General features: G+C 67.3%; 55 protein-coding genes and 1 pseudogene (2 of these 56 only partly in view). 29 read left to right on the top strand and 27 right to left on the bottom strand.

Features of this window, described 5'->3' with window-relative positions:
• A protein-coding gene (locus tag D5S18_RS05485; RefSeq protein WP_120038663.1) for an MFS transporter crosses the window boundary here: on the bottom strand, positions 1-1131 show its 5' portion. Its footprint begins 63 nt before the window's first position; 1131 of the gene's 1194 nt are visible here — the first part of the coding sequence; the start codon lies at positions 1129-1131; the stop codon falls past the left edge of the window.
• 180 nt (positions 1132-1311) lie between these two features.
• A complete protein-coding gene (locus D5S18_RS05480) occupies positions 1312-1914 on the bottom strand; it encodes a VOC family protein (protein WP_147403853.1) in 603 nt (200 codons plus the stop codon).
• A 109-nt stretch (positions 1915-2023) separates the two neighbouring features.
• On the opposite strand from D5S18_RS05480, the gene D5S18_RS05475 reads away from it, so the two are divergent.
• Positions 2024-2509 (top strand): MarR family winged helix-turn-helix transcriptional regulator, encoded by a 486-nt coding sequence (locus tag D5S18_RS05475; RefSeq protein WP_120038659.1) that lies wholly within the window; start codon positions 2024-2026, stop codon positions 2507-2509.
• 205 nt (positions 2510-2714) lie between these two features.
• On the opposite strand, the gene D5S18_RS05470 is transcribed toward D5S18_RS05475, so the two are convergent.
• Positions 2715-3569 carry an FAD-dependent monooxygenase gene (locus D5S18_RS05470; protein ID WP_203236602.1) on the bottom strand — a complete coding sequence of 285 codons (855 nt, stop codon included), beginning with the start codon at positions 3567-3569 and terminating at the stop codon, positions 2715-2717.
• A gap of 50 nt (positions 3570-3619) precedes the next feature.
• Here D5S18_RS05470 and D5S18_RS05465 point away from each other — a divergent pair, with 50 nt between their 5' ends.
• On the top strand, positions 3620-4186 hold the full coding sequence (locus D5S18_RS05465) for a PadR family transcriptional regulator (RefSeq protein WP_120038655.1): 567 nt from the start codon (positions 3620-3622) through the stop codon (positions 4184-4186).
• Between the two features lie 40 nt (positions 4187-4226).
• On the opposite strand, the gene D5S18_RS05460 is transcribed toward D5S18_RS05465, so the two are convergent.
• Positions 4227-5147, bottom strand: a complete 921-nt coding sequence (locus D5S18_RS05460) for an NAD-dependent epimerase/dehydratase family protein (protein ID WP_120038653.1) — start codon at positions 5145-5147, stop codon at positions 4227-4229.
• Between the two features lie 105 nt (positions 5148-5252).
• On the opposite strand from D5S18_RS05460, the gene D5S18_RS05455 reads away from it, so the two are divergent.
• Positions 5253-6194: a GlxA family transcriptional regulator gene (locus D5S18_RS05455; RefSeq protein ID WP_120038651.1), complete on the top strand. Its 942-nt coding sequence runs from the start codon at positions 5253-5255 to the stop codon at positions 6192-6194.
• On the opposite strand, the gene D5S18_RS05450 is transcribed toward D5S18_RS05455, so the two are convergent.
• Positions 6120-6893, bottom strand: coding sequence for a MerR family transcriptional regulator (locus D5S18_RS05450; RefSeq protein WP_120038649.1), 774 nt, complete (start codon positions 6891-6893; stop codon positions 6120-6122). The two genes, D5S18_RS05455 and D5S18_RS05450, sit on opposite strands and share 75 nt — an antisense overlap.
• A gap of 90 nt (positions 6894-6983) precedes the next feature.
• Between D5S18_RS05450 and D5S18_RS05445 the strand changes: the two genes are divergently transcribed.
• Genes D5S18_RS05445 through D5S18_RS05435 form a run of 3 tightly spaced genes read left to right on the top strand, consistent with a single transcriptional unit; the run spans position 6984 to position 9297 of the window.
• Positions 6984-7586, top strand: a complete 603-nt coding sequence (locus tag D5S18_RS05445) for an HAD family hydrolase (RefSeq protein WP_239003557.1) — start codon at positions 6984-6986, stop codon at positions 7584-7586.
• A 10-nt stretch (positions 7587-7596) separates the two neighbouring features.
• The gene (gene fabG / locus D5S18_RS05440) at positions 7597-8361 is read left to right on the top strand and encodes a 3-oxoacyl-ACP reductase FabG (protein WP_120038645.1); all 765 of its coding nucleotides are present in this window, start codon (positions 7597-7599) and stop codon (positions 8359-8361) included.
• 27 nt (positions 8362-8388) lie between these two features.
• Positions 8389-9297 carry a TIGR03619 family F420-dependent LLM class oxidoreductase gene (locus tag D5S18_RS05435; protein ID WP_120038643.1) on the top strand — a complete coding sequence of 303 codons (909 nt, stop codon included), beginning with the start codon at positions 8389-8391 and terminating at the stop codon, positions 9295-9297.
• 18 nt (positions 9298-9315) lie between these two features.
• On the opposite strand, the gene D5S18_RS05430 is transcribed toward D5S18_RS05435, so the two are convergent.
• Together D5S18_RS05430 and D5S18_RS05425 are read right to left on the bottom strand one after the other, a co-directional pair.
• Entirely contained in the window at positions 9316-9843 is a 528-nt protein-coding gene (locus D5S18_RS05430) for a restriction endonuclease (RefSeq protein ID WP_203236601.1), read from the bottom strand.
• Positions 9844-10099: 256 nt separating this feature from the next.
• Complete coding sequence (locus D5S18_RS05425; protein ID WP_120038838.1) at positions 10100-11035, bottom strand: alpha/beta hydrolase; 936 nt, start codon at positions 11033-11035, stop codon at positions 10100-10102.
• Between the two features lie 74 nt (positions 11036-11109).
• Here D5S18_RS05425 and D5S18_RS05420 point away from each other — a divergent pair, with 74 nt between their 5' ends.
• Positions 11110-11871, top strand: coding sequence for a TetR/AcrR family transcriptional regulator (locus D5S18_RS05420; protein ID WP_120038837.1), 762 nt, complete (start codon positions 11110-11112; stop codon positions 11869-11871).
• On the opposite strand, the gene D5S18_RS05415 is transcribed toward D5S18_RS05420, so the two are convergent.
• Positions 11755-12309, bottom strand: coding sequence for a TetR/AcrR family transcriptional regulator (locus D5S18_RS05415; protein ID WP_120038641.1), 555 nt, complete (start codon positions 12307-12309; stop codon positions 11755-11757). The two genes, D5S18_RS05420 and D5S18_RS05415, sit on opposite strands and share 117 nt — an antisense overlap.
• 89 nt (positions 12310-12398) lie before the next feature.
• On the opposite strand from D5S18_RS05415, the gene D5S18_RS05410 reads away from it, so the two are divergent.
• Positions 12399-12860 (top strand): DoxX-related protein, encoded by a 462-nt coding sequence (locus D5S18_RS05410; RefSeq protein ID WP_120038640.1) that lies wholly within the window; start codon positions 12399-12401, stop codon positions 12858-12860.
• Entirely contained in the window at positions 12857-13429 is a 573-nt protein-coding gene (locus D5S18_RS05405; RefSeq protein WP_120038639.1) for a class I SAM-dependent methyltransferase, read from the top strand. Before D5S18_RS05410 ends, D5S18_RS05405 begins: the two co-directional genes overlap by 4 nt.
• A 98-nt stretch (positions 13430-13527) precedes the next feature.
• On the opposite strand, the gene D5S18_RS05400 is transcribed toward D5S18_RS05405, so the two are convergent.
• The 4 genes from D5S18_RS05400 to D5S18_RS05385 all read right to left on the bottom strand — a co-directional run bounded on the left by D5S18_RS05400 (position 13528) and on the right by D5S18_RS05385 (position 26394).
• Positions 13528-15999, bottom strand: coding sequence for an FAD-dependent monooxygenase (locus tag D5S18_RS05400; RefSeq protein WP_147403852.1), 2472 nt, complete (start codon positions 15997-15999; stop codon positions 13528-13530).
• Between the two features lie 35 nt (positions 16000-16034).
• The gene (locus tag D5S18_RS05395; protein ID WP_203236600.1) at positions 16035-23345 is read right to left on the bottom strand and encodes a non-ribosomal peptide synthetase; all 7311 of its coding nucleotides are present in this window, start codon (positions 23343-23345) and stop codon (positions 16035-16037) included.
• 30 nt (positions 23346-23375) lie between these two features.
• Positions 23376-25556: an MMPL family transporter gene (locus D5S18_RS05390; RefSeq protein WP_120038637.1), complete on the bottom strand. Its 2181-nt coding sequence runs from the start codon at positions 25554-25556 to the stop codon at positions 23376-23378.
• Between the two features lie 265 nt (positions 25557-25821).
• Positions 25822-26394, bottom strand: a complete 573-nt coding sequence (locus D5S18_RS05385) for a dihydrofolate reductase family protein (RefSeq protein WP_239003556.1) — start codon at positions 26392-26394, stop codon at positions 25822-25824.
• A gap of 111 nt (positions 26395-26505) precedes the next feature.
• Here D5S18_RS05385 and D5S18_RS05380 point away from each other — a divergent pair, with 111 nt between their 5' ends.
• Positions 26506-27012: an SRPBCC domain-containing protein gene (locus D5S18_RS05380; protein WP_120038834.1), complete on the top strand. Its 507-nt coding sequence runs from the start codon at positions 26506-26508 to the stop codon at positions 27010-27012.
• Positions 27013-27132: 120 nt separating this feature from the next.
• On the opposite strand, the gene D5S18_RS05375 is transcribed toward D5S18_RS05380, so the two are convergent.
• Complete coding sequence (locus tag D5S18_RS05375; protein WP_120038636.1) at positions 27133-28149, bottom strand: SDR family oxidoreductase; 1017 nt, start codon at positions 28147-28149, stop codon at positions 27133-27135.
• A gap of 99 nt (positions 28150-28248) precedes the next feature.
• Here D5S18_RS05375 and D5S18_RS05370 point away from each other — a divergent pair, with 99 nt between their 5' ends.
• Positions 28249-28860, top strand: coding sequence for a TetR/AcrR family transcriptional regulator (locus D5S18_RS05370; RefSeq protein ID WP_120038635.1), 612 nt, complete (start codon positions 28249-28251; stop codon positions 28858-28860).
• A gap of 6 nt (positions 28861-28866) precedes the next feature.
• Here the strand turns inward: D5S18_RS05370 and D5S18_RS05365 are convergent, their stop codons facing one another.
• Positions 28867-29730 carry a TIGR03621 family F420-dependent LLM class oxidoreductase gene (locus D5S18_RS05365; RefSeq protein WP_120038634.1) on the bottom strand — a complete coding sequence of 288 codons (864 nt, stop codon included), beginning with the start codon at positions 29728-29730 and terminating at the stop codon, positions 28867-28869.
• 5 nt (positions 29731-29735) lie between these two features.
• Positions 29736-30230 carry an LLM class oxidoreductase gene (locus D5S18_RS05360; protein ID WP_120038633.1) on the bottom strand — a complete coding sequence of 165 codons (495 nt, stop codon included), beginning with the start codon at positions 30228-30230 and terminating at the stop codon, positions 29736-29738.
• A 139-nt stretch (positions 30231-30369) separates the two neighbouring features.
• On the opposite strand from D5S18_RS05360, the gene D5S18_RS05355 reads away from it, so the two are divergent.
• From D5S18_RS05355 to D5S18_RS05330, 6 genes are all read left to right on the top strand, one after another.
• Positions 30370-30681, top strand: coding sequence for a nuclear transport factor 2 family protein (locus tag D5S18_RS05355; protein ID WP_120038631.1), 312 nt, complete (start codon positions 30370-30372; stop codon positions 30679-30681).
• A 24-nt stretch (positions 30682-30705) separates the two neighbouring features.
• Positions 30706-31839 carry an alkaline phosphatase family protein gene (locus D5S18_RS05350; RefSeq protein WP_120038629.1) on the top strand — a complete coding sequence of 378 codons (1134 nt, stop codon included), beginning with the start codon at positions 30706-30708 and terminating at the stop codon, positions 31837-31839.
• A 25-nt stretch (positions 31840-31864) separates the two neighbouring features.
• A complete protein-coding gene (locus D5S18_RS05345; protein WP_120038627.1) occupies positions 31865-32179 on the top strand; it encodes a hypothetical protein in 315 nt (104 codons plus the stop codon).
• 89 nt (positions 32180-32268) lie between these two features.
• A complete protein-coding gene (locus D5S18_RS05340; RefSeq protein ID WP_120038625.1) occupies positions 32269-33477 on the top strand; it encodes a transcriptional regulator in 1209 nt (402 codons plus the stop codon).
• Positions 33478-33558: 81 nt separating this feature from the next.
• Complete coding sequence (exaC, locus tag D5S18_RS05335; protein ID WP_120038623.1) at positions 33559-35076, top strand: acetaldehyde dehydrogenase ExaC; 1518 nt, start codon at positions 33559-33561, stop codon at positions 35074-35076.
• On the top strand, positions 35076-35480 hold the full coding sequence (locus D5S18_RS05330; RefSeq protein ID WP_120038620.1) for a DUF779 domain-containing protein: 405 nt from the start codon (positions 35076-35078) through the stop codon (positions 35478-35480). The genes exaC and D5S18_RS05330 overlap by 1 nt, the downstream gene beginning before the upstream one ends.
• A gap of 86 nt (positions 35481-35566) precedes the next feature.
• Here D5S18_RS05330 and D5S18_RS05325 read toward each other — a convergent pair whose 3' ends face one another.
• Both D5S18_RS05325 and D5S18_RS05320 read right to left on the bottom strand, forming a co-directional pair.
• Complete coding sequence (locus D5S18_RS05325) at positions 35567-37114, bottom strand: succinic semialdehyde dehydrogenase (protein WP_120038833.1); 1548 nt, start codon at positions 37112-37114, stop codon at positions 35567-35569.
• 162 nt (positions 37115-37276) lie between these two features.
• Positions 37277-38338, bottom strand: coding sequence for a hypothetical protein (locus D5S18_RS05320; RefSeq protein WP_158607802.1), 1062 nt, complete (start codon positions 38336-38338; stop codon positions 37277-37279).
• Between the two features lie 544 nt (positions 38339-38882).
• On the opposite strand from D5S18_RS05320, the gene D5S18_RS05315 reads away from it, so the two are divergent.
• The 7 genes and pseudogenes from D5S18_RS05315 to D5S18_RS05285 all read left to right on the top strand — a co-directional run bounded on the left by D5S18_RS05315 (position 38883) and on the right by D5S18_RS05285 (position 45307).
• Entirely contained in the window at positions 38883-41273 is a 2391-nt protein-coding gene (locus D5S18_RS05315; RefSeq protein WP_120038616.1) for a sensor histidine kinase, read from the top strand.
• Positions 41274-41681 carry a roadblock/LC7 domain-containing protein gene (locus tag D5S18_RS05310; protein ID WP_120038614.1) on the top strand — a complete coding sequence of 136 codons (408 nt, stop codon included), beginning with the start codon at positions 41274-41276 and terminating at the stop codon, positions 41679-41681.
• Positions 41682-41690: 9 nt separating this feature from the next.
• A complete protein-coding gene (locus D5S18_RS05305; RefSeq protein ID WP_120038613.1) occupies positions 41691-42068 on the top strand; it encodes a DUF742 domain-containing protein in 378 nt (125 codons plus the stop codon).
• Entirely contained in the window at positions 42049-42639 is a 591-nt protein-coding gene (locus D5S18_RS05300) for a GTP-binding protein (RefSeq protein ID WP_120038611.1), read from the top strand. The genes D5S18_RS05305 and D5S18_RS05300 overlap by 20 nt, the downstream gene beginning before the upstream one ends.
• 50 nt (positions 42640-42689) lie before the next feature.
• Positions 42690-43037, top strand: a pseudogene (locus tag D5S18_RS35565) (ArsR/SmtB family transcription factor); the annotation flags it as partial.
• Between the two features lie 21 nt (positions 43038-43058).
• Entirely contained in the window at positions 43059-43688 is a 630-nt protein-coding gene (locus D5S18_RS35560) for an SRPBCC family protein (protein ID WP_239003570.1), read from the top strand.
• A 392-nt stretch (positions 43689-44080) separates the two neighbouring features.
• Positions 44081-45307, top strand: a complete 1227-nt coding sequence (locus D5S18_RS05285) for a DUF885 domain-containing protein (RefSeq protein ID WP_120038605.1) — start codon at positions 44081-44083, stop codon at positions 45305-45307.
• A gap of 3 nt (positions 45308-45310) precedes the next feature.
• Here D5S18_RS05285 and D5S18_RS05280 read toward each other — a convergent pair whose 3' ends face one another.
• Both D5S18_RS05280 and D5S18_RS05275 read right to left on the bottom strand, forming a co-directional pair.
• Positions 45311-46114: a thioesterase family protein gene (locus D5S18_RS05280; protein WP_120038603.1), complete on the bottom strand. Its 804-nt coding sequence runs from the start codon at positions 46112-46114 to the stop codon at positions 45311-45313.
• A gap of 53 nt (positions 46115-46167) precedes the next feature.
• Entirely contained in the window at positions 46168-46971 is an 804-nt protein-coding gene (locus tag D5S18_RS05275) for a helix-turn-helix domain-containing protein (RefSeq protein WP_239003555.1), read from the bottom strand.
• Between the two features lie 112 nt (positions 46972-47083).
• On the opposite strand from D5S18_RS05275, the gene D5S18_RS05270 reads away from it, so the two are divergent.
• Positions 47084-48019 (top strand): alpha/beta fold hydrolase, encoded by a 936-nt coding sequence (locus D5S18_RS05270; protein ID WP_239003554.1) that lies wholly within the window; start codon positions 47084-47086, stop codon positions 48017-48019.
• Here D5S18_RS05270 and D5S18_RS05265 read toward each other — a convergent pair whose 3' ends face one another.
• Complete coding sequence (locus D5S18_RS05265; RefSeq protein WP_120038601.1) at positions 48020-48361, bottom strand: putative quinol monooxygenase; 342 nt, start codon at positions 48359-48361, stop codon at positions 48020-48022. It abuts the gene before it with no gap.
• 63 nt (positions 48362-48424) lie between these two features.
• Here D5S18_RS05265 and D5S18_RS05260 point away from each other — a divergent pair, with 63 nt between their 5' ends.
• Complete coding sequence (locus D5S18_RS05260; RefSeq protein WP_120038598.1) at positions 48425-48739, top strand: ArsR/SmtB family transcription factor; 315 nt, start codon at positions 48425-48427, stop codon at positions 48737-48739.
• Here the strand turns inward: D5S18_RS05260 and D5S18_RS05255 are convergent.
• The gene (locus D5S18_RS05255) at positions 48736-49143 is read right to left on the bottom strand and encodes an NUDIX hydrolase (protein ID WP_239003553.1); all 408 of its coding nucleotides are present in this window, start codon (positions 49141-49143) and stop codon (positions 48736-48738) included. The two genes, D5S18_RS05260 and D5S18_RS05255, sit on opposite strands and share 4 nt — an antisense overlap.
• A gap of 42 nt (positions 49144-49185) precedes the next feature.
• On the opposite strand from D5S18_RS05255, the gene D5S18_RS05250 reads away from it, so the two are divergent.
• Positions 49186-49704: a GtrA family protein gene (locus D5S18_RS05250; RefSeq protein ID WP_120038596.1), complete on the top strand. Its 519-nt coding sequence runs from the start codon at positions 49186-49188 to the stop codon at positions 49702-49704.
• Here D5S18_RS05250 and D5S18_RS05245 read toward each other — a convergent pair.
• On the bottom strand, positions 49701-50075 hold the full coding sequence (locus tag D5S18_RS05245; protein WP_282434824.1) for a BlaI/MecI/CopY family transcriptional regulator: 375 nt from the start codon (positions 50073-50075) through the stop codon (positions 49701-49703). The genes D5S18_RS05250 and D5S18_RS05245 overlap by 4 nt on opposite strands.
• A 237-nt stretch (positions 50076-50312) precedes the next feature.
• On the opposite strand from D5S18_RS05245, the gene D5S18_RS05240 reads away from it, so the two are divergent.
• Positions 50313-51161 carry an alpha/beta fold hydrolase gene (locus D5S18_RS05240; RefSeq protein WP_203236599.1) on the top strand — a complete coding sequence of 283 codons (849 nt, stop codon included), beginning with the start codon at positions 50313-50315 and terminating at the stop codon, positions 51159-51161.
• A gap of 440 nt (positions 51162-51601) precedes the next feature.
• Here D5S18_RS05240 and D5S18_RS05235 read toward each other — a convergent pair whose 3' ends face one another.
• From D5S18_RS05235 to dinB, 3 genes are all read right to left on the bottom strand, one after another.
• Positions 51602-52387: an aldose epimerase family protein gene (locus D5S18_RS05235; protein WP_120038592.1), complete on the bottom strand. Its 786-nt coding sequence runs from the start codon at positions 52385-52387 to the stop codon at positions 51602-51604.
• Positions 52388-52513: 126 nt separating this feature from the next.
• Positions 52514-52864, bottom strand: coding sequence for a PLD nuclease N-terminal domain-containing protein (locus tag D5S18_RS05230; protein ID WP_120038828.1), 351 nt, complete (start codon positions 52862-52864; stop codon positions 52514-52516).
• Positions 52865-52961: 97 nt separating this feature from the next.
• A complete protein-coding gene (dinB, locus tag D5S18_RS05225; protein ID WP_120038590.1) occupies positions 52962-54185 on the bottom strand; it encodes a DNA polymerase IV in 1224 nt (407 codons plus the stop codon).
• Between the two features lie 259 nt (positions 54186-54444).
• On the opposite strand from dinB, the gene D5S18_RS35230 reads away from it, so the two are divergent.
• Complete coding sequence (locus D5S18_RS35230; protein ID WP_203236598.1) at positions 54445-55527, top strand: hypothetical protein; 1083 nt, start codon at positions 54445-54447, stop codon at positions 55525-55527.
• Between the two features lie 83 nt (positions 55528-55610).
• On the opposite strand, the gene D5S18_RS05210 is transcribed toward D5S18_RS35230, so the two are convergent.
• Both D5S18_RS05210 and D5S18_RS05205 read right to left on the bottom strand, forming a co-directional pair.
• Positions 55611-56000 carry a hypothetical protein gene (locus tag D5S18_RS05210; protein WP_147403851.1) on the bottom strand — a complete coding sequence of 130 codons (390 nt, stop codon included), beginning with the start codon at positions 55998-56000 and terminating at the stop codon, positions 55611-55613.
• Between the two features lie 186 nt (positions 56001-56186).
• Positions 56187-56447, bottom strand: the 3' end of a protein-coding gene (locus D5S18_RS05205; RefSeq protein ID WP_239003552.1) for a GntR family transcriptional regulator. The gene runs 744 nt beyond the window's last position; only the last 261 of its 1005 coding nucleotides appear in the window; its start codon lies beyond the right edge, outside the window; it ends in the stop codon at positions 56187-56189.

Here is a 56447-nt window from a genome sequence, read left to right as displayed (position 1 = left end):
CAGGGCAGCGGACCAGACGGCCAGCAGGAGCGCGGTTCCGGCGAGCAGCGCACCGACCCAGTTCGGGGCGGTGTAGCCGAGGCCTGCGGCGATGACCTGGCCGCCGAGCCAAGCGGCGAGGGCGTTACCGAGGTTGAACGCGCCGATGTTGACGGCGGAGGCCAGGGTGGGCGCGCCGTGCGCCTGGTCGAGGACCCGCTTCTGCAGCGGCGGGACGGTGGCGAAGCCAAGCGCCCCGACGAGCAGGATGGAGACTGCGGCGAGGATCTTGCTGTGTGCGGTGAGTGTGAACAGGACCAGCACTACGGCGAGTCCGCCGAGAGAGGCATAGAGCATCGGCATCAGCTTGCGGTCGGCGAACCTGCCGCCGAGCAGGTTGCCGAGGAACATCCCGAGGCCGAACAGGACCAGCAGCCAGGTGACGGCGCCGTCGGAGTATCCGGCGACGTTGGTCATCATCGGGGCGATGTAGGTGATCGCCGCGAAGACACCGCCGAAGCCGAGCACGGTCATCGCCATCGCGAGCAGGACCTGCGGGTTGCGGAACGCTGTGAGTTCGCCGCGCAGGTCGGCGCCTTCGGAGCGGGGCAGGGCGGGGACGAGTGCGGCGATGCCGAGCAGGCCGACCACGCCGAACGCGGCGACGACGGCGAAGGTGACGCGCCAGCCGACCGCCTGGCCGATGAAGGTGCCCAGCGGCACGCCGACGATGTTGGCGACGGTGAGGCCGGTGAACATGGTGGCGATAGCGCTTGCCTTCTTGTCGGGGGCCACGAGGTCGGCGGCGACCACCGAACCGATACCGAAGAACGCGCCGTGGGCGAGCGAGGCCACGATACGCCCGGTGAGCATCACGCCCATGCTCGGTGCCGCGGCGGAGAGCAGGTTTCCTGCCACGAACAGGCCCATGAGGATGATGAGCATCGTCTTGCGGCCGATCCGGGTGCCGAGCACCGTCATCAGCGGGGCGCCGAGGACGACGCCGATCGCGTAACCGGTGACCAGGAGTCCGGCGGACGGGATGGACACCCCGTAGTCGCCGGCGATCTCGGGCAGCAGACCCATGACCACGAACTCGGTCGTGCCGATCCCGAAGGCCCCGATGGCCAGGGCTAGGAGCGCGAGAGGCATGGTGTGCCGCCCTTCGTACGATTGCTGTTGCGCTTTACATGCTCCCACAATAGTTGCATGCGCTGGCTAAGCGCAAGTGCTGGCATTTGCTTATGAATGATAATGGGCTATGGCGGCGAATATGTGAATGTGGGTGGGACCCCGGATCGCGGCGGTTCCCACCCGCACAGACCGGGCGCCTCAGGCGGCGAAGCCGCCCTTGGGCTGGATGATCTCCAAGTTGGTGCCGTCCGGATCGTTGAAGTAGGCGACTTTGGTGCCGAGCGCCGCCTCCGGCGTCACCTCGCCGGCGATGAACGTGTAGTCCTCGCCGAGGAAGCTGTAGCCCGCCTCCTTCATCCGCCGGTACACCGCGTCGAAGTCATCCACCCGCAGGCACAGATGCATCGAGCCGGGGCGGTTGGCGGCGCCCCTGGTCGGCTCGCCCGGCGGGTTGCGAAACTCGATGAGGTCGATGCCGAGGCTGTTGTCGAGGTTGATCGTGGCGTAGCGCAACTCGGCGGCGGACAAGCCCTGTGACCCGCCGAAAGGCACGCTGTGCATGGTTCCCGAAGCGACGGGCGCGCGCCCGGTGAGGGCCTGGTAGAACGCGATCGAGACGTCCAGGTTCGACACCGAGATCCCGACGTGGGCCGCCAGGGTGAGATTCATCGATGTTCCGGAAACGGTCATGACGATTCCCTTCGTTCCGAGCCTCGCGGCGGTCGCTGCGCGGACGCGCGCGGGGCGGATTCCTGAGGAGCCTGGTGAAACCGATTCTCCGGACGACGGTGGATCGCGCATCCGGGCGCTGCGGAGGATGATACTTGCATGGGCGGGATACACGTGCTGGCCGATATTACGTGCAAAGGCTTATCCTGGGCAGGATATATCTGAAAGGGAGCCCCACCCCATGACCGCCACGGACCCCGCGCTGACCGCCCTCGCCAACGGCTGGGCCGCCCTCTACCTCCTGGCCGGCCGGATCGAGGCGCAGATCGAGCGCACCCTCCAGGCCGAGCACGACCTGAGCGTGCGCGAGTACTCGCTGCTCGACGTGCTCAGCCGCCAACACGACGGTGCGGGCGGGCACCTGCAGATGAAGCAGGTCTCCGACGCGATGGTGCTCAGTCAGAGCGCCACCACCCGCCTCGTCACCCGGCTGGAGGACCGCGGCCTGCTCTCGCGCTACCTCTGCGCGACCGACCGCCGCGGTATCTACACCGACGTGACCGCGCCCGGCCTGGCGCTGCTGCAAGCGGCCAGGCCGACCAACGAGGCCGCCCTCCGGGAGGCGCTGGACGAGGCCGCCAAAAACCCGGAGTTGGCCCCGTTGGTCGCCACCGTCGAGGAGATGAACATGTCGCGACGGCTCCCGGAGCCCGCTGCCACGCGCTGAGCACGACGACACCCCTGGACCTACCCGGCGGAGATCGCGTGCCCTTCTCGGGGTGTCGAGGCAAGTCGCGGAGAACGGTTCGCGGAGCATGCGACGGTCACTTCACAGTTGGAAGGATCGTGACGTGGGCCGGATTCGCCGCGGCACCCGGCCGGTGCTGCGCCGCGGGCGGACGTTGTCCGACACCGCGGACCAGGGATTCGGCTCAGGCGGTGACGGACTCGTCCCAGGCGATGCGGTGGCGGTGCACCGGACCGAACATCTGCTCCGGATCGGGCAGGGCGGGCTTGGCGTCGGCCTGGCCGGCCTTCGCCTTGTTCGTGGCGGCGGCGTTACCGCCGATCGACTCGACCCGGCCGCGCCGAAGCCTTTCGTACGCGGCGAACGCCTCCTCAGGGGAAGGCAGGTCGCGAAGGCACCGGGCCAATTCCACGGCACTTTCGATCGCGATCGATGCGCCCTGACCGGAGCTGGAGGACGGCGCGTGCGCGGCGTCGCCGACCAGCACCATCCGGCCCCGGTGCCAACGCGGCACCGAAGGCATCCGCTCCATCGGACCCACCATCATCAGGTCCGCGGGGTCGGACTGCGCCAGGAGCGTCGCACCGGGCGCATGCCCGGCATACAGCTCCCGTAGCCGCTCCAACCAGTCGGTGGCCGGGACCTGCGCGACCTCGGCGGCGGTGAGCGGTTCGGTGCGCGGGATCGCGGCGAACCAGCAGACACGGCCGTCGACGTGCCGCCAGTACCCCATGAACGTGCGACCGAACGCGAAATACATCGAGCCGGGCTCGACATTCACACCCGCGCCGGAGGCGAATCCGCCGAAGCTGAGCACGCCGCCGTAGTCGGGGCCGGGCGCGTCGGGGTCGATGAGGCCGCGCACGGTGGAGCGGATGCCATCCGCGCCGATCAGCACGTCGGCCGTGGCGCTCGATCCGTCGGAGAACACGGCCGTGATGTCGTTGGCGCCCTGGCGCACCTCCACCAGCCGCTTGCCGTACTCGATGGGGACACCGCAGGCCACCGCGTGGTCGGCCAGCGCTCGGAACAGATTCACATTCAAACTAGTTACAAGTCAACTAGTTCTTTTGTGGTTAGAATGCCGGCATGCCCACTATGCGCAGCACCCCACTGGCCCTGACCGTGCTGGCGATGCTGCACAGCAAGCCGCTGCATCCCTACGGCGTCCAGCGCCTGATCAAACAGTGGGGCAAGGACCAAGTCGTCAACGTCAGCCAGCGGGCCGCCCTCTACCGGACCATCGAACGCCTGCACGCCGACGGGCTCATCGCCGTCCGTGAGACCGGACGCGACCAGGCCTACCCCGAGCGCACCGTCTACGAACTCACCGACGCCGGGCGGTCGACCGCCCGCATATGGCTCGATGACATGCTCGCCGAGCCGAAACAGGAATTCCCGCCATTCCCCGCGGCGCTGTCCCACCTGCTGATGATCGCCCCCGCCGCGGCCCTGAACGCCCTGCGGCGGCGGGCCTCCACTCTCGCCGAGGCCCGCGCCGCCATGGACGACCTCCTCGCCACCCACAACGACCTGCCCAGGGTCTCCCTGCTGGAGATCGAATACCGGCACGTCGTCATCGCGGCCGAGGAGCGCTGGCTCCACGGCGTGATCGACGACCTCGGCACCGGCCGGCTCACCTGGCCTACCGAATGACTGTCCTGCGGCTGCCGCGTCAGACGACAGGCCGACAGCATCAGACGACGGTGCCGAATCGGGCGGTATCGGCGAGCACGGTGTCGATGGGGGTGGCTGAGAGTCCGAAGGTTCGTTCGGTCAGTGTCGAGTCGAGCACGTCCGGATTCTCCATCGAGTAGAGCATTTCGATCATCTCGCCGATGATCGGGTCGGTCGCACCCGCCCATGCCAAATCCTGCCTGGGCATCGGAACGAGTTGCGGGGCGGCCGCACTCGTGACCTCGGCCAATCTCGCTACGAGTTCCCGCACGGACATGACCGTCGACGGCGCATGCCAGGCACGACCCCAGGACCGCTCGTCGCGGGCGACCGTCGCCAAGGTGAGTGCGACGTCGTCGATATACGACCAGCTTTTGAGCAGATCATGATCACCGGGGTAGCCGGCCGGTTCTCCGGCGATCACCTTCGGCACCACGAGGAAGTTGAACAGCGATCCGGCGTCGCGACCCAGGTAGCCCGCCGCTCGAACCTCGGTCACGCGCACTCGGCCCGCCTCGTGCGCGGCCAGGGCATCGAGCCACATGCGCGCCCGCACCGCGCCTTTTACCGCGACCGGGGCCATGGGCAGGTCTTCGGTCATCGGCCCGTCCACGAGACCGTAGCCATAGGTGTTGCTCAGCGAGACGTAGTTCGCGCCGGTGCGTTCGGCCGCGGTGAGCACGCTCGCGGCGAGGGGCGGGAAGTCCGTCGGCCAACGGTGGTAGGGCGGCCAGGTGGTGTTGATCAAGGTCTGGGCGCCCTCGGTGTGCGCGGTGAGTCCGGCGGTGTCGGTGGCGTCGCCGACGACTCGTTCGATCAGCGGGTGCTCGGGACCCAGTCCGCGTCGACTGATCAGGCGCACCTGCTCACCGGCCTCGGCCAGGACCAAAGCTGTACGGCTTCCAGTGCTTCCGGCGCCGGCGACGACATGCAGCGACATTTCATTCCTCCTGGATGCCGCCCCGCGGCGGCTCGCTCATCACAGTGCTCCAGCGCGCTCGACTAGGGTAGTGGCCGGAATGCCACATATCCCAAGGATCGAGCCATGCATCGTATTGTCGTTCTCGCCGTGCCGCCGGTGACCACCTTCGACCTGTCCATTCCGGAGTTGGTGTTTCCCGCGGTCCAGGTCAATGGCGCGCCGGTCTACGACGTGGTGGTGTGCACCCCGGACCCGGGTGTGGTCGCCGGATACGCCGGGCGTGCCGTGGTGATCGACCACGGTTTGGACGAGATCGCCGCAGCCGACACCGTTATCGTCACCGGAACCGGAGCACGCGCCGACACCGACGAACGCGTCCTCACCGCTCTGCGCGCCGCCGCCGACGCGGGTACGCGCATCGCCTCCATCTGCACCGGCGCGTTCGTGCTGGCCCGAGCCGGACTGTTGGATGGTCGTCCCGCCACGACGTACTGGCTGTACTCGGCCGAGATGCGCGAACGTTTCCCACTCGTGGATCTGCGACCGGATGTGCTGTTCGTCGACGATGGACAGATCCTCACCTCGGCCGGACTGGCCGCAGGTCTGGACCTGTGCGTGCACATCGTGCGCGGCGATCACGGTGCGGCGGTGGCCAATACGGTGGCACGGCTGGCCGTCGTCGCACCGATCCGTCCCGGCGGTCAGGCGCAGTTCATCGAATCCCCGCTCCCGGAGGAAACTGGAACGTCGCTGGCCGAGACCCGCGCTTGGGCGCTGCGACGACTCGATGAACCACTGACGCTGCGCGAGCTGGCCGCCCACGCCCACGTCAGCACCCGCACGCTGACCCGCCGCTTCCGGAAGGAATCCGGATCCAGCCCGCTGCAGTGGCTGCTGCACCAGCGGATCGACCGTGCCCGTGAACTTTTGGAGGTCACCGACCTGCCGATGACCGAAGTGGCCAGGCAGTCCGGGCTGGGCACTGCGGAATCACTGCGCCAGCACCTGATCCGACGCCACGGCCTCACGCCCAGTGCGTATCGCACCAGTTTCACCCGTCGATGAACTCCGCACGCTCAGGTATCGCCCCAGCAGTGCGGCGGCATTGAGCATCGCCACTCCCCTGGCGGTGAGCCGCTGCTGCCAATCCGCGAACGTCGCCGCCAAAGCCGCTGTGCCACCGGCTTTTCGGATCTGGTCGAGGACGGCGGCGATGCGTTCGAGCGGGTAGCCGCCGCGGCGCAGCAGATGGGTCAGTTCGGCGTCGCGGATATCGTCGGCGCGGTATACGCGGTATCCGGTGGCCGGATCGCGGATCGGGGCGAGGATCGCGGCATCCTCCCAGGATCGCAGTGTCGCCGTGGTGAGGTTCAGGCGGTGGGCGAGTTCGCCGATCGTGTAGGGCGCGGTCGGTGGCTGCGGGGTGGCGGGTTCGGTCGTCAAGTGGTCGACGGCGCGGCGGACACCGGCGAGGGTTTCCCGGTCGCGCAGGAGTTGAGTGTGGCCGCGATCGATGAGATCCAGGGCGGTCTCGAGGTCATTGTCGTTGACCGCGTTCATGATTCGGGACGCGGTGGCGTGACCGTGGGCCGGGACGAGGGCGAGGAACGCGCGCAGGGCGGCGGCGTGGACCTCGGTGTAGCGCCGATAGCCGGTATCGGATCGGTCGGCGGCAGGTAGGCAACCGTCGCGCTCGTAGTTGCGGATCGCTTGAGCCGAGAGACCGTGCTCGCGGGCCAGATCGGAGGGGCGCAGGTTTCTCATCGGCTCGAGAGTTTACCGGGGGTCATAGCGACTGAGTTTCGAAGCTGGTCTCGCCGCGAGCGCCGCCGCCCGACCGCATAGGGTCGGGGTGTGGTGACTGTTGGATTCGATCTGGATATGACGCTGATTGATTCGCGGCCCGGTGTGGCGAAGGCCGTGGATGTGGCGGCGGCGGAGTTGGGGGTCGAGGTCCGCGGGGTGGATGTGGCGCGGCATATCGGGCCGCCGCTGGATACATTGCTGGCCGACGCCGGGGTCCCGCAGGAGCGGATCGCGCAGATGGTGGCGCGATATCGGGCGGCGTACCCGACGGTGATTCCGGAGGTGCCCGCGCTGCCGGGGGCCGACGCGGCATTGGCGGCGGTCCGGCGAAGGGGTGGGCGGATTTTGGTGGTGACGGGCAAGTTCGCGCCGCTGGCCCAACTGCATTTGGACGAATTGGGTTGGCGGGTAGACCATTTGGCGGGCAGCGTGTGGGCGACGCAGAAGGCGGGGGTGCTGCGGGAACAGGACGCGCGCGTCTACGTCGGAGACCATGTGGGCGATATGGCGGGTGCGCGGGCCGCGGGCGTGACGGCGGTCGGGGTGCGGACCGGCCCCTGTTCGGAGGCCGAGTTGCGCGCGGCGGGCGCGGATGTGGTGTTCGACGACCTGAGCGAGTTTCCCGCCTGGTTCGCCGGATTCGTCAGTTAGCCTGCTAAGCGTGGATCTACTCGCGGAACGTTTCAGCGGCAAAGTCGCCGTCGTCACCGGTGCGGCGCAAGGTATCGGCGCGGCCACCGCCAAACGACTGGCCATGGAGGGTGCGACCGTGGCGGCGCTGGATCGGCGCGCGCCCGAGGAGACGGTGGCCGATATCGCCGAGGCGGGCGGCGCGGCCCGCGCCTACCTGTGCGATGTGACCGACCGGGCCTCGGTGGACGCGGTTTTCGCCGCGGTGGCCGCGGCGTCGGGTGGTCCGCACATTCTGGTCAACAATGCCGGAATCACCCGCGACGACATGTTTTTCCGCATGTCGGAACAGGATTGGGAAGCGGTGCTTTCGGTCAACCTGACCGGAGTGTTCCACTGCAGTCAGGCCGCGCAGAAATACATGTCGGCCCAGCGGTATGGCAAGATCGTGTCGCTGTCGAGCCGTTCGGCGCTCGGCAATCGCGGACAGGCCAACTACGCCGCCGCCAAGGCGGGTGTCCAGGGTTTCACCGCGACCTTGGCCATCGAGCTCGGCCCGTACAACATCAACGTCAATGCCGTCGCCCCCGGCTTCATCGCCACCGCCATGACGGCGGCCACGGCGGAGCGGGTCGCAATGACCCCGGAGGAGCATCGGCGGCAGATCGCCGAGCAGACACCGCTGCGGCGGGTCGGTCGGCCGGAGGAGATCGCCGCCGTCGTCGCGTTCCTGGTCAGCGAGGACGCCTCCTACGTGAGCGGGCAAACGCTGTATGTCAACGGCGGCGGGCGCTGAACACGCACTGCGGATAGCATGCCGAACATGCGTCTCGGACTCGCCCTACCCCAGTACGGGATCTTCGCCGACCCGAAAGCCATTGTCGCGGTGGCGACCCGGGCCGAAGCCGAAGGCTTCGATAGCCTGTGGGTCGGCGACCGGATCCTGGTGCCCACCCATCCGAGCGCCCAATATCCCGGTGGCGCAGTCCCGCCCGGCTTCCGTCGCTTCCTCGATCCGCTGACCGTGCTCACCGTCGCGGCGGGCGTCACCGAGCACGCGCGCCTCGGCACCAACACCCTCAACGCCCTTTGGCAGCCGCCGCTGCTGTTGGCCCGCACCCTGACCTCCCTGGACCACGTGAGCGGTGGCCGCTTGGACGTGGGACTCGGATTGGGTTGGTCGCCCGACGAATACGAGGCGGTCGGCGTCCCGTGGGCCGGGCGTGGCGCACGCCTGGAAGAGACTGTCGATATCTTCGAGGCGGCTTGGACCCATGATCTCACCGCCCACCAGGGTCCGCTCTGGACGGTCCCGGAGGGTCGCATCGAAGTCAAACCCCTCCAGACGCCGCGTCCCCCAATCCTTTTCGGCGGTTTCGCCCCTGCCGTTCTCGAACGCGTCGGACGTCGCGGCGATGGGTGGTTGGCGGGTCCCGTTCCGCCCGGCGCTCTCGCCGCGATGTGGGCCACGGTCGGTGCCGCCGCCGAGCGCCATCACCGCGACCCCGCGGCATTGCGCCTCGTGGTGCGGGTCAACCCGTCCGTCGAACGCGCCCCCGAAGATCAGGTCCCGCGCCGAGGCTCGGTCGACCAGATCGCCGACTACATCGCCGCCATCGCCCCGGCAGGCGCCACCGAGGTCGTCTTCGATCTCCAACAAACCGCCACTGACCTCGACCAGTTGATCGACCTCTCCGGCCAACTGAAAGAGGCTGTGAACAAACGAGTTTGATCTCGGTTCAGGCCGGTCTCACTCCCATGGCGCCGGGCCGGTTCGGGACTCCCATGCGGCGAGTGGTTTCGCGGCCATGAGCAGGATCCCGGCCTTGGCGGCGTACGCCTGCGCAGGCGCGGTGAACGCACGCGCGGTGGTCACCACTGCGGCCACGTCGGCGGCGTGAACGGTGCGCGCGGTGCCGCCGAACCGCTGCACGTCCTGACTGCCGACGCTGCGGGCGTGGCGGTATCGTTTGGCCTGCAACACGATCCGGCGACCGTCCGGTGCTCGCGCGATCACGTCGGCGCCCAGATCGCCCGCGCCGCCGACCACCCGGACCTCGGTGCATCCGTCGCGACGGCACAGGGCTGCGAGCGCGTGCTCGAACTCGGTGGGGCTCAACGCATTCTGCCGCAGAGCCACCAGGACCAGCGCATCGGCGCGAGCCCGCGCCCGCCGCCGATGCCACACCGCCAGCGCCCCGGCAGCGGCCGCAGCCGACAGCAGGCACACTCCGATGGTGATCAACGTCGAGGCCTGCTGCTCAGCGGCGTGGGTCATTCGCGGCACCACCAAAACCGCTAGGACCGCCGCCACGCCGATCATCGCCAGGGCCTCCGACCCGTTCCCGCGCCTGCGTCGTCTTCCCATGTCGGTACGCCCCTTTCAATGATTCGGTTGAAACGGGAAACAGTGCGGTGGCGCAACAGGTTCGACGGTCGTCGGCAGCATCTCCCGCGCGACCGATGGTGTCACCATCTCCGGGCTGCTGCACGCGTTCGGTCCGATGACGTTCCAAATGCCTTGCGGCTCGCCGTCACGCCGCCAGGGCCGCGCGGAGGAATTCGAGGATTTCCGCCCTGGCGGAGTTCGCCTGCGGTTCCACACCCGGCAGGGTGAGGAAGGCGTGCCGCGCTCCCTGGTATTCGGTGAGCCGCACGGATGTTCCGGCCGCGCGCAGTCGTTCGGCGTAGCGGCGGCCGTGATCGGCGAGTGCGTCTTGGGTCGGCACCAGGAGCAGTGTCGGGGCGAGGTCGGTCAGGTCGTCGGCATAGAACGGTGAGAGTGCGCGGGCGTCTGTTCGTGGCGGGACGGCGAGTTGCTTTAGAAGTCGCAGTAGCGGTAGGGCGGGGCTCGGGCTGTGCGCGTATTCGGCGATGGAGGGATAGTCGAACATTGTGTCGGTCACCTCGACTACGGGATTGACCAGCACCTGCGCGGCGAGCCGCAGGCCGGTGTCGCGGGCGCGGATCGCGGTCATGGCGCTGATCAGCGCGCCGAAGCTTTCGCCGAAGACGGCGGTGCGCGTCGGGTCGATGCCCCACCGGGTCGAGTCGTGCGCGAGCACGTCCCAGCCGTCGGCGGCGGCGTGCGCGAGAGTGCTGTCCGGGGCGACGAGGCGATGCTCGACCGAGATGACGACTGCGGGTAGGTGGGCGGCGAGGTGGCTGTTGGTCCAGTCGCATTGCGCCGCGGTGCCCACGAAACCGCCGCCGTGCACGTGGATCACGAGGGGTAGGTCGGTTCGGCTCGTCGACGCGGGCCGATAGACCCGGACCGGAAGGTCGCGGCCCGGTAGCGCCAGTTCTTGCCACTCGATCGCGGCGGCGGGGTCCGGTTCCCCGATGATCGGCCACGCCGCGCTGGAGGCGCGCCAGCGATTCTCCGCTTCGCGGTAGGTGATGAGTTCCTCGGGCGTAATCATCGAGAAGTCCGGCTCGGGGGGACGCTGCACAATGGTGGTCTCGCTCATGGGCAACACTGTTGCACGCACTGCGTGCAACAGCAAGTGCATCGACTATGCTGGGTTCGGACGAGAGGGGTGCGATGGCAGGCCGAAGGCGTTGGTCGACCGAGGAAATCCTGGATACGGCGGCGGAACTGCTGCGTACGAGCGACGCCGAGTCGTTCAGCCTGCGCAAGCTCGCCGCGACGCTGGGGACCGATTCCTCCAGCCTTTACCGGCATTTCCGCAACAAGACCGAGTTGCTGCGCGAGGTCGCCGATCGGATCCTGGTGGCCGCGATGGACGACTATCACCCCGAGGGCGACTGGAAGCAGCGCATCATCACCACCGCGCTGCGGGTGCGCGGGGCCTTCGGCGAACACCCCCAGCTCGCCGCGATCTGGGGACGCTACGGCTCCGGTGGCACCGGTTCCCGATTGCTCATGGAGGAGGTGCTGCAGGCTCTGCGGTCCTCGGGCCTGCCCGATGCGGAGATTCCGTCCCGCTACCACCGGATCGTGATCCTGCTCGCCGCGCTGATCACCTCCGAGGCCGGTATCGGCACTCTTCCCCCCGGCGAGTACGAGCAGGGTATGGAGCAGTTCCGTGTCGCGGTTCTGGGCGCCGACCCCGACCGTTTCCCCGCCCTGGCTCACTTCGCCCGCGAGATCCGGCCCCTCGGGGACGACCGTCGGGCCGCGTTCGAAGAGATCCTCGCCGCCCACCTCGCTCGGATCGAAATTCTTTCACCGCATGCGGGCGAAGGCCTCCGCGATCGTTCGGGCGCCCGAGTCCGGGTCGGAGACCAGTTCAGGGGGGATGACGCCGGTGTTCCACAGGGTGGCGAAGCCGTGCACGAGTGACCATGCGGCCAGCATCGCCGAGGGGTCGGCGGCATCGCCGTCGCCGATTCCTTCCGCCAGTGCCGAGTAGGCGCGACTGCCTGCCTGTGCGAGGTCCGGGTTGTCCGCGTCGTAGAGGTCCGGTCGGAACATGACCTCGAAGTGTGCGCGATGCTTGGTCGCGAAACGTACATAGGTCACGCCCAATTCGACGATTCCGCCTGCGCGGACGGCCGCGAGATCGGCGGCCAGCAACTCGAATCCCTCGGCGGCGAGTGCTGTCAGCAGTCCGGCCTTGTTGCCGAAGTGGTGGACCGGGGCGGCGTGGGAGACGCCTGCTCGGCGGGCGAGGTCGCGCAGGCTGACCCCGGCGGGTCCGTTCTCGTCGATGGCTTCGACGGCGGCCGCCAGTAGGGCTTGGCGGAGGTCTCCGTGGTGGTAGGGGCGGTCGGTGGTCATACGGAAACCCTAGTCGCAATCTAGTCATTGACAAGACTGGGTGCGGTGGCATGCAATCTTTTCATTGGAAAGTTCAAAGGAGGGTTGTCATGGCACCATTGTTGATCCTGATCACGGTGTCGCTGGGTCTGCTGGCGGCGGGGCGGTTCGGTGTCCGCGCGCTGCGGGACCCGACCACGGCCGTGCGCGGCGGGCTCGCCGCCATGTTCACCGTGACCGGTGTGGCGCATTTCGTGGGCATGCGAGCGGAGATGATCGCCATGGTCCCGCCCGCACTCCCCGCGCCCGCGGCACTGGTCACCCTCACCGGAGTTCTGGAGTTGCTCGGCGTGGTCGGGCTGCTGTGGAGTCGGCGCACCGCACAGTGGACCGCGCTCGGCCTGACATTTCTACTGGTGGCGATGTTCCCCGCCAATGTGCATGCCGCGCTGGCGCATCAGTCGACGGCGTTCGAGGATCGGCTCGTGCCACGCACCCTCATGCAGTTGGTATTCCTCGCCGCCACGATTGGGGTGGCGGTGCGGACTCGGCGAACTACCCTCGTGGCGTGACCCGCGATCCGTACTGGAACCACAACACCCAATACCACCCGTGGCTGCTGCGCCAGGCGCCCTCGGGTGGTAGCGCCCTCGATATCGGTTGCGGGGACGGACTTCTCGCGCGCAAACTGGCCGGACCGTGCGCCTCGGTGCTCGGCGTCGATCTCGACGGCGCCATTCTCGAAACCGCCCCCACCGCAGCGAATGTCGAGTACCGGCAGGGTGATTTCCGGGAATTGGACGGCACTTTCGACTATGTGACGGCGGTGGCGACGGTGCATCATGTTCCGCTCGCGGAGGGTTTCGCCGCGCTGCGGCGGCTCGTCGCGCCCGGCGGGGTGCTGGCGGTCGTCGGCCTGTGGAAGATGAGCCCCCGGCAGGACTTCCACTATCTACCGCTGATTCCGGCGATCCGGGTGATCGACCTCCTGCGCGGCGGGAAGAACGATCCGCAGGTCGTCGTCCGCGATGCCGACGAGACACTGGGCCAGATCCGAACCGCCGCACGGGAATACCTGCCCGGTGCGGCGATTCGGCGTCGCCTGATGTGGCGTTACACACTGCTCTGGCGCAACGTCTGAACCAGTCGGATGCCATGACAACCGGCCGACCCGGTGTGGCGGGAAACCGCGCACCGATGTCGGCCACGAGTCGAATGAGGCTTGTTCGATGGTGGGAATCAGTACACTGCTGTGCTTTCCGGTGCGGGGACGAGGGCGCGCAGGGAGCGGGTGAGGGTGTCGAGGAGGGCTTCGGCCCGATCCGCGCCGAACAGTCCCGCGATGTAGCCGAGATTCAATGACAGTTCGGCGGCGCCCACGGTGACGGCCAGCATCATCATGCCGCTGATGGACATGCCGGAAATGAACTCGGGGGACGAGATCTCCCACTCGCCGACACGTGCCGGGAAGTCGTCGGTTTCGAGGTAGGTCAGGCAGAGGTTGCCGGGGCCGCGAGCGTCGAGGAGTTTGACGGTCCTTTCCGGTCGGGCGGGTGACTTGGGCGCGATGAAGCCCATGCTGCCCAGGTTGGCGAGGTGCTCGCGCCGGTTCAGACGGGCGGTGAAATCGGCGTCGAAGGCCGAGGCAGCCTCCCACAGCGGTCGCACCGCCGAGGTCGGCAGCGCGATCATCGCCTGGTAGGCCCCGGTTCGGGTGTTGTCGAGCGGATGGTGCAAATGTTCGCGAAACAGCACCGAGACACCGACGGAGTAGTCCGGTCGCGGCGCCTCGGCCTCGGCGCCTGCCGCCCTGGCCAGTGCGGCGGCGATCACGCTCCGCAGCGGCACGCCGCGCTCCCGACACGCCTGCCGCAGACCGGCATAGTCGTGCCCGTCGATCACCCGCCGCGCCGGCTTGGTGAAGCGCGCGGCGGGCGCCACTTCGGTCGTGGGAACCAGTCGCGCGCCCTTGGCCCGCAGCCCGTCGGCTGCCAGCAGGCCGAGTGTCTTCGCCATGCCGCGTGCCCCGCGGAAAGGCTTGGGAAACAAGGCTTCCGGTGCGGCCGGTGCGGGCACTTCGGCCACCCAGCCGGTCGCCCGCTCGGCGGCGAGCTCGAGGACCTGCCGAGCGAACGACAGCACGGTCACCGCGTCGGCGATGACGTAGGTGGAGGTGAGAATCAGGTCGTGCACGCCGGGCGCCACCGTGATCAGGGTGGCGCGCAGTAGTGGAGCATCGGGGGCGAACCGTTCTCGCAGCTCGGTGTCGATCTCGGCGGTCCATTCACCGGATGTGACCTCGCGCAAGGGAATCGGGCGCAGAGCGGCCGGCACGAAACGTGGGTTGCGACCCGCCTCGCTGTGCACCGCGGTGCGCAGCATCGGATGGCGGCGCACCACCGCGTCCAGACCGGTGCGCACCGCGCTCGCATCCAGGCCGCCGGTGACGCGCACCCGCGCCACGATGTGTAGCGGGGCGACCCGGTCGGCGGTCCAGTGCCAGCGCTCGAGGGTCGACAGTCGGCGCGGCAGCGCGGCGACCGGTGCGGGATCGCCGAGGCCGGGCCAGGTCATCGGCTCGAACAGGTTGGCCCGCAGCCGCTGCTCGCTGTTTTTGGCGATGAAGGTGTCGCGGACCGCGATCAGCGCCCGGTTGCGGGTCTGTTCGAGGTAGGCCAGCCTGCGGGAGCCGTCGATGAGCTTGCGGGTACGCGGAATTCGGCGCTGCTCGTAGCCGCGCAGCCCGGTCACGGCATCGCCGCCGGTGGCCAGGGCATGCGCCAGCGCCACGGCGTCCTCGATGGCCGAATTGGCGCCCTGTCCGAGACTGGACAGCATGGGATGCGCGGCGTCGCCGAGCAGGGTGACCCGGCCGCGCCCCCAGGCGGCCAGCGGCGGCCGGTCCTGAGCGGGCAGGGCGAGGATATCGGATTCTGGTGTCGCGGTGATTATTTCGGCGATCTCGGGAGACCACCCCCGGAACCGGGCGAGCAGATCGTGCTTGCCGTGCGGCCAGTTCGCGGCCAACTCGCCGGTGGTGGTCATGGTGCCCCACCAATAGATGTTGCCGTGCCCGATGTCGTGGAAGCCGAACCGCGCTCCGCGGCCCCAATAGTGGATCGACGCCCCCGGTTCGATCGCTGGATGCGCGAACGGCGCCAGCGCCAGCCAGCACACGAACTTGCCGGGGCGCGGCGGCTCGGCACCGTGCAACTGGGCGCGGATCACGGAGTTGATACCGTCGGCGCCGATCAGAATATCGGCGCCGAGGCTTCGGCCATCGGCGAAGCTCACCCGCACGCCGTCGGCGGTCTCTGCGAAACCGGTTGCCTCTGCGCCCAATTCGACCCGCAAGTCCGCACCACAGGCCGCCAGCAGCACGTCGTGCAGATCCTGGCGCGCCAGCGCGACGGTGGGTGCACCCAGCGCGGCGTCGGTGGGGGCCATATCGATTCGACGAATATCCGAGCCGTCTCGGCGCCGGAACGTGAACGAGCGGGCACGACCGCCGACCCGCAGCAACTCTTCGTCGATGCCGAGATCCAGTGTGCGCAGGGCGTGCATCGCGTTCGGCTGCACTGACAGGCCGAATCCCGCGGCACGCAACTGCGGGCCGCGCTCGCAGAGGACGACCTCGATTCCGGCACGCCGCAGCGCCGCCGCGGCGGTGAGACCTCCGATACCGGCGCCGACGACGAGCGCAGTGCGCACGGGCTTTCCCTGCTGTGTCACGCGATGGCCTACCTTCACGAAACGGTCGCGGGCGCCTGCTGGAGCAGCCGCGCGAGCTGAGCGGCCACCGCGGCGACCTGTGGGGACTGGATCAGGGTCAGATGGTCGCCCGGCACCTCGATGACCTCGAGATGTCCGGCGGCGTAGGCGTCCCAGCCGTTGGTCGGATCGCGGTGCAGAGTGCCTGCCGTATTGTGCACGGGGCGCAACACCTGCGGCAGTGGCTCCGCGGCTCGCAGGAGGGTGATGTCACCGTCATAGGCGCGTGGCCGATAGCCGTTGACCGCCCGCCAGCCGCCGGCGAACACCTCGAACAGCCGCCGCACCAACTCTCTGGAACCGGTGGGTGGCAGCACGCCTGCGTCCACCGCGGTGGCAAGGATGAAATCGAGAACCTCATCGTCGGTTTCGAGCTCCGCGGGGATCTCGACCACCGCGGTGTCCGCGCCCGTCGCCAACCAGAGCAGCTCCCACAGGAAGAACTCGTGCAGGCGGTGCCGCGGGACCGGTAGGCCATCGCCGGGCCGGATGGTCATGGTGTCGATGAGGATCAGTCTGGCGACCTGGTGACCGGCCGAGGTCAGCTGCTGTGCCATCTCGAAGGCCACCATGCCGCCCAGCGACCATCCGCCCAGGTGATAGGGACCCTCCGGCTGGACCCGGCGCAGCGCCGCGATGTAGTCGCGCGCCATATCCGCAACGGTGTCGACCGCGGTGGCACCGGGTTCCAGACCCGCCGCCTGCACACCGTACAGCGGCTGCCCGTCGGGCAGGTGCTTGCCCAATTCGACATAGCAGAGCACATTTCCGCCGATCGGATGCACCAGGAACAGCGGCGGCGCCGTCCCCTCGCGCAGCAGTACCAGCGGATCGAATCCGGCGTGCGCGTCCTTGTCGAGATGCCCAGCCAGGGCGGCAACGGTGGGACCGGCCGCCAGAACCGATACCGGCAGCGACACCCCGTAGCGCTGTTCGATGGCCACGATCAACCGCATTGCCGTCAATGACGTACCGCCGAGCGCGAAGAAATCGTCGTGCACACCGACCTCGGGCAATGACAACGCCTCAGCCATCAGCGCGGCGAGTGCCGCTTCCCGCGCGGTGCGCGGGCGAACCGGGGCGAGGGCGCCGGTGGCGGGCAGCGACATGGCGGCCAGCGCCCGATCCGCCCGTTTGCCACTGGTGGTCAGCGGCAGCGCGTCCAGCCACACCAGGCGGCTGGGAATCATGTAGTCGGGCAACCATTCCCGCAGCGCCGCGCGCAGTCCCGGCTCGTCGACACCCGCGCCGGAGCCGACGAGGAAACCCACCAGCCGGGTCTGCTCGCTGGAGGCTCCGGCGCCGGAATGCGCCACCACCGCCACCTCGGTGACACCCGGCAGTGTCGCGGTGACCCGCTGCAACGCCAACTCCACTTCCAACGGCTCCACCCGGTGACCGCGGATCTTGACCTGGCCGCCGCGGCGGCCGTCGCTGATCACCGCACCGCCGGGCAACCGGCGGCCGAGATCGCCGGTCCGATACATCCGCCGCCCGAATGCGTACGGGTGTGGCAGGAAGGCGGCTTCGGTGAGATCCGGCCGACGCTCGTAGCCGTCGGCGAGTGCCGCCCCGGCGAGATAGATCTCGCCTGGTGCGCCATCGGGAACCGGGCGCAACCGTTCATCGAGAACCAGGATCTCCACGCCGTCGATGGCGGTGCCGATCGGCGGCAGAGCCGGGAACCGGGCCGGATCGCCGGTCATGGTGAACCGGGTGGCGACGTGAGTTTCGGTGGGACCGTACTGGTTCTCCAGCACCACGTCGGCGCCTGCCGCACACAGCGCCCGGATTTCCTCGGTGACGCGCAACTGTTCACCGGAGGAAACGATCACCCGCAATCCGGTCGGTGCGACACCGAGACGGATCGTGGCCTCGGCCAACTGCTGCAAGGCTACATAGGGCAGGAAGATTCGCTCTGCGCCGGTGGCTTGCAGCAGGCGGGCCAGCGCGCGCGGATCGCGGCGCTGTTCCTCGGTGAGCAGGATGAGCCGTCCGCCGCCGCACAGTGTCGAGTAGATCTCCTGGAAGGAGATGTCGAACGACAATGGCGCGAATTGCGTTGTCGCCGGGGCACGGCCGAGATCGGCGAGCATCCCGCCCGCGGTCGACAACTGCCAGCGCACCAGATTCGCCAGCGCGCGATGCGGCAGGGCCACGCCCTTGGGAGTGCCGGTGGAACCAGAGGTAAACAGCACATACACGGTGGCCGCCGGGTCGAGGGCGGGCAGCGCGACCTCGGCGTCGCCGGCGCTGAGCTCATCGACGGTGATCCGCGAATACTGCTGTGGGACCGTAATTTCCCGGCCCACGATCACCGCGAACGGCTCGACCTGCTCGAGTACGGCCTGCAGGCGCGCGGCCGGATCGGTCACCAGCGGTACGCAGGCGGCGCCTGCCTTGGCGATGGCAAGCACGGTCGCCACCTGCTCCGGTGACCGGTCCACGGCCATGGCGATCCGATCGCCCGGACGCGCGCCCCTGACCACCAGGTTCGCGGCGATCCGATTCGACAGCGTCGCCAGCTGCGCGTACGTGACTGTGCGGGAACCGAATTCGAGTGCGACGGCATCGGGTGTCCGGGCCGCGCGGGCATCGAACAACTCGATCACGGTGCCGAGTTCGGCGGGTTCGGACACCGCTGCCGGGACCGTCGAGCCGAAGTCGAGCGGGGCCGCCGGATCTCCGGTAAGCAGGTCGAGGACCGCCAGGTAGGTCTGGCCGATACCGCTCAGCTGGTCGCGCGTGTAGGTTGCCGGGTCGCCGTCGATGCGCAGGGCGAGAGTGTCGTCGAGTGGGTTGCGTGCGACATTGACGAGCAGCGCGAAATTCGTGTCCTCGCTGACATCGATGCCGAGCAGGGTTACCCCCAGCGCATCCAGGGTCGCGCCCGCGGCGTGGAAGTGCGTGTAGTTGAACGCGGTGTCGACAACGACGCCGAACCGGCGCTGGATCTCGGCGAGGGGGAAGCGTTTGTGCGGCTCGCTGTTCCGCTCGCGATCGAATGTTCCGATCAGCAGCTCCCGGCGGGTGCCTGCCGCGATATTCAGGCGCAGCGGCGTCGTGTTGAGAAACAATCCCGCCATGCGCTCGGCGCCGAGTCGCTCGGGGCGTCCGTGGGTGATCACACCGGTCGTCACATCCGACTGGCCGGACAGCAGGCCGACCGTCCACAGATGCGCGGCCAGCAGCACCGTCTTCACCGGCACGTGCGCCGCGGCGGCCGCGGCGACGACGCGGCCGAGCAGATCGGCGGGCACCGGAACCGACAGCGACACCCGCGCTTCGACAGGGCTCATGGCCGGAGCCGGATCGGTCGCGACGTGCGCGCGCAAGCCGGGGATGCGGACCGTCACCGCATCCAGGAGCTCGCGCGCCCAATATTGGGCATCGGCCGGATCGGTCATCGAAATACGTTCGGCCCGAATATATTCCGCGAACGACGGTAGCTCGGCGTCGATATCGCCGATGACCACGCCGCGATAGTCCGCCAACAATTCCGACATCAGTGTTGCCACGCTCCAGCCATCGAGGATGGCGTGATGGAACGACAACACCAGGTCGATCCGGTCGGCGAGCCGGAATACCGCGAGCCGGAACAAACCCGGCCGGTCCAGCACATACCGCCGCAGGCGCTGCTGCTCGACATGGGCGCGAATCAGATCCTCGGCCTCCTCCGGCGGGGTCGCGCGCAGGTCACTGACCGACATCGGTGGCTCGAGGTGGGCGTGCACCAGCTGCAATGGTTCGGAGTAGGCGGCAGGCTCGAAAGAGGTGCGCAGCATCGGATGCCGGGCGACGGCCCGTCGCACCGCGGCCCGCAGCCGGTTCTCGTCCCATGGCATCCGCAGCGAGTAGCGGAAGACATCGTGGTAGAGCGGTGATTCGGCGCGTTCGCGGCTGTGGAACAGCATGCCGAGTTGCAGTCTGCTCAGCGGGTAGGCGTCCACGGCCCGCCCGAGGCGGGCGCGGTCGATGTCGGCGACGAGTTCGAAGGGTGCGATCCCCGGCGCGGTAGCCGCACCGACTCGGGCGCGTTCGGCCAACTCGGCGATGGTCGGGTACTCGGCGATATCGCGGGCGCTGATCAGCAATCCCTGTGCCTCGGCTCTCGCTCGCATCCGCAGCAGCAGAATGGAGTCGCCGCCGAGATCGTAGAAACTGTCGAAGATCGACACCGATTCCCGGTCGAGCACCGTGCGCCAGATCCGCGCCAGTTGTTCCTCGACGGGCGTGCGAGGGGCAGTGTGCGCCGCCGATTCCACAGTGGTCCGCAGCGCGGCCAGTGCGGTGCGGTCGACCTTGCCACTGGATGTCAGTGGGATCGCGTCGACCCGGACGAACTGCGCGGGAATCATGTACTCCGGCAGTGTCTTCGCGAGTCCGGCACGCATTGTCGCGGGTTCCACCGCGGCAGTGGCCACACAGTACGCGGTCAGATAGGTTCCGCGAGTGGGAGATCGGCGGTCGATCACCGCAGCGGCGCGCACCTGCGGCAGGCAGGCGAGCGCGTTCTCCACCTCGCCGAGTTCCACACGGTTGCCGCGAATCTTCACCTGGCGATCGATACGGCCCAGGTACTCCAGTTCACCATCGGCGAGGCGGCGGGCGAGGTCACCGGTGCGGTACATGCGCTCACCGGGATGGAACGGATCGGCGACGAAGGTTCGCGCGTCCAACTCGGGCCGGTTCAGATATCCGCGCGCGAGACCGGCGCCCGCGATGCACAATTCGCCCGCCACGCCGATCGGCTGCGGCCAGTTGTCCGGACCGAGCACGTACAGGCGGGTGTTGTCGATCGGTCTGCCGATCGGCACCCTGGCGACCGGCCGCGCCGCGTCGGTGGGGCAGTCGAAGTAGGAGACATCGACGGTCGCCTCCGTCGGTCCGTAAAGATTGACCAACCGGGGTGCGGCAGGCCCCAGTCCGGCGAATACCCGGTTCCACCGCATGACCTGATGCGGCAGCAGTGCTTCGCCGCTACAGAACACGGTGCGCAGGCTCGCGGCCCGCGCCACGGCCGCCGGACCGGATTCGAGCACCTCCAGCAGCGGTGTCAGCATGGACGGTACGGAGTGCATCACGGTGACGCCGAAATCGGCTATGGCGTCCAGGATTTCGCGCGGATCCCGCTCACCGCCGGGTCGCAGCAGCGCCACCTGAGCGCCCGCCGACGCCCACCAGAACAACTCCCACACCGACACGTCGAACGAGGACGGGGTCTTCTGCAGGATGACATCGGCGGCCAGCAACGGGTACCGCCGCTGCATCCAGTCGAGCCGGTTGACGATCGAGTGATGCTCGACGGCAACGCCTTTGGGTTGCCCGGTGGAACCGGAAGTGTAGATGACGTAGGCCAGGTCCCCGCCTTCGGGCACGGGCGCCCGCGGCGGTGCACCCGTCACGGGCGGGCATTCGGGGGGCAGCGTGATCACACCGTCGAGCGGTGCGGACCACTCGGAATCGGTCAGCACCACCTTGGCGGCACTGTCGGCGAGTATGTACGCGATCCGCTCCGGCGGGTAGGCGGGATCGACCGGAACGTAGGCCGCCCCGGCGTGCATTACGGCCAGCAGGGCGACCAGCAGGTCCGGTCCGCGTTCGAGCCGCACCGCGACCAGATCACCGGCGCCGACGCCGGAGTCGCGCAGCAAGCCCGACAGTGCCCTCGCGCGGGCGGTGAGTTCCCGGTAGGTGATGGGAGCCGAACCCGAGGTGCGCACCGCGACCGCATCCGGGGTTCGCTCGGCCTGCGCCACGATCCGCCCGATGATGCTCGCCGTGCTGTCGTAGGGGTGCGTGGTCGCACGGACCCGATCTGTCAGCAGAGCGTGCTCGGCCTCCGTCAGCATCGGCAGCAGCGTCGGATCGGTCTGCATGGCATCGATACCCGCGTGCAGCAGTGCGGTGATATGTGCGGTGACGGACTCGATCGGATAGTCGGTGTCGAAGATATCGGCCGCGTGGTCGAGCCGGACCCACAGCGGGCCGTCCTCGTCGATCTCGGAGATGGTCCAGGCCATGGCCAGCGGGCTGTACCCGTGCGACGGTTGCTGAACCTCCTCCAGCCCGGCGATCAAACCTGCCGCCGAGGGCAGGCGCGGGTAGGCGACGGTGACATCGAACAGTTGCCGCGCCGGGTTGCCGCGCTGTCGCAGGTCGCGCATGAGATCGCCGAGCGGGTAGCGCTCATGCTGTTTCATCTGGCGCACATCGGCTTTCACCGCGGCGACCAGGTCGCGCACACTGCCGCGGCCGCCGAGGCGGATGGGCAGCGGGAGCGTATTGGCGAAATGGCCGATGGTGGCCTGTTCGGTGGCGTTGGTGCGGTTGCCGAAGGGGATCCCGATGACGATCTCCTCGGTGCGCAGCACCCGCGAAAGGTAGAGGCCGAGCATGGCGCAGAAATACGGATACAGCGACACGCCCGCCGCCCGAATCCGATTGACCAGGAGGCGATCCAGCGTGAACTCGTGGGAACTCACCGGCGCCAAGCCCTCGGTCGCGCGCGGCCGCTCGTATAGCGCGGGGGTGATATCGCCCAGCCGGGACACCAGCGCATCGCGGTCGATGCGGTATTGTTCGCCGGCCCGGTAGTCGCGTTCGAACTCCAGGCAGCGCAGGAATGAGGATCCCGGCAGTTCGATCGGGTGCCCGGTCGCCGTTGTGACGGCATAGTCGGTGAGGATCTGAGCGCCGATGTGGAACAGGCCGGTCGCGTCGGCGGCGATGTGATGGGTCGTCACGACGAGATACGCGCCCGAGGCGCCCGCCTTGACGATGTGGGCTCGAAACGGCACCGCGGTGCCGAGATCGATCGCGGCGCCGGTGAGGATACGAACCCGCCTGCGCGCCTCGGCGTCCGGGTCCGGCGCGTCACCGACGTCGATCACCTGAACCTCGGGCATCGGATCGGACGAAAGCTCCTGGTACGGCACACCATCCACCACGCGGTAGCACAGCCGCAGGCCGTCGTTGCGCGCCCAGGCACGTTCGGCCGCCGCACTCATCGCGGCCACGTCGATATCGATGGAATACCTGCCGACCACGCTGGAGAGATAGCTGGGCAGACCGGGATACAGCGCCGCGATCGTCCAGATATCGCGCTGGTACGCAGTCAGGGGATGACGGTGGGGAACCAAAATGGATACCTTCGAAATGGTGAGTCGATGATTGTTGAGCCTGCGGCGATCCGAAAGCCGGCAGGCCGCTGCGTGTTCCGCCCCGGAGGGTGTGCGTTCGAGCAGAGCGCCTGCGGGCATGGTCACCGACGCCCACTGTCGCATGGACACTCCGCGGGCGCCAATAGCCCTATATTATTGGGTGGGAATGTGATTCACGCGAGGAGGCGTAGGTTCCTCGCTGAGGGCGATCCGGCGATGGACCCGGCGCAGGAATCCCGGCGCCCACCAATTGGCCGCTCCCATCAGCCGCATCAGTGCGGGCACCAGCACACCTCGGATCAGCGTGGCGTCCATCAGAACCGCCAACGACAGGCCCACGCCCATCAGCTTGGTGAACGATACCTGCGAAAAAGCCAGTCCCACAGTGACAATCGCCATCAGCGACGCTGCGGCGGTAACGACGCGGCCGGTGCGCGCGAGCCCGTAGGCGACCGCGTCGGCAGTGACGCCGCGCACACGATACTCCTCGGCGATGCGTGAGAGCAGAAACACCTCGTAGTCCATCGAGAGGCCGAACGCCAGACAGAACACCAGCACCGGAACGGGTGCGGCCAGATAGCCGGTCTCGGTGAAATCCCCCACGAGCCACTTCAAATGGCCGTCCTGAAACACATAGACCATCGCGCCGAAGGTGGCCGACAGGCTCAGTGTGTTGAGCAGCACCGCCTTCACCGGTAGCACCACGCTGCCCGTGAACGCGAACAGAAGTACCAGCATCGCCACCACGATCAGCGACACCACCAGCGGGAGCCGTTGGACCAAACCGGATTTGGTGTCGGCATTCTCGGCCGTGGGTCCGCCGACCAGCAGCGGCGCCCCCGAGTCGGTGGCGCGGATACTCGCCAGCAGCGCATCGGCAGCCGGAGAGTACGGGTCGAGGTCGGGCAGCACCGCCAGGTGCGCGCCCCCCGGTCCGGTCTGAGTGCGCACCAGCCGCACATGCGGCAACTCCCGCAACCTGGACGCGAGCGCTGCCAGATCCGCGCCGGTGATCGGGCCGTCGACCACGACATCGAATTGCCCGGTCATGGCGGTCGGGAATTCGGCGCGCAGCACATCACCGACCTGACGACTCTCCACCGCGCTCGGCAGCGCCCGGTCATCGGTCAACCCCACCCGCAACCCAGCGAACGGCGCACCGAGCAGGACCACCAGGATGAGGGCCGCGATGCCGAATATCATGGGGTGAGCCGTGACTCGGCGCGCGGTGCGATACCAGATCCCCTCCTCGGGGCGCTTGGGCTCCGGTTCCGGTCGCCCGCGCAACCTCCGCAGACCCCGGCGCACATCCAGGGCCTCGATTCGGTGACCGAACAGCATGAGCAGCGCCGGGAGCAATGTCACGGTGGCCAGCGCGGCCAGCAGGGTCACCGACAGACACGCGGCAGCGAGCGAACGCAGGAACGGCATCGGGAACAACAGCATCGCCAGCATGGCGACGACGATGGTGGCGGCCGAGAACAGCACGGTGCGACCGGCGCTCGTCACGGTCGCGTACACCGCTGCGGGCACCTCACGCCCGGCCCTTCGCTCCTCGCGGAAACGGCTGACCAGGAACAAGCTGTAGTCGATGCCGAGTCCGAGACCCAGCACCGTGGTGAGATTCAGCGCGTAACTGGAGATCTGGGTGAATTCCGTGAGCAACCGCAGGGTTCCGAACGTGCCGACAATCGAGACCACTCCCAGGATCAGCGGCAGTCCGGCCGCGACCAGGCTGCCGAAGACCAGGACGAGCAGGATGAGCAGGATCGGTATCGAGACACCCTCGGTCACCAGCAGATCATGGCTGAGCTGCGCGGTCACATCGTGATAGCTGACCGCGGCGCCACCGAAGCGCAGACGCAGCCCGTCGTAGTCGCGATCCCGGTATGTGTCGAGCAGATGCGCGAGGACCTTGTCGACGGCGAGTTCGTCGCCGGGAATGTCCACGGCGACCAGCGCACGGGACCGGTCGCCGTTGCGCAGGAAATCCAGCGCGCCGGTGGACCAATACGAATTCACCGAACGCACACCGGACACCGCCGCCAACTCCTTGGTCAGCTTCAGTCCTGCCGCGGTGGCCGCCGCGGTGTCGACGGAATCACCCGCCCCGGACGCATCAACCACAATGACGACATTGGGAGTCCCGGTGGTGTACTTGTCGGCCAGTATCCTTGCCGCCCGCGCCGATTCGGCATCCGCGTTCCAGAATCCGCCTCCGGAGAGCCGCTGCTGCACCGATGCTCCGCCCACTCCCGCGAGCACCAGCAGTATGAAGACCACCGCGACGACGACTTTGGGCCTGTTGACAGCCAACCACGCGAACGCTCTCATTGCCTCTGATTCCTGCTGTGGGCGCCGTCGGATCGGAGCCGGTTCGCCGTGCGGATCTGTTGCGGCTTGGCATTATACGATTCCCAAATGTATTGCGGCACACGCATCGGAAGTGCTCGCGCCGACCGCTCGGCATGAGAATCACTGCACGGCAACCGCGTTCCGTCTGGAGGCGACCGATGCCATCGGAGGCGCTGGACGAGACCCGAACCGCCGCACAGGAATACCTGCCCGGAGCGACGATTCGGCGTCGTCTCATGTGGCGCTACGCGCCGCTCTCGCGCAACGTGTAGGTCAGCGTCACGAACTGGCCCATACGGCTCATCTGCCGCAATCGCAAGCGGGCGGCCGGGATTCGGCGCGGCAGCAGCGGTGCGCCCGCGCCCAGTGTCACCGGGGCCACGGTCGCGATGATCTCGTCGAGGCGCCCCTTGTCGTAGAACTGTCCGACCAGGTCGCCGCCGCCGACCAGCCAGATGTTCTTCTCGCCCGCCGCCGCGGACATCTCCGCGAGGACCGGTTCGATCTCCCCCGATACCAAACGCACATTCGCCCCCGGCGGTGTGGCGAGTTCGCGGTGGGTGAATACCCAGGTCGGTAGATCTCCGTACGCTTGCGCCCAATCCCCTTCCGCACCATGGGAAGTGATCCACTCGAAGGTCGTCGCACCCATGCACATCGCGCCGATGCCCTGCTGGAATTCGGCGATGGCCGCCGCGGTGCCGCCGTCGTCTTCCACCTCGAACAGCCAGTCGAGGGAGTTGTTCGTATCCGCCAGGAATCCGTCGAGACTCGTCGATGTGTAGTACTGCGTTGTCATGTCTTCGATCTTGTCCATCAAATATGACACCAATTGTCATAGTTTACAGGTGAGCAGTGCTCTTGACAGGGCTCCAACTTTCGGAGAGCATTGCTCTCATCAAAGAACGTTGATCACATGGAGGCAGTCGTGAAACTCTTCTACACCGGCCCGAGCACCGCCGACCTGCACGAGAACTACGCCAAGCGCGGCGTCGTCGACGAGAACGCCCCGGTGCGCTCCACATCCACCCTCGAGATCGACGCCCCGGTCGCAATCGTGTGGCAATTGATCACCGATATGCGCGCTTGGCCGCAGTGGCGCACCGACGCCCACGTAACCCAGCTCGACGCTGTCGAGGTGGACGCCGAATTCCGCTGGGTCATCAATGGCATGCGGATCAAAGCGCTCTTCGCGACTGTCGATCCGGAACGTGAGATCGCTTGGACCGGTGTGGCATTGGGATGCATGCGCGCCATCGACCGAATCCGCTTCGAGGCTCTCGACGATGGACGCACCCGAGTGACCATGCAGGAGTCGCTGGCCGGTCCCCTACTGACCTCGTTCTACTCATCGGAGAAGCTGCGCGCGGGGCACGAGGAGATGCTGCGCCAACTCAAGACGGCCGCCGAAGCGGCCGCGGTGCGGGTTCAGTAGCAAGCCGCGAATGCCAGGCCGGTGCCCAGCGCGGGCCAGACGACCGAGAGTTTGATGGGTGCCTCGCGCAGGCGTTTACGGGTCAGCGCGAAGAGGGCGGCGGCGATCAGCACGGGAACCTCACCGGGTGGGGACGAGGCCGTGCGCGAGCAGGCTCGCAGCGGTGTCGTGGACGGTGTTCTCGAGCGGGCGGGCGGTCCAGCCGAGGTCGCGGCGGGCGCGGGCGGGGCTGAGATGTTCGACGCGGTCGAGCATGGCGACGGTGAGGCGGATGCCCTTGTCGAAGCGGGCCAGGGTGCGTACGAGCCAACTCGGCAGTTCGCGGGTGGGGATCCGCGGATATTCGGTGGCGAGCAGGCGGGCGAGGTCGGACATCCATACGTGCTCGCCCGCGCAGATGTAGCGATTGCCTGCCGCTGAAGGGGTTTCTAGGGCGAGGCGGTGGGCGCGGGCGAGATCGCGCACGTCGACGGTGGCCCAGCCGACGCGCGGGGAGCCCGGCACCGAGCGGGACAGCAGACGCAGGATCGGTTCGTGGGAGGTGCTCGGGTTGGCGGTTTGCAGCGGGCCGAGGACCATGCCCGGATTCACCACGGCCAGTTCGAATCTCGAATCGTCGGGCAGCTTCTCGACGAAGGCCCAGGCGGCGCGTTCGGCGAGAGTCTTGCTGCGCGGATAGGCGGGACTGGCCTCGGGTATGGACCAGTCTTCCTCCGTGCGCGGCCGGCGATCGCGGTGTCCGTAGGTGATGGCGGCGGTGGAGGAGGTGAGCACGACCCGACGCACCGATCCGGCGGCGGCGCAGGCGCGCAGCACGCGCAAGGTGCCTTGGACCGCCGTGTCGACCAAGGCTTGCGCGTTCTCGGGTTCGGTGGCCGGGAATGGCGAGGCGACGTGCAGTACGGCGTCGCAGCCGGATACGGCCGCTGCCCAACCGGATTCGTCGGTCAGGTCGGCAGTGACGAAATCCAGTGGTGCGTCGAGCCGGTCGGCGAGGGCGAGCAGATGCTCGCGGCCGCGCGTGTTGGCGAGGTCGCGGACGGTGGCGCGCACCGCGTAACCGTGTTCGAGCAGCTCCTCGATCACGTGTCCGGCGATGAAACCTGTTGCGCCCGTGACCAATACCTGTTGATCCATGAATAGATCCCTTCCGTGGTGAACACATCTAATCGTCGCTTAGATAATCTAAGCACTGCATAGAATTTTGTCCAGAACCGATCGCATAGGCTGCACAGGATGACCCGGAGCAGCTACCACCACGGCGCACTGCGTGACGCACTCATGGACGCCTGCCTGCGGCTGATCGAGGCCGAGGGCATCGCCGCCGTGAGCCTGCGCCGGGTGGCCAGGGCCGCCGGAGTCAGCACGGGCGCGCCCTACCATCACTTCGCCGACCGCGCGGCACTGCTCTCGGCCCTGGCCACTCGCGGCTTCGAGCTGCTGCGCGACGATCTGGCCGCCGCGCGCGCCACCGCCCCCACTCCCCTGGCCGCGCTCACCGTCATGGCCGCCGCCTATGTCGAATTCTCCAGGGCGCATCCGGCGCATTTCCGGCTCATGTTCCGCCCCGAATTGTCTCAGCCGGAGAAGAATCCGGCGGCCATGGCCGCGGGCGACGCCGCGTTCGGCGTCCTGGCCGACACCATCGCCGAGTGTGTCGCTGCGGGCCTATTGCCCGCCGACCGGGCCGACGCGCTCGCAGTCGCCTGGTGGTCCATCGGTCACGGGATCGCCTCCCTCTGGCTCGACGGGCAACTGGACAAGCGTGCTGCCCAAATGGGCACTCCCACCGCCGATCTCGTGGATCAGGTGATGACGACGTTCACCGCGCTGACCGGTCGCGGTTGACGAGCCTCACCGCAGGTGTTCGATGACCTCCGCCATGGCGGTCATATCGTGTTCCAGCACCGAGAAATAGGTGAAGCCGAACCGTTCGGCCCGCTCGCGCAGTTGCTCGGCGCGTTGACGCGGCGTCCCGACGAGCAGGGTGGGCATATCCTCCGGCGCGGCAGGAAGTTTCGGATCGAGGAAGTGCGCGTAGCGATCGAGCAGACCGGAACGTTGCGAGGGACCGACGACCCGCTGCAGCATGCTGTTGAGTTCGATGGGACGCGAGCCGACGAGCTCGCGGATGTAGGCGATCCGCGCCTCGGTCGCGGTAGCCGTGGCCATGCGCAGCTTCGCGCCGTCGCGGGCCGCCGCCGCGCCCGGTAGCGCGATGATGTCGGCATATCGCGCCGCGACCCGGAGCAGTCTGTCGCCCCAGCCAGCGATGAGCATGGGCGGTCCGCCGGGTTGGGCCGGTGGGAAGTCGGCCCGCGTGAAGAGTTCCCGCAGGGTGGCGGCCGTCCGGGCCAGGTATTCGATGCGCTGACGCCCGGTGGCGAACGGTATGCCGGCGGCCTCGAATTCGGCGCGCACGTACCCGGCTCCGAGTCCGAGTTCCAGTCGACCGTCGACGCACCGATCCGTCCCGGCGACATCCCTGGCCAGCAGGACCGGATTGTAGAACGGTGTATTGAGCACGAATGTGGACAGGCGAACCCGCGAGGTGGCTTCGGCCGCCAGCACCAATGCGGGAAATGGACTCGGACGTCCGAGATGATCCGGTACGCCGATCACATCGAATCCGGAATCCTCGGCCCTGCGGCATTTCTCGACCCAGCGGGCGCGGGATTCCAGTGCGAGCAAGCCGACACCGAAGCGCAGCGATCCCATGGCGACTACCGCCCGCGCAACATGGCGATGACGGGTGCGAACTTCTCCCTAGCGTCCTCGTGCACGGTGATATAGCTGAACCCGAATCGTTGGCGATTTTCCAGCAGCCGTTCGGCAATCTCCTCGGATGTCCCGATTTGCAGAATCGGCAGTTCCTCGGGCCGGTCGGCGACCTCGGCGGGCAGCGCGGACCCCCATTCCTCGAGCAGCACGCGCAGATACGCCACGCGCTGCTCGGTCTCGGCGATTCCGGCGACCCGCAGCGAGCCATCGGCCGTGGCCCCTGCCCCGGTGAATCCGATGATGGCGGCGTGCTCGGCCGCGACGCGCAGGAGTTTCTCGCCTCTGGCGGGAAAAGGCGCGGCCAGGCCAAGATGATCGGCCACCCCGGTCACGTCGTAGCCGAATTCCTCGGCACGCCTGCACTTCTCGATCCATCGGGTGCGGGAATCCGGGGCGACTGTATTGACTCCGAAACGGAACATGCGCTGCGATGTCATGATTCTTTTTCTACCCAACCGCGTCGCGGAATGCCACGCCAAATGTCGCGGTGCCGGGCGAGTGGGCCAATTCTGTCCTACAGTGAGCGCCAGATATTTGCCGATCGATAGCGCACTCCGACACGAGAGGGTCAACCAGATGACCGCACAGCTGGATCCGGCGGTACAGGAGTTCGTCGACGCGCTCAATGCCAATGATGCCGACCGTTTGTTCGCGGTGCTCACCGAGGACGCGTCCATGTCCGACGACGGCGTCGAGCGCGATCTGTCGCAGTGGACCGATTCGGAGATCTTCCGCAGCAACGCCAGGATGGCGATCGAATCGGTCGGTCCCACCAGCACCGAACTGGTTGCCGACTACACGAATTCGCGCTGGGGCTCGATGCGCACCACGTGGCGCTTCACCGTCCGCGACGGCAGGATCAGCCGGTTCGAGACCGGGCAGGCATAGCGCGCTACCTGATATCTTGCGGACGTGTTCGTAGCGCCCCGGTACGGTTCCGGATCCCTCGCGGATCTCTTTCCCTCCCTGCTGGCGAGTCTCGGTGTCCCGGGTGAGCGGGATCGGCTCGGGCTGGGTTCGGCGCGGCGGGTCTGCGTGCTGCTGGTGGACGGTCTGGGGGCCGAGGCGCTGGCCGCGCATCCGGACGAGGCCCCGTTCCTGTCCGGTCTGACTCCCGAGGTGATCACCGCCGGATTCCCGACCACCACCGCCACCAGCCTGAGCAGTCTGGGTGTCGGCGTGCCACCGGGTGAGCACGGCGTTGTCGGCTACTTGCTCAATGTGCCCGGCTACGAACGGATGTTCAGCCCTCTGGCGTGGAAAATGCACGGCGACAGCAGGGATCTGCGCTCCCAATTGGTGCCCGAGCAGTTCCAGCCCACCCCAACGGTTTTCGAACGCGCCGCCGCCGACGGGGTCGCCGTCGCGACGGTCGCCCCGCGCTATCAGGATGGTTCGGGTCTGACCAGGGCGGTGCTGCGCGGCAGCGAGTTCCTGCCGAATTTCTCCGGTGGCGATCTGGTGGCCGAGGTGGCGCGAGCGTTGCGGGCGGGCGAACGCTCCCTGGTGTACACCTACCACGGGGACCTCGATATGACCGGCCATGTGCGCGGCCCGAATTCGCCCGCGTGGGGGTTGGAATTGGCGCATGTGGATCTGATGGTCCGCGAGATCGCCGAACGACTACCCGAGGACGCGCTGCTGGTGGTGACCGCCGATCACGGCATGGTCGAACTCACCGAACGCGTCGATTTCGACGATATCGCCGAATTGCGGGCGGGCGTAGCGCAACTCGGCGGTGAACCGCGCGCCCGGCACGTCTATGCCGAAGCGGGCGCGGCCGCCGATGTGGCGGCCGCTTGGCGGGAGTCGCTCGGGTCGCGTTTCGAGGTGCTGGCGCGCGACGCGGCCATCGCCAATGGCTGGTTCGGGCCGAAGGTCGCTGGACATGTGGTCGACAGCATCGGGGATGTGGTGGTGGTCGCGCGCGGCTCGGCAGGGGTGATCCGCAGCGGGGTGGAGCCGTTGCAGTCGGGTCTGATCGGCCATCACGGGTCGCTGACCTCGGCGGAGATGTTGGTGCCGCTGCGCACCTACCGGTCCTGACACACCTAGGCCCTAGGCTTGGGGCATGAAATCCACTGTGTCCCGGATCGGTTTGGTTGTCGCGGCTCTGGCCCTGGCGCTGACCGGTTGCTCGGAGGTGAAGACGGTGCTCAACCAGGGCGGCGACACCCCCTGCAACGAATACATCAAGCAGGACCCGGACACCAAGCGCACCACGATCACCAAATTCGTCAAACAGCAGGCCAATGACGGGCACGAGCCCGCGGGCACCGTGGTGGATCTGACCATGACATCGGTGGACCTGCTGTGCGGTGTGCAGGCCAATGCGCAGACGCCGATCAAGAACGCGGACGTGCCGGGGATTTTCCTACGCAAGTGAATTCGGTGCCCGTCCTCGCGCCGCGCCCGGTGCGTACGCCATCATGAGAGTGCGAATTCGAGAACTCGAGACGACGATGGGTTGACGAGGTGGCACACGCGCGCAGCCTCACTCAGCAGCGGGCGGATCTGGAACAGGAATGGGAGCGGTGGGCGAGCGCTCCCCCTGGTCCGCATCGGAGCACGCTGCTGCGGAGCGAAGTGGCCCAATCCTGGGAAAGATCCCTGCACACGGTCGATCCGGCGCTGGCGGTCGCGCCGAGTCGGGGGGATATCGCCGCCCGCTGGACCGAATCGCCACTGCGCCAACCGATCACCCAATTGGGCGATCAATTGCGCTCCATCGCCGAGGATTCCGGCTATCTCGCGGTGGTGACGGACGCCGAGGGCACCATTCTCTGGACGCGAGGCGATCGCGGCCTGCGCAGACAGGCCGAGGCGGTGAATTTCGCGCCGGGCGGGTGCTGGGACGAAAGCCATATGGGCACCAACGGTTTATCGCTGGCCCTGCACACGGACCGACCGGTCACCGTATTCTCGGCCGAACATCTGGTGGCGGCGCTGCACGGCTGGGTCTGCTACTCCGCGCCGATTCACGGACCCGACGGCCGACAACTCGGCGTCCTGGACCTGTCGAGCACCTGGGAGCGTTCCCATCCGCTGGTGCTGTCCTCGGTGCGGGCGCTGGTGACGGCGGCCGAGACCATCCTGCGCGCCAACGCGCCCGCGCCGACGCCCGGCGTGCGTTTGGAATGCCTCGGCGCCACCCGACTGCTGCGCGACGGCCGACCGATCCCGTTGCCGCCGCGCCAACTCGAGATCCTCACGCTGCTCGCCCTGGTCCCCGGTGGTTACACCCCTGAACAACTGCACACCGCTGTCTACGGGGACCGCGCGATCTCGACGAGCACGCTCAAAGCCGATGTGTCACATCTGCGTCGGGCCACCGGCGGCGGGATCGCGCCGCGCCGCTACATGTTGACGGGGCCGATCTCCTGCGATGCGGTGGATCTGCTCGCCGCCGTCGCCGCGGGCGACACCACCTCGGCGGTGTGGCTGTATCGGGGTCCGCTGCTGCCGGGTTCGGATACACCGGGGGTGGCGCAGTGGCGTGCCCATTTGGATGTCGGTGTGCGAACGGCGGTGCTGCACAGCGACCGTCCCGAGCACGCGCTGTCCTTCGGTGAGCGGGTGCCCGCCGATATCGAAGTGCACGAGCACGCGCTGCGGCTGCTGCCGCGCGGGGATGTGCGCCGTGCCGTGGCCACGGCACGATTGCATACCGCGTTGCGAAGTTGAGACCCGCCACCAACCTCGCACCAACCAGGGTGGGCCATAGTGGCCCCCGTCAGAAGATGTTTGCGCGAGAACAGAGGTCACATGATCTACGCCAAACCGGGTTCGGACACCGGCATCGTCAGCTATGCCACCCGCTACGACAACTTCATCGGCGGCGACTGGGCCGCGCCGATCGAGGGTAGATACTTCGACAACCCCTCCCCCGTCGACGGCGAGACCTTCTGCGCTGTCGCGCGTTCCACCGCCGCCGATATCGATCTGGCGCTCGAGGCCGCCCACCGCGCGGCCGAATCCTGGGCCGCCACCTCGGTCACCGAGCGCGCGAATATCCTCAACAAGATCGCCGACCGGTTGGAGAACAGTCTCGAACCGCTGGCCGTCGCCGAGACCTGGGACAACGGTAAGCCGATCCGCGAAACCCTCGCCGCGGACCTGCCTTTGGCGGTGGATCACTTCCGGTATTTCGCGGGCGCGATCCGCGCCCAAGAGGGCAGCATCGCCGAAATCGACGCCGACACAGTGGCTTACCACTATCACGAACCGCTCGGCGTGGTCGGTCAGATCATTCCGTGGAATTTCCCGATCCTGATGGCCGCCTGGAAGGTGGCTCCCGCGTTGGCCGCGGGCAACTGCGTGGTGCTCAAACCGGCCGAGCAGACCCCGGCCTCCATCATGCTGGTGGTCGAACTGATCGCCGATCTCCTACCGCCCGGTGTGTTGAACGTGGTCAACGGATTCGGTGTCGAGGCGGGTAAACCGTTGGCGTCGAGTCCTCGGGTGGCCAAGGTCGCCTTCACCGGTGAGACCACCACCGGCAGGCTGATCATGCAGTACGCCAGCGAGAACATCATTCCGGTCAGCCTGGAGTTGGGCGGTAAGAGCCCCAATATCTTCCTGCCCGATATCGCTGCGCAGGACGACGATTTCTTGGACAAGGCCGTCGAAGGTTTCGTCATGTTCGCGCTGAACCAGGGCGAGGTGTGCACCTGTCCGTCGCGGGCGCTGATCCACTCCTCGATCTACGACGAGTTCATGGCCCGCTGCCTGGAGCGCACCAAGGCGATCCGGGGCGGCAATCCGCTCGACGACGCCACCATGATCGGCGCGCAGGCCAGCAACGACCAGTACGAGAAGATCCTGTCCTATATCGATATCGGCAAGCAGGAAGGCGCGCGCGTGCTCACCGGAGGGGAAGCACGCAAGGTCGACGGTCTGCCCGGCGGGTACTACATTCAGCCCACCATCTTCGAGGGCGAGAACACCATGCGGATCTTCCAGGAGGAGATCTTCGGACCGGTGGTCGCGGTGACCAGATTCGATACCGTCGAGGAAGCGGTGCGCATCGCCAACGACACCCTCTACGGTCTCGGCGCGGGCGTGTGGACGCGCGACGCCACCACCGCCTATCGGATGGGCCGGGCCATCAAGGCCGGTCGGGTGTGGACCAACTGCTACCACGCCTATCCGGCGCACGCGGCGTTCGGCGGCTACAAGAAGTCCGGCATCGGCCGGGAGAACCACAAGATGATGCTCGAGCACTACCAGCAGACCAAGAACCTGCTGGTCAGTTATTCGCCGAAGAAGCTCGGGTTCTTCTGATGCAAACCAGGGCGCATCGGGTCGAGATGACCGAGCCCGCACGCGATGTGTTGCGCCGGTTGATCGAACAGCACGGGCCGGTGCTGTTCCACCAGTCGGGCGGCTGCTGTGACGGCAGTTCCCCGATGTGCTTTCCGGCCAAGGAGTTTCGCGTCGGAGCCGCGGATGTGCTGCTGGGCAGCCTGTCCTGGCACACCGAGTTCTGGATGAGTGCCGACCAGTTCGAGCTGTGGAAGCACACGCACCTGACCGTCGACGTGGTCGACGGTCGCGGGAGCGGGTTCTCCCTCGAAGCGCCGGACGGGGTGCGGTTCATCATCCGCTCGCGGTTGTTGACCGACGCCGAGACCGAGGCGTTGGCGGCCGCACCCCCGCCGCGCACCGGCGCCGATCGTATGACCTAGGTACTGGGACCAGGGCCGAAAGAGACGAACCGGCGACGGCGTCCGCCAGGTGGCACGCAGACCCACCTGGCGGACGCCGGTTTTTTCTACCGTCCGGGCAGCAAGCGCAGACTCCGTGTGACGGTCATCAGGAAGCGCTGCCAGCGCTGCTGCGAAACCAGCGGCGGCGCATCCAGATTCATGAATCGGGTAACGACGATCGTCTGCGGTTCGGTGAATTTCAGCAGGCCGTCCGCGCCGTGCCTGCGGCCGACGCCGGAGATCCCCATGCCGCCCATCGGCGCGGCGGTGCTGCCCCAGGCGGGCGCGTAACCCTCGTCCACGCAGACGGTGCCCGCGTGCAGTTGGCCCGCGATCCGCTCGCCCTCGGCCTTGGTGGCGGCCCAAACACTGGCGTTGAGGCCGTATTCGGTGTCGTTGGCCAGCCGGATGGCTTCCTCGACATTGTCGACCGGGTAAATGGAGACCAGCGGGCCGAAGGTCTCGTTGCGGCCGCATTCCATCTCGTCGGTGACCTCGCTCAGCACCGTCGGCTCGAAGAACAGCGGGCCGAGGTCGGGGCGGGCCTTGCCGCCGGCGAGCACCTTCGCGCCCTTGGAGGTGGCGTCGGCGACGTGCTTGGACACCGTTTCCAGTTGGGATTGGGAGATGAGGCTGCCGATATCGGTCGAGTAGTCGTAGGCCGCACCGAGTTTCGCGGCTCGTACGGCGGCGAGGAACTTCTCGGTGAATTCCGCGGCGACGGACCGTTCGACATAGAGCCGCTCGATGGAGATGCAGAGCTGTCCGGCATTGGAGAAGCAGGCGCGCACCGCGGCCTTGGCGACCTTGTTCAGGTTCGCGCCGCGGGCCACGATCATCGGGTTCTTGCCGCCGAGTTCGGCGGAGAAGCCGATCAGCCTGCGTCCGCACTGTTCGGCGAGGGTGCGGCCGGTGGCCGAGGAGCCGGTGAACATCAGGTAGTCGCAGATGTCGACGATGGCGGTGCCGACCACGGTGCCCGGCCCGGTGACCACGGCGAGCAGGTCGCGCGGCAGGCCCGCCTTGTAGAGCAGGTCGGCGGCGGCCAGTGCCGAGAACGGGGTTTGACTGTCGGGTTTGACCACGGCGGCGTTGCCCGCCAGCAGGGCCGGTATGGCATCGCCGATGGACAGCAGCATCGGATAGTTCCACGGTGCGATCACGCCGACCACGCCCTTGGGGCGGTGGCTGACCTCGGTGCGATTGAGCACCGGGAACGCGCCGGGAACCCGGCGGGGGCGCAGCAGGTCCGGGGTGACCCTGGCGAAATAGCGGGCGGCGAAGATCAGGCCCATGATCTCTTCCTGTGCCGCCCACCGCGCCTTGCCGGTCTCGGCCTGGATGACATCCATGAGCGAGTCGCGATGCTCCACCACCAGCGCGCGGAAGCGTTCCAGCACGGCGGCCCGCTCGGCGGGCGTGCGTTCGGCCCAGCCTGCCTGCGCGGTGCGCGCCCGCGCGGCGGCGGCGGTCACGTCCTCGGCCGTGCCGACCGGGACGGTGCCCAGCCTCGCGCCGGTGAACGTCTCGGTGATGGTCTTTGTCGGGCGCGTTTCCGCGATCGCGGCCAGCGCGCTCAAACGGTCGAAAACGGCGCCTTCCGGCGTCGGCATCATTGCCTCCTACTTGTGAGTAACCGCGAGATACACACAATCTACGCGTTGGAAGCGAGCGCTACACATGCGGGCGCGCTCGGCGCAGCGGCGAGTTCGGCAGAGCGCGGGGTCGTGTGCCAACGTGGCGTCCTCGCGCGGATCGTGTTGAAGCAAGGTGGATCAGGAGGCGGAGTCGGCGGAGGATCCTCCTTCCCCGAAGAGGTCTCCCGCACTGCTGGCGCTAGGGGCGCCAGGGGGGCGAGGGGCGCCGGTGCCGAGCGCCTCCGGAGAAGGTTCGGACAAGGCGGATTCCGCCCTGGCGGCGAGGCCGGTCGAGGCCGGTTGAAGTCCAGCATCGAGCAATCGGCCGGTATCGTTGCAGAATACGATTTGACGGCCTGCGTATATCGGCGCCGCATTCTGGAATGCGAAAGCCTCTCTATTGACGAGAAACGGTGCGATGACGACATCGTATGGTGTTTCCGGATCGTTGAACATGCCGCGAAGCAGAAAACCCTCCAGCTCGGGACTCCCCGGTTCAAATATCTTGACTTCAAGATTCTTCAGATCTTCCAGTTTTATTCGGTAGTGCAAGACGACCGGGTCGGAGTGCCTCGACCCCAACTTTTCTGCGAGCAGCAGGTTATCGCCGGTATAAAACCCCTGTCCGACATCGCAGAAGTATCTGGGATATCGCGTATCCACACCCCCGGCACGGATAAACCTTTCCGCCCCTGCATGGGTTGCGTGATAGAAGTCGATCACCAGATCGCTTCCGGGCGATCCTCCTTCGCGGCATGCCCGCAACGCGGACAGCCAGTCCCCGCCCCGGCTCGGACCCGTGGTTTCTTCGGCGAACTCCTCGAATACGCGCATACGTGCCCGCACTCTTTCGGGCCACTCCGCTGGTGGCCCCAACGTCACCAGCAGGGCCTCGACTTCTTCTGCCGACATGTGGCCGATGGGGCCTTTCACCGCAGGAGAGGTGGGGCGCTGCAACGGCGGAGCTGTTCGCACATGATCGCCGCCACCGACGAGCAGCTCGTGCCGATCTGTGCGCGCAGCCGGACCGATCGTGGATGCGGCCTCCACCTCTTTGCGTGTGGTCTGCTCGATGCTTTCCCGTATCGTGTGCGGAAATTTGCGGTGTACGTCGTAGGTTCGCTGGGCAGCTTTGTCGATCGCGTCGGCGAGGCGTCTGAGGGCCTGCAGCATTCTCGCGGCGAGTTCGCCGTCACCCAACCCGCTCATGTATCGCGTGGGGCAGGCCGCGCGCCGTGGCCTGCGTTCCATGCGTCGCGGACCAGACCCTCGCGCAAAGGGTCCGGGGCGTCACACTGAACCGAAACTCTATGGTTGCCACCGCATATCGCGCATCTCCGCTGACCAAGGGGTGAACCAGGGGCAATTTGCTGCCGTCGACTGCTGCCCGCGCTTTCCGGGCGTTGAGCGTGATGGCGTTCCAGGGCTGCTGCCATCGGTGCGCTATCGGTCACCGCAGCCCGCGCCTGCGCGCACGGGATCGCCCACCTGCCCGAAGGGTGGATGTGGCCGTCTCCGCGGATTCGGCCGCCGCTGGTTGGTAGCGATTTCGGGACATGGCGCAACTCTAGCCACGAAACCAACACTTGTATCCGACGGGCGTCATAGACTTATGTTTCAAACATATGTTTGTAACAATTGAGGTGGAGCACGGTCGGCAATCGCGCGTCAATTCGAGTCTCGCTCAACGGGATACATGACGGCGACATGGGTATGGGCGTGGCCGTTCTGTTACGTTCGGCGAATGTTCAGAGCGAGGCTCGGTGTCCGCACGCGGATACTGGCGATCGCGCTCGTCCCGAGCCTGACTCTGCTCGTGGTCGGCGTGGGCGCGGCGGGATACCTGGTGAACGAGGGCACGCACGCGAAATCGTGGGCCTCGCAGATGCAGAAGGCCATCCCGAACACCAGGGAACTGCTGGAAGCGGTGCAGCTCGAACGTCAGTTGACGCTGGCCCAGTTGGCGGGCGACGACACCGCCGGTCCCGCTCTGGCGGGCGCCCGCGTGCGCCTCGACCACGCGCTGCGCGGCCTACTCGAGGCCTCGGTGGGTCTGCAACAGTTGGAGTCGTCCAAGATCGGCGACAATGTCGCGAACTTCGCCACGCTGGCCCAATCGATGACCCAGATCCGTTCCCAGATCGATGCGGGCATGCTGCCCGCCCTCGACGCCTACGGCTTCTTCAACCGGCTGCTCGATGTCATCCAGGTGGGCACCACCATCACCGAGCAGACCGCACCCGACGCGCAGATCGCCATCGAACTCGATATCGGCATGCGCATTCTCTACGCGACCGAATCCATGTCCCGCAGCAACGCTTTGGGCCTGGCACTGGTCAACGGCAACGGGCAGGGCCTGGTGCCGCTGGAGGAGTTCCAGCGCAACGTCGGCTACTACCACACCGAGATCGCCTACCTGACAACCGAACTCGACCACCTGCAGCGCGACGGCGCGAAGTCGCTCACCGGCTCTCCGGCGTGGCAGTCGCTCACCGCGATGGAAACCGCCATCGCCCAGCGCAATGCGATCATGGCCAACGCGGCGGCCAATCCCGCCAACACCCAGTCGGCGCTGAAGAAGACCGCCGACGCGCTGCCGCCGCTGCCGATGGGCATCCCCGAATGGCAGGCCGCGGCCGCCGAGGTCAACAAGAAGCTGGTCGACACCTGGATCGCGCAGAACAGGGCCGCGCAGCAGCTCTCGGCCCAGAAGGGCGACGATTCGGCGACCCGGTCCCTCTACGCGGGCGCGGGCGTCATCCTCGTCAGCTTCACCGCCTTCCTGGTCGCGCTGCTGATGGCCAACCGAATCATTCGGCGACTCAAGCGACTTCGCGGCGAGACGCTGCAACTGGCCGACGAACGCCTGCCGGAGATGATGCGGCGGCTGCGCGCGGGCGAGACCATCGATCCGGCCGAGGAATCCCCCGTCCTCGACTACGGGCGCGACGAGATCGGCCAGGTGGCCTTGGCATTCCAGCACGCGCACGCCGCCGCCGTCGCGGGCGCGGTGGCCGAGGCGCGCACCCGCGAGGGGGTGCGCGCGGTGTTCCTCAATATCGCCCATCGCAGCCAGATCGTGGTGCACCGACAGTTGGAGATCCTGGACGAGGCCGAACGGCAGCAGGAGGATCCGGCGCTGCTCGACACCCTGTTCCGACTCGATCACCTGGCCACCCGCGAACGCCGCAACGCCGAGAACCTGATCATCCTCGGCGGCGGGCAGCCCGGTCGGCAGTGGCGCAACCCGGTGCCGCTGATCGACCTGGTGCGCAGCGCCATCGGCGAAACCCTCGACTACGCCAGGGTGCGGGCGGCGCGGCTGCCCGAGGTGCATATCGCGGGCGGTGTGGTTGCCGACCTCATCCATCTCATCGCCGAACTGGTCGACAACGCCACCGCGTTCTCCCCGCCGCAGTCGCGGGTGGAGGTGACCGGCAATATCGTCGGCAAGGGCGTGGTCTGCGAGATCACCGACCAGGGTATGGGCATGGCCGAGGCCGAACTGGCCAGGGTCAACGAAATGCTGCGCAACCCACCGGATTTCGGGCTCGCCGCGCTGTCGGCCGATTCGCGGCTCGGACTGTTCGTGGTGGCGCGGCTGGCGGCCAGGCACGGTGTGTCGGTGCGGCTGGTGGAGTCCGATTACGGCGGTATCCGCGCCATCGTGCTGGTGCCCTCGGCGCTGCTCGCGGGCGCGGATCTCGGCTACGGGCCGCCGGCCGAGATCCCGCAGACGGTTGGGCGGCACGCCGATTCGCCGCGGCCCGCGCTGGAGGCGGCCGCCGAGCCCGTCTCCGCCCCGGTGGCGACGCTGCTGGCCGATCCGCCGAAACCTGTGGCGGACAACTCGTTTCCGACTCCCGACGGCCGAACCGCCACCGGCGACGGCCGTCCCGCATTGCCGCGACGCAACCGGCAGGCTAATCTCGCACCACAGTTGGCGGACGCGGCCCACGCCGCCCCGCCGACCGAACACCCCGAACGCGTACGCTCGGCCGAACAAGCCCGAGATCTCATGTCCGCCATCGAGAACGGTACCCGACAGGGCCGAAAGCCGTTGTCCGACACGGATTTCCCGGCGTTCGGCAGATACGACCGGACGCGCGCGTCCACGGACGAACAGGAAGGCTAAGTGTCCACTTCCAGCCCAGGCGATCTCAATTGGCTACTCGACGACCTGGTGGACCGGCTCGCCGGCGTCCGCCAGGCGGTGGTCCTGTCCACCGACGGGTTGCTGCTCGGCCGCTCCAGCGCGATGAACCGCGAGGACGCCGAACATTTCGCCGCGATGTCGTCCACCCTCTACGGTCTGGCGCGCAGCGCGGGCGCCCGCTTCGACGGCGGCGGCGTGCGCCAGGCGGTGATCGAACTGGACCGGGCCGTCCTGTTCGTCACCGCGGCCGGCGAGAATGCCTGCCTGGCCCTGCAGGCCGCCGAATCGGCCAATCTCGGCATGGTGGCCTACGAAATGAATCTCACCGTGCAGCGGGTGGGCAGTTACCTGTCCACCGGCCCGCGGCACGGACTGGCGGAGTTATAAGGATCGGTCATGACGCGTCGCTTGGGTGAGCCGTTTTTCGACGACGCGGCCGGACCGCTGGTCCGCCCCTACGCGGTCACCAGGGGGCGCACCATCGGCACCGGGCACGACCTGGACATGCTCACCGTCGTGGTCGTGGCCAAACCCGCGCCGACACTGCGACGCCCCGAACCCGAGTACGCGGACATCCTGCGGCTGTGCCGCGTGCCGCAATCGGTCGCCGAGGTGGCGGCCGTGATGAAACTCCCCTTGATGGTGACCAAGATCCTCGTCGGCGACCTGATCGGCGAGGGACACCTGATCTTCCGGTCCCCGGTGCAGCCGGAGGCCGGTCCCGGCGATCTGAATGTATTGCGAGCTGTTCTGAATGGCATCCGAAAACTCTGACACTCCACAGTTGGCCGCCTCGGTCAAGATCCTGGTCGCGGGCGGCTTCGGCGTCGGTAAGACGACGATGGTGGCGGCGATCAGCGAGGTCGCGCCGCTGCGCACCGAGGAACTCATCACCGAGGTGAGCACCGGCGTCGACGACCTGTCGGGGGTGGAGCAGAAGGCCACCACCACGGTGGCCCTGGATTTCGGGCGCATCACCATCGATCCAGAACTGGTGCTCTACCTTTTCGGGACGCCGGGGCAGGATCGGTTCTGGTTCCTGTGGGACGAGTTGGCGCGCGGCGCGCTGGGCGCGGTCGTCCTGGCCGACACCCGTCGGCTCGGGAATTCCTTTGCCGCCGTGGACTATTTCGAGCGGCGCGGGCTGCCGTTCCTGGTCGCGGTGAACTGCTTCGACGGCGCGCCCCGCTACACCGTCGACGAGGTCCGCGACGCCATCGACCTCGACCCGCACATTCCGGTGCTGCTGTGCGATGCCCGCAGCCGGGATTCCGCCAAATATGTGTTGATGAGTCTGGTCGAGCATCTGATCGAGCGGGCGGGACGCACCCCGGTGGGGACCTAGAAGTAGTGTAAGTAGTGACCTATATAAGTGTGGCGTGATATTGTGGGGGCGTGGACGAATTCGACGTCCTAAGTGACCCGGTGCGCCGCAGGATTCTGGAACTTCTCGCCGAGGGCGAGATGACCTCGGGTGCTGTCTGTGCGGCGATCAAAGCGGAGTTCGGGATATCCCAGCCTGCCGTCTCGCAGCACTTGCGGGTCCTGCGAGACAACGGTTTCGCGACCGTCCGGCCCGTGGGGACGCAACGCCTTTACGCGGTGAACTCACAATCGCTGCGCGAGGTCGTCGCGTGGCTCGCCCGTTTCGAACAACTGTGGGAACTTCGCTTCGAGACCCTGGCGACCGAACTCGCCGCGGGCAGGCATGGGAACCAACCGCACACAGGCCATCGCGAAGCAACCAAGCCCAAGGAGCATCCCGTGTTCGATTACTTGCAGCAGGTGAAAACGACGCAGCGCTCGGCGGAGATCACCGGGGCCGGTGCGGACCGGCAGTGGACGATCTCGCTGACCAAGGTCTTCGACAGCCCCATCGACGATGTCTGGGACGCCATCACCAACCCGCAGCGTATCCCCCGGTGGTTCCTGCCGATATCGGGGAACCTCGAGGTCGAGGGCCGCTTCCAGCTCGAGAACAACGCGGGCGGCACGATCGAGAAGTGCGATCCCCCCAAGCATTTCGTCGCGACCTGGGAGTACGGCGATCGGGTCTCGCGCATCGATGTGTCGCTCAGCGCCGACTCCGATTCCACCACCAGGGTCCGGCTGCGCCATTCCGGCGCGCTCGACGAGGCGCGTTGGGCCGAATTCGGTCCGGCCGACGCGGGAATCGGCTGGGATCTGGCCCTGGTCGGTCTGGCGCAGCACCTGACATCGGCGACCGGCGAGGTCGACAATCTGATGGGCACCGAACTGTCGCTACGCATGATCGAGGTGAGCGGCGACGGATGGCGGGAGGCGAATATCGGGGCGGGCACCGACAAGGCCGCGGCCGCGGCCGCGGCCGAGCGGACCCGCGCCTTCTACACCGGCATGATGCCCGCGGAATAGGTCGCGCATCGAAAGTTGGTGGGGTGTGGGGGAATCCATACCCCACTTCCGTGTCCGACTCGGCGGGTCGACGCGGGTGCGCACGGGCGCCGGCGCGGTGGCGGTGGTCGAGAGCCTCGATCCGGCGCCGGTGGACGATCTCGCCGAATATCTCGCTCCGTGCCGCGCTCCGTCCCGATCCATTCGCATTTCCTGGATGACGGTCTGGGCACCGCTGGTAGCGGAAGTGATTGCCGAGCGCGGACTTCCGGTGCGCCTGCGACGCTGCGGCCGATCCTGTCCTGCGAACCGACGATTCCGTACATGACGGGCGCGCGGGTGCGCAATGCTATGCCCATGCCACAGATCGATCGATGGCTGGATCCGGCGAACCTCTGGCTGGAGCCTGCCGAATGACCGCGGGCGAGAACCGATCCGAGGGTATCGTTCGCGAATACCTGCTGCTGGGTCTGCGTTTGGGCGCATCGATGGACGGGTTCGTCGACAGTTGGTTCGGGGATCCGGCGCTGACACGAAAGGTCGAGGCCGAATCTCCCGTCGCCCCTGCCGAACTGGCTCGACACGCCACCCGACTGCGTGCCGAACTCCCCGATTCCGGACTGGACCCCACCCGGCAGCGCTATCTGTCGGCGCAGCTCACGGCGCTCGAATGCGCGGCACTGCGCATCGCGGGCACGCGGATGCCTTTTCTGCAGGAGGTGCGCTGCTACTTCGACGTCGACATCAGCGCGGGCGATCCGGGACAGTACGCGGCCGCGCACGACGAACTGGCCGAATTGCTGCCCGGCCGCGGGGATTTGAAAACCAGGCTCGACGCCTACTATGAACGCAATCGAATACCGGCCGACCGGCTCGGGCGCGCCGTGCAGCGCGTCTCCGACGAGTTGCGTCCGCGCGCTCGAGCGCTGTTCGGTCTGCCCGCCGCCGAACGCGTCGACTACGAGGTGGTGCACGGCAAACCGTGGAATGCCTTCAACCGCTATCTGGGTGGCTTCCATTCGAAGGTCGCGCTCGATGATCGGGCGGGTCACGCCATCGCGGCGCTCCCGATTCTGGTGACGCACGAGGCGTATCCGGGGCACCACACCGATCACTGCCTCAAGGAGGCGGGCCTCGTCGTCGAACGCGGCCACGCCGAGCAGCTCATCACCCTGGTGAACACCCCGCAGTGCCTGATCGCGGAGGGGACGGCCGAACGCGCGCACACCGTGCTGCCGGGAGCGGGCTGGGGTGCGTGGGTCGCGGAAATCCTTGCCGCCGAAGGGATCCACAATGACGGGGACCTCGCCGAGCGCGTCCTGACACTGGTGCGGCGGCTGCTGCCCGCCCGCCAGGACGCGGCGATCCTGCTGCACGATCGCGGCGCCGACCCGGACGAGGTCGTCGGCTATCTGGAACGTTGGCTGCTGCTGCCCGACGAACGCGCCCGACACATGGTGGATTTCCTGACCGACCCGCTCTGGCGGGCCTACACCGTCACCTATATCGAGGGCGACCGCCTGGTCGGCGAGTGGCTGGCCGCCCGACCGGCGCACGAGTCCGCCGCCGAACGCTACCTGCGCCTACTGCGGGAACCGTTGCTGCCGTCCGATCTTCGCCGCGAGTTGGGCGAGACGTAGCGCTCAGCGCCTGCCGATCAGCAGGGTCTGGGTGCTTTGACCGAGGCGCCCCTGCGGATCGGACAGTAGACCCTCGACAAGTCCGATGCCGTCGGGTTCGGCATGGGTGAGCGCGTCCAGGCACACCCACTCGCCCACGGGCTCGCGAGTCAGATGCACGGTGAGATCGGTGTTGATGAAGTAGTACTGCTGCCAGGGCAGGACCGAGCTGATGCCGTTGCCGAAGTCGGCGGCGGCCAGGGCGCGCGCCAGCGGGGTCGGCTCGGTGCCCGCCACGACCGGATACCGCAGGCGGAACCAGCACGCGGCCGGGCCGGGACGCTGGAATCCGCCGCTGACGAACCGGAATTCGACACCGGTGTGGAAGCCGACGGGTTGACTGCTCGGGAAGTCGACACCCGGTGTCGCCATTTCCGGTCCGGTTCGGGCGGATGTCGGCTTCGGGACGTCCAATTCGGAGTCGGTCCCGTTCAGCCGCCACGCGCTCGCCCGTAATACCGGTTCACCCCCGGAGCTAGCGGTGGCTTCGAGGAATTCCACACCGCGCCCCGACTCCCCCACCCGCGCACGCGACGGAACCAGTCGGGTCTCGATGCGCAGCGGCGCAATCGGTATCGGTCCGAGCATCTCAACAGTCATGCGTCCCACCCGATATCCGGGACGAGGCTGGTAGCGATCGATCACCTGGCCCAGCAGCGCAGAGGGCGCGCCACCGTGCTGTAGATCCGGAGACCAAGGACCCCTGGTCAGTTCGGTGGCGTGGAAGACGTTCGGGTCCGAATCGTCGGGCAGATAGAAAGCGTCCATAGCGGGGCCGAGCCTAGGCGCTCGATACCGGCCTGCCATGTGTGGCAAGGCATTCAGCCCGCGGGCCAAGCCCTGTCGTCCACCGCGAGCCACGGTTCGCCGACCGCGGATTTCAGTGTCGCGCCGGTGAAGCTGCGGACATCGCGATGGAGATGGGACTGGTCCGCGTAGCCGCTGTCGGCCGCCACCTGCGCGGGCAACTGTCCACGGATCAATCGGTGCATGGCGTGATCGAACCGAACCAGCATGGCGGCGCGCTTGGGTGTGACGCCGATCTGGGCGCTGAAGCGCGACCACAACCGCTGGCGGCTCCATCCGACTGCCGCGGCAAGATGTTCGACGCGGTGCCGACCTCGGCCGACGACGATTTGCCGCCACGCCCAAACGACCTCCCGGTCGGCGCGGCGGTCGTCTCGACACCGCGCCGCCAGCGTCGCCTCGATCAGCGCGAATCTTTCGTGCCAGCCGCGCATTTCGTACAGGCGCTCGCCCAGGCGCGTCGCGTCGCGACCCCAGAGGTCATCGAGAGCGACGATGTTCCCGCTCAACTCGGCCGACGGAACTCCGAGAATGGCGGGCACGGCAACCGGGGACAGGCGCACCTGCACGCATTCGATGGCTTCGACACGCACTGCAGGCGCGGTACCCGCGAGACCGAGCACGAGACTGCCCGAATGGTTTCGACCTGTCGCATCGCGGACGTCGAAGCGGCGGTCACCGAATTCGACGACGAGAGTGACGGCCGGATGCGGAACAGCACGCAGATGTTCGGGGACCGCACTGTCGATACGGAATCCGGCCATATCTACCCCGCGCAGTGCGGGTGGCTGCGATGGTCGCGCGATCTCCCAGGTCACGCCCCGATTGTAGGAGGCGTTGTCGGTGCGGGTGGGCGCTGACATTTCTTCAAGACACACCCCGTTGTCGCCCAGCACAGTGATGGTGTCACGGATCGAACGAAGGAGACCCATGGATGAGACTGCCACCGCCGCTGCGAGATCGGATCGGCGACGACGAATCGGGCCGATGATCGCCGCCGTGTCGGCCGCCCTGTTCGCGGGCGGCACGACCGGTGTCGCGAGCGCCGCGCCGATCGTGTCCCATGAACAAATGGTGGACCTTCCCGATGGCGGCATCCACGTCACCTCCAGCGGGGCGCCCGCCGCCGATGCGGTGGTGCTGGTGCACGGGCTGGCCGGCTCGACCGCATGGTGGGACGCGGTGCTGCCCGCCCTGCAGGATCGATATGTGGTGCGTATCGACCTGCTCGGGCACGGCAAATCGGCTAAACCGGATGGTGGCTACAGCATGGCCGAGCAGGCACGGCGAGTCGGGGTCGTGCTCGACCGACTCGGCGTACGGCACGCGGTCGTTGTCGGACATTCCACCGGCGGATACGTCGCGACCGCACTGGCCGAACAGCGACACGACCTGGTGACGGCACTGGCGTTGATCGACACCGGTCCGCGGCTGGACGCGTTCACCGACAACGGCCCGGCAGGCGACCTGTTACTCAATCCGGCCATAGGGCAACCGCTGTGGCCCCTGCTCCCCAACGTCGCCATTCGGTACTCCCTGAGCAGCGCGTTCACCCGCGATGTGCGAATTCCCGACCAGATCGTCGCCGACGTCCGCGCCATGACTTACCGCAGCCTCACCGCGACATCGAACGCGTCGGACGCGTACCTGCGGGAACGTTCCGAACCGGACCGCGTCGCCGACCTCGGTCTGCCGACCATGGTGGTCTTCGGCGCCCGCGACCGGCGCTGGTCACCAGCCTCCTTCGAGGACTATCGCCGAGTCCCGCGCATCCGGATCGAACCCCTCGACTGCGGTCACACCCCCATGATCGAAGAGCCCGAAGCCACCGGCGCCCTCCTGCGCGACTTCGCCGAACACCACTGACTAGTTGCCCAGTGGGCGCGGGTACGGGCTCCGCATCGACAGGAAGCGGATTTCGAGGTCGCGTTCGAGGTAGTCCATGCGGTGGTCCCAGAAGTCCCGCATGTGCGGGAGGGACAGGTGGCGGTCGAGGTGGTCCTTGGACCGCCACACCTCGTAGAAGACGAAGGTGGACGGGTCGGCGGCGTCTTCGTGGAAGTGGTATTCGAGGGCTCCGTCCTCTTCGCGGGTGGGTGCGACGAAGGAGAGCAGCAGTTCTTTGAGTTCGGCGGCACGTTCCGGTTTGGGGTGGGCGAGGCCCATCAGGGCGAACGGCACGTTGGCAGTAGGTACGGTTTCTGTCATACCTCGGAAGGTAGCCGGGTGTGAGGTACTATGCAAATCGTACCTACGAGGAGGGTGGGCAGTATGGCCGAGGACCAACCGGATCCGGCGGAGATGGAGTTGGGCACCGTGCTGGCGGCATTGGCCGACCGTCACCGGCTCACGGTCGTGCTCGACCTACTGGCCGATGACGAAGGCGCGGAACGGCATTGCAGCTCGTTCGGACTGCCGGTGTCGAAAGCGACTCGCACGCACCACTTTCGGGTGCTACGGCAGGCCGGCCTAATCCGGCAGGTCGATCGGGGCAACAGCAATATGGCCCAGTTGCGCAGAGCCGAACTGGCGCAGCGTTTTCCGGGGCTGATCGAGTTGCTCGCCACCGAGAGCGCGCGACCCTAGGTGAGTTGCCCGGTCGCCGCGAGATCGTCGAACAGCAATTGATCGACCGGTGGCACCAGCGGTCGATCGGCGTAGCCGAACCAGGCCAACTCCTCGATCTCGGTGCTGGCGGTGAGTGTTCCGCGATAGTCGGCGGTGTAGCAGCTCATCCGGACCAGTGGGCCACCGTCGCGTGCCTCGTAGGTGCCCACATGTGCGACGGTGTTCTCGAGGATTTCGACGGTGAGTTCTTCTTTGATCTCGCGTAGCAGCGTCTGGAGATCCGTCTCCGCGCCCTCGCGTTTGCCGCCGGGAATGTAGAAGACCTGCTTCCCGCGCGGACGCGCGCACAGAATCCGCCCGGCCTCCAGGTGCACCCATGCCACGGTGTCGATCAACGCGGGGGACTTGATCGACTCGGCCACCCGCCGCAGCTTACGCGAATCGGACCCGGCTAACCTGGCCCGGTGTATTTGGTCCAGGCTGTCGCCCAGCGCGTACCCGAGCGGATGCTGTCGGTATTCCTGCGGAACGCGGAGTTGCTGAAGTTCCTGACCGTGGGTGGTATCGCATTCGTCACCACCACGGGACTGTTCTTCGGCCTGAAATGGACCGTCCTGCACGGTAAACCATTGACGGCGAATATGGTGGCCACCCTGATCGCGACTGTGCTGTCCTATGTGCTCAATCGCGAATGGGCCTTCACCGCCCGCGGCGGCAGGCAGGGCCGACACGAGGCGGCGCTGTTCTTCCTGGTCGCGGGGATCGGCATGCTGATCACCCAACTCCCACTGGGCGTCTCGCGCTACATCTGCCAACTTCAGGCCCCGCACGTATCCCTGCTGGTCGAGAATATCGCGGACTTCTTCTCCGCGACGATCCTCGGCACCCTGCTCGCCACCGCCTTCCGCTGGTGGGCCATGCGCAAATTCGTCTTCCCGCACCCGGTCGCACCCGAGCCCGAAGCCGTCCCCTCGGCCCCCTAGGAATTCGGGCCGGGCGTTTTGCGGATGCGCAGCGCGGCCCGCAGCCCGGCGGATTCCTCCTCGCTGATCCGGTCCACGAAGTGGCTGAGCACCAGGTCCGGTCGGCCGCCGGAACCCAGGGCCTCGAGCATCAGCTTGGCGCCGTGTTCCTCCCTGGTCATGGTGGGCCAGTATCGGTACGCCTTGCCCGCCCGTTCGCGCTCCAGCCAATCCTTGCGGTGCAGGTTGTCCATGGTGGACATGACGGTGGTGTAGGCGATTTCGCGTTCGGCGCGGAGTTCGTCGTACAGTTCGCGGACCGTGATGGTCTCCGCGTCCCGATCCCAGATGCGATCCATGATCACCGCCTCCAGGTCACCGAATCCACGCACCGCAACGCTCCCTCATCCGATCCCTATCGCGCCACCCTATCGCCGAAATCCCGCTGCTACGTACCGGACTCGTAGATCGGGCGCTGAGGGTCAATGTGTGGACACACGGCGGACCCTGTTGCCGACCTCACCTTTGCGGGCCACCCCGCCTGAGCGAAGTCGGCAACCGCGCGCAAGCGTCGTGCAAGAGCCGAGTAATCCGTCTTCGCCAGGATTGTCACCATGCGTGGATCGACAGTGACAAGACAGTTCGAGACCGGCTCCATCCGGTCGAGCGACGGTACGACGATCGGATATCGCCGGGTCGGGCAGGGGCCTGCGCTGATCCTCGTGCACGGGGCGATGATGACCTCACAGCAGTTCGAGAGACTGGCCGCCGCCCTGGCCGACGAGTTCACGGTGTTCGCACCCGACCGGCGCGGGCGCGGCATGAGCGGCCCCGTCGGCGCGAACTACGGCATCGAGACCGAAATCGGCGACCTCACCGCGCTCGTTCGAGAGACCAACGCCCACAATGTTTTCGGGCTGAGCTCGGGAGCGGTGATCGCCATGGCCGCGGCACTGGCGCTGCCACAGATCCGCAAGCTCGCCCTGTATGAACCGCCGCTGACCGGCGACCACTTCTCTCCGCTCGGGTGGACCGCACGCTACGAACGCGAACTCGCCGAGAACCGCTTGGCCGCCGCATTCGTGTCCGCGCTCAAAGGCACCGGGGACAAACGCAGTGTCGCGTCGTTGCCCCGCGCGCTGCTCGTGCCCGCGATGACACTGGCCCTGCGCCTGGACAAGGGGGAAGAGGGGCGGCCTGCGGTACGGAAGCTCGTCCCGACCGTGCGCTGTGACATCACGGTGCTGCGGAGCACCACCGATATCTGGGATCGATTGGCAGAATTGCGATGCGACACACTGCTCCTCGGTGGTGACAGGAGCATCGCCTACCTACCGGCCGCGCTCGACCAACTACAGGCGACACTCCCCGCCGCCACCCGCGTCACTTTTCCCGACGCCGGGCACACCGCGACCTTCAACGACGAGAAGCCCGAACTGGTCGCCGCAGAACTCCGGCGGTTTCTCACCCGGCGATAGACGTACACCGCGAGTGATCACTGTGGTGTGCAGTATATTTCGGCCGGGGTGGTTGATCGGATGCGCCGAGTCATCGACGATGGTGTGCTATCCCCCGGTACCCAGTTCGAAGGTGAGAAATTTTCCGGCGCTTTCTATCTCGGTCTCGACGCACTCACTACTGATGGTGAGAGGGAACGCGGAGGCTCCGAAAATGCGCGAGGCCGGCTCCCGAATCGGCGGCGGCAGAGATCCGACAATGGATCGAAAGAACGCCCTGTCGCAGACCGAGAACTGCCGTTGCGGCGGCTGACCTCGCATTTCCCCGCCGGTCACTACGGTGACCGGCGGGTTCGTACGTTGTTTTCCCCGGCTGTGAGGGAAGGTCTCGGTGGGGTTCTGTCCTGCGGTTCACGCGTCATCTGAGGGGCATACCGTTCTGGAGAAGCGGCCCCGCTGGATCAGCGCCAACTCCACGTGGTGGTGATCTCCAAGGGATCGCTCGGTGCGACCATGCGCGGCAAAGTGTTCAGACCATTCGGCGGGCCGGATTCAGGTTCCACGCACACCGCGGCCTCCTGCTCGTCATAGACGACTACCCATTCGGTAGGGGAAGAGATGCGCAGTGCCAGAGTGCCCGGCCAGGTGAGAACGACTTCGACACCGCCGGGCATGCCGAAACAGTCGTCCCACGGGCCGGGGCCGGGTGCGACGCGAGCACCGGTGGGCAGATGGTCCGGGCCGCGTTCCTCCTGCCAGCCGGGCGTGAAATCGATGCGGACCGGATCACCGCCCGCCAGTTCACGATTGAACCACGGATGCCAACCGGCCTGCGCCGGAAAGGATTCCGCGGCCGAGTCGACCCGCATGGTCAACGTGAGCGAGTCGGGGGCCAGCGCGACCGACTGGGTGACCCGGCCCCGGAACGGCCACGGATCGGTGAGGTCGTAGCCGAATGCCGCCGTCCGGTCGGTGGTTTCCAGAGTCGTCCACGCCGTATTGCGACCGGTGCCGTGAATGGCGTGCGGCGGACTGTTGATCGGCATCTGGTAGGCGCGGCCGTCGAACTCGAAGCGGCCCAGCGCGATTCGCCCGCACCAAGGAACCATGGGGAAACAGCCGAAGCGTTCGCCCTGGCGCAGCAGTTCGTGGTCGCGCACACGCAGACTGGTCAGACGGCCACCGTTGGCCGGATCGACGGTCAGTTCGGCATCTCCCGCACGCAAGGTGGTGCGCTGCTCGGTCATAGGCCGAGAATACGACGCGGCTACGTTGCAGTGGTGATCGACGCGACGCTGCTACCCCTCACCGATGGCCTACTGACCCTGCGACCACTCTCGCCCCTGGATTCCGGCGGACATTGAGCTGACGGGCTACTGCTCCTCGCCGCGCTGCTCCTGCTGGCGACGCGCCTCGCGGCGCTGCTGTTCGGCGCGTTCGCGCAGGCCGCGCAGGAATTCCGCGTCGTCGTCGGGATTTTGGGCGATGTGGCGGCCCGGTCGATCGTATTCGGTGAACCGGGTGTTCGAGCGGGGCGCGATCTCGCGCACCGGCCTGCCCACGAACAACCACAGCAGCGCGCCGACGGTGGGAATCAGGATGACGACGATCAACCAACCCATCTTCGGCAGATGGCGGATGCCCGCGTCGGGGCAGGTGATGATGTCGATCAGGCAGTACACCCACAGGGCCAGCGTGATCAGGCCCAGTACGGCGTAGGGCACGGCGATACCTCCAACGGTCGCGGACTCGTCCGGCTCGTCGCGGTTCAAAAAAGCTCCCCAGGCCGAACCGGCTCCGGGGCAGCTTAACGGGCCGAACTCAATCCGGCAGCAGTGGGACCGAGAGGCCCTCGCCGCGACCGAGTAGCGCGGCGCGGGTGACGGCGGCGGAGCCGAAGCGTTCACGCAGTCGGTCCAGGGTGGTGTCGAGGGTGTTCTCGGCGCGCTCCTCGAACGGCAGACTCAGTTGGAACGGGTCGGCGTCGGCGAGGTTGGTCAGCGACAGGCCGATCAGGGTCAGCCCGCGGTCGTCGATCAGGGGCATGGCGTCGGCGAGTAGTCGGCGGGCGGCGCCCAACAGGGTAGGTGTGTGGTCGGTAGCCTCTGCCAGGGTGTGCGAACGGGTGGCGCGGGCGAAATCGGCGAAGCGCAGCCGTAACACCACCGTGCGGCTCAGGCGGTCGGCGGCGCGCAGGCGGCGCCCGAGGCGGTCGATGAGTCCGTGCAGATACGCCTCGATCTCGTCGGGTTCGCGGTGCCGGACACCGAGGGCGCGCTGCGCGCCGATCGAGCGGCGACGGCGACCCGTCTCGACCCGGCGCGGGTCACGAGCCCATGCCAGGGCGTACAGGTGGCGGGCCGCGCCGGGACCGAGCAGCGCCCGCAGCGGCGACTCCCCGAGCTCGGCCAACTGCCCGACCTTGGTGATGCCGTGCTCGTGCAGCGTCCTGGCGGTGACTTCGCCTACACCCCAAAGTCTTTCGACCGGCAGCGGATGCAGGAACTCGAGTTCGCCACCCGCCGGAACCAGCCGCAATCCATCGGGTTTGGCGACGGCGCTGGCCACCTTCGCCAGAAATTTGGTGCGCGCGATACCGACCGAGATCGGCAGCCCCACTTCGGTTCTGACCTGTTCACGCAACCGTCGCGCAATCATCTCGGGTTCCCCCGCGATCCGCCGCAGCCCCCGCACATCCAGGAATGCCTCATCGATCGAGATGCCCTCGACCACCGGCGTGGTGTCGCGAAAGACCTCGAACACCTTCCGGCTCGCCTCCGCGTACGCCGCCATGCGCGGCGGCACCACGATCGCCTGCGGACACAGCCGCCGCGCCAGCCGACCGTTCATCGGTGTCCGCACCCCGAACGCCTTGGCCTCATAGCTCGCCGCCAGCACCACCCCGCCGCCCACGATCACCGGCCGCCCCCGCAATCGAGGATCGTCCCGCTGCTCCACCGAAGCGTAGAACGAATCGAGATCCGCATGCAGGATCGACGCCTCGGCCCGTGTGGCAATCCGTTCGCTATCCCTGGACACGAACATATGTTCGCATGGATCGCAGTTCATGCGCGTCGAACTTCTCGGTGGGTTGCTCGGGCACAAGAGCGGAGCCTCCGTGTCGGTGGGCTTGTCTACGCTGCCGTGCATGGCCCGTTCCCGAATCAGACCGCACCACACTCCTGACGGCCCTTTCGCTTTCGAGTTGGTCGGCACCGACGCTGCTGAGCTGAACGTCCCTTTGCTATTCGGGGCCTCGCGGCCCGGCGATGATGGGCTCTCGCCGGTGGGGATGGTGTGAGAAGTGTTCAGACTCGATGGCGAGGTAGGTGTCTCCTGCAGCCAGATCTATGTCGAGAGTGCCCCTGGGGGCACCCCGCCCATGCATGAGGCGTTCGCCGGACAGAACTCAGGACTGTGCGGCGCCGCGGTGCCCGGCGCACTTTTCCTGCACACCGGGTTGCACACCGGCGACGTCGGCTTCACCGTCGAAGTGCGCGGCCAGGCTCCCCCGCTGGATCCGGCATGGGAGGACGTGGTGGAGGTCTCCTTCTACCCGCTCTCGGATCAGAGCTTCCTGGTGCAGTGGGCAGGCGAGGACTCCTGGGAACTGGACTTGAAAGAAGGTCTCGACTATCGGGTGCGGTACTGCGCGCAGGGCATGGACCGGGCACGAGAGAAGGACGTCAGACTCGACGATGAGCCAGTACTGGACCGATACCTCCTACAGTTCTGGCCCGCCCCGCCCGAACCGGACCGCATAGTGCGCCAGACCTCGCAGGACGCGGCCTACTCCCATGACTGGGTCCGCAGGCAACCCGATGCCGAATTCCGCGTGCGGGCCATCATGGCCCAACGACGGGCACACCTCACCCCCGAGGGCGACGAATCGTTTCGCGACGCCGAATCTCCAAGCCCGAGCGCCGATATGGCGGTCATCTCCCGCGAGGCCGATCCGGGGTCCGTCCGCGAGCAGTTGACATCGCTGAGCTCCTATCCCGCCGCACTGCCCTGGGATTGGGTCGCTGCCTTCGACACCGAACATGCCCCCGACCATCACATCGGTTACCTTCAAGCATTCCTCGAAGAGATCGGTGAGCGCGCCTTCGCCCTCGGCACTGTCCTGGCGTCGCTGGAATCGGGGCCGGACTACTACCTGGCCTTCGTGACACCGACCGAGTTCGAACACCTCTCGCGGCTTCTCACCGCGCACCGGATGAACGCTGAAAGCGTGCGGCATGGCCGCTGGACACCACGCGCGAGCCCGGAACAGATCGCGATCAGCGCCTGGGCCAAAGCCAACGCCCACAGGCTCGGTGCCGGCCAAGGGGTACCGATCACGATCATCGAAGCACCCGAGGCCGCCGAACCGGACCGGCTCACCTAACGCGTTCGGCGCCTGGAAGTTCTCGCCCGCTATCCGGTCGTAGCCGAGATTTTCCAGGCTGCCCGCGGCGGCCCAATCCCGCTCTAGAATTCCGAGCGCCTCTTGCGCTCCTGCTCGCGATGCTTGTCGTCTTCGGCGCTCTGCTCGCGCTGCTTGCGCTGTTTGTCTTGCTCATCGCTGCGCTCACGTGCGAGGCGTTGTGCGCGCTCGGAGATGGTCTCGCCGCTGGCATTCCACGAGAGCAAGGTTGCACCCGCCCCGCAGTCCTGACTGAATGTCACGGTGTCGGCCGGGGCGATCGGAAACTCGGGTTCGTGCAGTATCCGCAAATTGCTGCACAGGGCGGTCATGGTTGCGGTGGCGGCTTCGGCAGCGGTATTGGTGCAGGTGACTTCGAGGCGCGAAGCGATCGGCACCGGAACGCAGTTCACCCTGTCCCCCGGCGCGGCGTGCGCGAACGGCGTCGCGAGCATTGTTCCCGCGGCCGCGGCGACGGCAACCAATCCTGCGTGTACCGACCGACGAATTCGCATGGGCAATCTCCAGGGCGCGTGTCCGCCGAGCAACGGTTCCACTCGGCCTGCACGGTCATCCTGCCGGCTCGGGCCGATACCGGCGTACCCGAATTCCCACCGAAGAATAGTCGGACATACCCCTGGTCAGTTGTTGGCGGCGTCATGATCGGTTCGGCGTTCGGTCACGAGGGCGGCGAATCCGTCGAGGTGGCGGGCAAGGCTGTATTCGAGGAGTCCGTCCAGGTCTGCCACGGTGTCTTCGGGGACTGCCGCGAGTAGTGGGAATCGTCCGCCGCTGCGGAGTTCGGCGGTGGGTGTGCGCTGCATCGCCCGCCACCGGTCGAGGGTGACGCCGGTGTTGCGTTCGGCTTCGGCTTCCTCGGCCAGGGACAGCGCGAGGGTGGC

Source organism: Nocardia panacis (assembly GCF_003598715.1).
Taxonomy (GTDB): domain Bacteria; phylum Actinomycetota; class Actinomycetes; order Mycobacteriales; family Mycobacteriaceae; genus Nocardia; species Nocardia panacis.
The sequence above is the reverse complement of the archived record's forward strand: the minus strand, read 5'-3'. Positions and strand labels throughout refer to the sequence as shown.

What these genes read in the sequence shown, in the direction of transcription:
- D5S18_RS05480 (WP_147403853.1), bottom strand. Translation starts at nt 1,914, where the DNA reads ATGCGCGATCCACCGTCGTCCGGAGAATCGGTTTCACCAGGCTCCTCA.
- D5S18_RS05475 (WP_120038659.1), top strand. Translation starts at nt 2,024, where the DNA reads ATGACCGCCACGGACCCCGCGCTGACCGCCCTCGCCAACGGCTGGGCC.
- D5S18_RS05465 (WP_120038655.1), top strand. Translation starts at nt 3,620, where the DNA reads ATGCCCACTATGCGCAGCACCCCACTGGCCCTGACCGTGCTGGCGATG.
- D5S18_RS05460 (WP_120038653.1), bottom strand. Translation starts at nt 5,147, where the DNA reads ATGTCGCTGCATGTCGTCGCCGGCGCCGGAAGCACTGGAAGCCGTACA.
- D5S18_RS05455 (WP_120038651.1), top strand. Translation starts at nt 5,253, where the DNA reads ATGCATCGTATTGTCGTTCTCGCCGTGCCGCCGGTGACCACCTTCGAC.
- D5S18_RS05450 (WP_120038649.1), bottom strand. Translation starts at nt 6,893, where the DNA reads ATGAGAAACCTGCGCCCCTCCGATCTGGCCCGCGAGCACGGTCTCTCG.
- D5S18_RS05435 (WP_120038643.1), top strand. Translation starts at nt 8,389, where the DNA reads ATGCGTCTCGGACTCGCCCTACCCCAGTACGGGATCTTCGCCGACCCG.
- D5S18_RS05430 (WP_203236601.1), bottom strand. Translation starts at nt 9,843, where the DNA reads ATGACCCACGCCGCTGAGCAGCAGGCCTCGACGTTGATCACCATCGGA.
- D5S18_RS05425 (WP_120038838.1), bottom strand. Translation starts at nt 11,035, where the DNA reads ATGAGCGAGACCACCATTGTGCAGCGTCCCCCCGAGCCGGACTTCTCG.
- D5S18_RS05420 (WP_120038837.1), top strand. Translation starts at nt 11,110, where the DNA reads ATGGCAGGCCGAAGGCGTTGGTCGACCGAGGAAATCCTGGATACGGCG.
- D5S18_RS05415 (WP_120038641.1), bottom strand. Translation starts at nt 12,309, where the DNA reads ATGACCACCGACCGCCCCTACCACCACGGAGACCTCCGCCAAGCCCTA.
- D5S18_RS05410 (WP_120038640.1), top strand. Translation starts at nt 12,399, where the DNA reads ATGGCACCATTGTTGATCCTGATCACGGTGTCGCTGGGTCTGCTGGCG.
- D5S18_RS05395 (WP_203236600.1), bottom strand. Translation starts at nt 23,345, where the DNA reads ATGCGACAGTGGGCGTCGGTGACCATGCCCGCAGGCGCTCTGCTCGAA.
- D5S18_RS05390 (WP_120038637.1), bottom strand. Translation starts at nt 25,556, where the DNA reads ATGAGAGCGTTCGCGTGGTTGGCTGTCAACAGGCCCAAAGTCGTCGTC.
- D5S18_RS05385 (WP_239003556.1), bottom strand. Translation starts at nt 26,394, where the DNA reads ATGGACAAGATCGAAGACATGACAACGCAGTACTACACATCGACGAGT.
- D5S18_RS05375 (WP_120038636.1), bottom strand. Translation starts at nt 28,149, where the DNA reads ATGGATCAACAGGTATTGGTCACGGGCGCAACAGGTTTCATCGCCGGA.
- D5S18_RS05370 (WP_120038635.1), top strand. Translation starts at nt 28,249, where the DNA reads ATGACCCGGAGCAGCTACCACCACGGCGCACTGCGTGACGCACTCATG.
- D5S18_RS05365 (WP_120038634.1), bottom strand. Translation starts at nt 29,730, where the DNA reads ATGGGATCGCTGCGCTTCGGTGTCGGCTTGCTCGCACTGGAATCCCGC.
- D5S18_RS05360 (WP_120038633.1), bottom strand. Translation starts at nt 30,230, where the DNA reads ATGACATCGCAGCGCATGTTCCGTTTCGGAGTCAATACAGTCGCCCCG.
- D5S18_RS05355 (WP_120038631.1), top strand. Translation starts at nt 30,370, where the DNA reads ATGACCGCACAGCTGGATCCGGCGGTACAGGAGTTCGTCGACGCGCTC.
- D5S18_RS05345 (WP_120038627.1), top strand. Translation starts at nt 31,865, where the DNA reads ATGAAATCCACTGTGTCCCGGATCGGTTTGGTTGTCGCGGCTCTGGCC.
- exaC (WP_120038623.1), top strand. Translation starts at nt 33,559, where the DNA reads ATGATCTACGCCAAACCGGGTTCGGACACCGGCATCGTCAGCTATGCC.
- D5S18_RS05330 (WP_120038620.1), top strand. Translation starts at nt 35,076, where the DNA reads ATGCAAACCAGGGCGCATCGGGTCGAGATGACCGAGCCCGCACGCGAT.
- D5S18_RS05325 (WP_120038833.1), bottom strand. Translation starts at nt 37,114, where the DNA reads ATGCCGACGCCGGAAGGCGCCGTTTTCGACCGTTTGAGCGCGCTGGCC.
- D5S18_RS05315 (WP_120038616.1), top strand. Translation starts at nt 38,883, where the DNA reads ATGTTCAGAGCGAGGCTCGGTGTCCGCACGCGGATACTGGCGATCGCG.
- D5S18_RS05305 (WP_120038613.1), top strand. Translation starts at nt 41,691, where the DNA reads ATGACGCGTCGCTTGGGTGAGCCGTTTTTCGACGACGCGGCCGGACCG.
- D5S18_RS05300 (WP_120038611.1), top strand. Translation starts at nt 42,049, where the DNA reads ATGGCATCCGAAAACTCTGACACTCCACAGTTGGCCGCCTCGGTCAAG.
- D5S18_RS05285 (WP_120038605.1), top strand. Translation starts at nt 44,081, where the DNA reads ATGACCGCGGGCGAGAACCGATCCGAGGGTATCGTTCGCGAATACCTG.
- D5S18_RS05280 (WP_120038603.1), bottom strand. Translation starts at nt 46,114, where the DNA reads ATGGACGCTTTCTATCTGCCCGACGATTCGGACCCGAACGTCTTCCAC.
- D5S18_RS05270 (WP_239003554.1), top strand. Translation starts at nt 47,084, where the DNA reads ATGGATGAGACTGCCACCGCCGCTGCGAGATCGGATCGGCGACGACGA.
- D5S18_RS05265 (WP_120038601.1), bottom strand. Translation starts at nt 48,361, where the DNA reads ATGACAGAAACCGTACCTACTGCCAACGTGCCGTTCGCCCTGATGGGC.
- D5S18_RS05260 (WP_120038598.1), top strand. Translation starts at nt 48,425, where the DNA reads ATGGCCGAGGACCAACCGGATCCGGCGGAGATGGAGTTGGGCACCGTG.
- D5S18_RS05235 (WP_120038592.1), bottom strand. Translation starts at nt 52,387, where the DNA reads ATGACCGAGCAGCGCACCACCTTGCGTGCGGGAGATGCCGAACTGACC.
- dinB (WP_120038590.1), bottom strand. Translation starts at nt 54,185, where the DNA reads ATGTTCGTGTCCAGGGATAGCGAACGGATTGCCACACGGGCCGAGGCG.
- D5S18_RS05210 (WP_147403851.1), bottom strand. Translation starts at nt 56,000, where the DNA reads ATGCTCGCGACGCCGTTCGCGCACGCCGCGCCGGGGGACAGGGTGAAC.